Origin of the sequence: Paenibacillus sp. 79R4 (assembly GCF_013393165.1) — a bacterium.
Lineage (GTDB): Bacteria > Bacillota > Bacilli > Paenibacillales > Paenibacillaceae > Fontibacillus.
The window spans coordinates 346,029-403,699 of sequence record NZ_QJOT01000002.1 but is presented as its reverse complement, the minus strand read 5'-3'; the positions used below and the strand labels follow the sequence as shown (position 1 = coordinate 403,699).

Below are 57,671 nucleotides of genomic sequence, written 5' to 3'. Positions count from 1 at the left end.
TCAATCTTATCGCACAGCTGCTGAATCGAGCTCTTAAAGGCGGCTTGCTCCGGCGTCAACTCCACGCCCGCCTTCACATAAACGACGACGATTAGCTCACCATTCAGCCGCTTGGCGATCTGCTGCCCACGCCGGATATAGATCGAGCCATTCCAATGATATTGGACGGAGACCAGAATCCGTTCCGCGGTCCCTGAAGGGCCGACAAGACCTTCCGACATGCGATGCTTATCCAGCATATCGCTCATCCCATCGGCCATCAACCTGAGGGACAGCTCGCGAAGTACCGCGACATTGTCCCTGTGGCAAATAGCCAGAGGGACTTGATGACCAAGTAGTCCGTCTTCAACCCGCTTCAGCAAGGTTTCCGGTGATACATCGATGAATCTGACCTCATCGGCCATATCCAGGGTTTCCGGCGGCACGGTATTTTCCGCGCGGATTCCGGTATAATGCCTGGCAATGATGTCAGCGCCGGACAATTCATATACATTGATCGTCGTTATAACGCTGATCCCTTGTTCCAGCAGAAAAGAGATATCCTCGAGACGGGTTGAGAAGCGCGCCCCTTCCCGATTGCGATGAGCCAGATTGTCAACAAGCACTACTTCCGGATTGCGTTGCAAGAGCTGTTCCAGAGGAAGATCCTTCTTCTCTATCCCTTCCTTCATCCAGTGAATACTCGGCCAACGTTCGATTCCGTGCAGCTGCTCCACGGTCTCTTGGCGCCGGGAAGTTGTGACTGCACAGGCAATCACATCGATTCCCTGCGATTTAAGAATCTGCCCCTCGCGCAGCATATGATACGTTTTGCCCGCGCCGCTAGTCGCTCCGATCAGGATCTTAAGTTTGCCACGCCGCATTCGTTCCATATATTGCAATATTTCTTCCGGCGTCTTCCTTCGATAGGTCATCGGTATATCCACCTTCCGCACATTCTTCAGCCAGAACAAGTTAATCGGATTGGATCAAACTAAGAGTTGATTTTTAGAAGTTGCTCCTGCAGCTCCATATTAAGCCGCAGCACATTCACTCTCGGTTGACCGAAGAGGCCCAGATCCCGTGCGCTGGTTGCATCCTGTACCATCCATTCCAGTTTATCCACCGCAATGCCGGTCAGCTTGCTGATTCGCGGAATCTGCGATTCCGCCGCTTGCGGCGTAATGTGAGGGTCAAGTCCGGAGCCCGAGTTCGTCATTAAATCAATGGGCAGTTTGCTGAACGGCGCGTCCGGATTAGCCTTCTTCCATGCGTCCAGCGACGACCCGATCCGCTGCATCAGCTGCGGGTTGGAAGGCGCGTAATTGCTGGAGCCTGAGCCTGCCCCATTATAATCAATACTGGATATTCGTCCATGAAACAGCTTCGGATCCGTGAAGGATTGACCGATCAATTCGGAACCAATAACCTTTCCCTGGTTGTCCTTAATTAAGCTTCCATTAGCCTGCCATGGGAACAGAATTTGTGCCAAGCCTGTACTTGCCAGTGGGTAGACAATTCCGCAGAGAATGATAAAAATGATGCTGAAGCGGAGAGCAACCCATAAGGCCGAGCCCGAGACAGATAACCACGATTGCTTACCGGATTTAGTAACTGCCATACTTGATTACTTCCTTTCTGAATCCATAAATTAGACCCATAAATGCACGAGCAGGTCGATCAGTTTAATACCGATGAACGGGGCCACCACACCGCCCACGCCAAAGATCAGCAAATTTCTGCTTAGCAGACGCTGTGAGCTCATGGGCCGATACTTGACTCCACGCATAGCAATTGGGATCAAGAGCGGAATAATGACCGCATTGAAGATTAGGGCGGACAAAATCGCCGAGAGCGGCGAACCAAGCCTCATCATGTTAAGTGCATCCATCTCCGGGATAGCCAGCATAAACATCGCTGGAATAATTGCAAAATATTTGGCGATATCATTAGCAATACTAAATGTAGTTAATGCACCGCGCGTCATCAAAAGCTGCTTGCCGATTCCTACGACCTCGATCAGCTTGGACGGATCAGAATCGAGATCCACCATATTCGCCGCTTCCTTGGCGGATGCCGTCCCGCTGTTCATCGCCAGACCCACATCCGCTTGCGCTAATGCAGGAGCATCATTCGTCCCGTCACCGGTCATTGCAACTAGCTTTCCTTGCGCTTGCTCACGACGGATGACATCGATCTTATCCTCTGGCTTGCATTCAGCGATGTAATCATCCACCCCAGCTTCTCTGGCAATCGTAGCAGCGGTCAGCGGATTATCACCGGTGCACATAATCGTTCGAATTCCCATTTTCCGCAATTGCTCAAATCGTTCTTTCATGCCTGGTTTAACGGTGTCCTTGAGATGAATAATGCCATAGATCACTTCATCCACCGCAACCGCCAGCGGCGTCCCGCCCGCCGTAGCCACTTGATTAGTTGTTGCCTCCAGGTCATTCGGAATAGAACCGCCTTGACTGCTGACCCATTTTGTAATTGCATCCACAGCGCCCTTGCGGACTTTCCTGCCATCCTGCAGGTCGACGCCGCTCATACGCGTCTCCGCTTTGAACGCAATGCTCTCCCCGGCAGCGGCTAAGGATTCGTCATATTCGAGCCCCTGTTTGCGAAGCAATTCAAGCACGGACCGTCCTTCGGGTGTCTCATCGAATTTTGAGGTTACCGCAGCCCAACGGGCAAGCTCCTCTTCAGCTCTACCAGCAACGGGGAGAAATTCCGCCGCCATTCGGTTGCCAAAGGTGATCGTCCCTGTCTTATCGAGAATCATGGTGTTGATATCTCCGGCGGCTTCTACGGCTTTACCGGACATCGCCAGTACATTGTATTGTGTCACCCGGTCCATTCCGGCAATCCCGATGGCGGACAGCAGTCCTCCGATCGTTGTCGGGATTAGACAGACCAGCAGCGATACCAGTACGGTGATCTCCAGATGAATATTCAGATAATCAGCAATCGGCTTTAAGGTAATAACCACAATCAGGAAAATAACCGTTAATACGGTAAGTAAAGTCCCCAAAGCAATTTCATTTGGCGTCTTCTGACGTTCTGCACCTTCAACTAATGAAATCATCCGGTCGATAAATGACTGTCCAGGATCGTTCGTAACACGAACAACAATCCTGTCGCTGGCGACCAGAGTTCCGCCTGTAACGGAGCTGAAGTCGCCGCCAGCTTCCTTAATGACCGGAGCCGATTCCCCCGTGATCGCAGATTCATCCACCGAAGCCAGCCCCTCGATAATTTCACCGTCTGCCGGGATCATCTCCCCTTGCGAGACAACGACAATATCGCCTTTGCACAACTCGGAGGAAGGCACGCTTTTCGTACTGCCGCCTATTAATCGGTTTGCCATAACTTGCTGCTTCGTCTTCTTCAGGCTGTCCGCCTGGGCCTTCCCTCTACCTTCCGCAAGAGCTTCAGCAAAATTCGCGAACCATATCGTAATCAACAGGATTAAGAAGATGGCCACATTAACCCCCGTATTGTGATCTTCCCCAAGCAATCCGGGGAACAGGATTTGCAGGAGTACGAGGAAAGCTCCGATTTCTACAACGAACATGACCGGATTCTTGATCATCCACAGCGGATTCAGCTTTTTCAAGCTTTCCAGCGCGGCTCCTCGCATCATTTTTCCGGATAACATCGATTTATGCCCAGTGCTCATGTTTAGCACACCTCTTTAAATTATTTTAGCGTCAAATACTCAGCTACAGGACCTGCGGCAAGCACCGGCAGAAAAGTAAGAGCTCCGATTAGCAATACCGTTCCTACGAGAATTCCAGCGAATAATTTATTGTCAGTCCGCAGCGTACCGATCGTCTCCATGACAGGCTCTTTCTGCATTAAGGACCCTGCGGCAGCTAACAAAGCAATCATGGATATATAGCGGCCCAGAAGCATGACCAAGCCGGTCATAATATTCCAGAATGCAGTATTATCCGCGAGGCCCTCGAAGCCGGAGCCGTTATTTGCGGCAGAGGATGCATACTCATACAGCATTTGCGACAGACCGTGATACCCCGGATTTGTGACTGCGTCGTACCCTAACCCTGTCATAGCGCTGATTGCTGTTGGCGCAAGCACAAGCAAGGGATGGATAAGAATCGCAATGGCGATCAGCTTCATCTCCCTGGCTTCAATCTTCTTGCTAAGGAACTCCGGCGTTCTGCCGACCATTAATCCACAAATAAATACGCCGAGTATGGCGTACATCACCATGTTCATAAGTCCGACGCCCTTCCCGCCAAAGACGACGTTCAGCATCATCTGGGCCAGAGCTGCCAGGCCGCCAAGCGGAGTAAGCGAATCATGCATATTGTTAACGCTCCCCGTAGTCGCAGCGGTCGTAATCGCCGTAAAAATCGCCGAGCCCGCAACCCCGAAACGCACCTCTTTGCCCTCCATATTACCTTGCGTGAGGTCTATTCCAAGCGTATGGAAGAGCGGGTTCCCGGCCTTCTCGCTGAAATAGACCAAAGATAGAAATCCAAGGAACAAGACCATCATCGCGGAGAAAATAACCCAACCTTGCTTCTTATTGCGGGCAAATAAACCGAATGTATAAGGCAGTGATGCGCTGATCAGCCACATGGACCACATCTCTATTGCATTCGTCAACCCGCTGGGGTTCTCGAACGGATGAGAGGAATTTGCTCCAAAGAATCCACCCCCGTTCGTACCCAAATGCTTGATGGATTCCAGCGAGGCCACCGGCCCAAGCGAGATTCGCTGTACAGTCCCTTCCAGCGTGTTCACAGCCGTGGCAGGCTGCAAGGTTTGCGGAACCTGGAGCGCCACCAGCAGAAGCGTTACGATCAGCGAAGCAGGCAGAAGAATACGAACGATCGCCTTTACAAAATCCTCGAAGAAATTCCCCAGCCGTTGGCCTCTCCCGGTAATCCCGCGGATAAAAGCAATAGCAACGCATAGACCTGTAGCCGCCGATGTGAACATCATCATGGTGATAACAGCCATTTGCGAGAAATAGCTCAGTGCTGTCTCCCCGCTATAATGCTGCAGATTCGTATTGGTCATGAAGCTGATTACCGTATTGAATGCCAGCGTCGGCTCCATACCACCGCTTCCTTCGGGATTCCAAGGCAACCACTGCTGCAGGCTGAGAAGCAGGAAAGCGATGGTCATCAACACCACATTGGTGGCCAGCAAGCTGATAATATATTTCTTCCAATCCATCCCTTCGCGCCGCCGGTAGCCGGCTATGCTGAAAATAAACCGCTCTGTTGCTCCGAAGATGCGATCACTACGATTCGGTACATTGGAGAAAACATGATATATATAAGTTCCGACCGGCTTCACCAGCAATAATATGACGCCGATCACGATGAACATTTGTAAATAATCCATTACACACTCACCCCATCAGGAATCCTGTTTATAAATTTTAAGCTCCGGCTTATTGCTCAAGCTGTGGCTTTGCCGTAAGCAGAAATCCAACCTCTCCGCTCACGGAATGGATGACATAAGAAGCTCCCAGCCCTTTGTAAATCATGCGCGGATTTTTATTCGGAGTAATAATGAAAATCTGATCCTGCGTCCATCTCCGGCAGATTTGCAAATAGCGACAAGTTAATGTCATACTCAGTTCAAAAATATAGCAGCGGCCGATTGGAAACGGCGGAACGATCCAGCTCTGCTCGTCATCCGTCTTGATGCGCAATACATGTCTTACGCCCAGTTTATGAAGGACTTCTTCCTCCTTCTTGTTGTTCACCAGTACCGCGAAATTACGCTTCGCTGCCATCAGCAGCAAAATGAACTTCAGTCCAACCGGGTTCGGGGCTGCTACCAGAACAAACTCTCCCTCCACTTGAGAACACCCTCCTTGAATTTGCAGAGGACAACACAAGAGAAGCCGCAGGAAAGATAGTAACCTTCCCCGCGGCTTTATGGGTGGTCTTGGACCCACTATTCGGCCTTTGGTGGTTGCCTCTTCCTTGACGCTTACGAGGTTAGCTGACGGATTCGGGCGCGGAAGTCGCCCTACCTTGAAGAATAGATTATCCTCCAAGCGATTCACCCCATGGAACTAAGGTTGAGAAGCCCGCGGAGCGGACATCACTCAGTACCGTTGGTTCCCCCGCTGCTGTCCTATCCACGACAGCATTCAGCGTTTTTTGATGGATCATTTCATTGTATTTCAATTCATTTTTCAAATTAGGGCGCAAAAAACCACAGAGGCAAACGGTCCTCTGTGGCCGAATTTATTGCGGCTCGCAGTCACCTTTCCTCTCTCATACCCACGCTGACGGAGTTAGCTGACGGATTCGGGCGGTGAGAGTCGCCCTACCCGAGAAGAGTCCATGGTCTCTTCCTCAGGATTCACCCCTGTCCGAATGGGCCTGTGTTGGCTCTCACACCAGCCCTGGCCCTTCAGACGTCGCGCAAGCCGCATTGATCATCACGCAGCAAGCACTTGTTGGTTCCCCCGTTCCCTGGAATATCCCAGAGATTAAGCGATCGGAATTGGTTAATATTGATTATGGATTATGGATTGAATCATACCGCTGCAAGGGTTGACTGTAAAGCCAACTTCCTGGCAAAAAAAGCGATAAATTTAAAGGAATACGAAAATATACCGCTTACATTGATATGGCGCTCTCTAATTTTCGCTATAGCTCATTTCTACTCTTGATTTTGAATTCTTTTATAAGAATTCCACAGATTATAGCAAACGACCTCTGGACTCTCCCCTTTACTGGAACGTTATACTCGGTAAGCAAGTGCAAACCCTATCTATATTGCCTTCGGTTCGACGCTTGGCGGCTTCGTTGCCATAAACAGTCGATTGATCGATGTGTCCTGGTCCGGGGGAATAGTCACCATTGCCGCCGCTGTTTTGACCGGGATTAGCTACCGTCTGGATCATCATAGCTCACAGCTATGCAGTGATCCGGCAGGCGCAAAATGTTAATACTGCACTGGCCAGCCAGCAAAATTTTACTCATGCCTCTGCTTCGCTATAATAGAGTTAGTTCATTATTTTGCCAAAAAGGAGCGATATTTGTGAAACTAACGTATCTCGGACATTCATGCGTATTTTTAGATACCGGCGATTACCGTCTGATCATCGACCCATTCTTGACCGGAAATCCTAAAGCAGCTGCTATGGCAGAAGATATCGATGTCGATTATATCCTGCTTACCCATGGGCATTCGGATCATATCGGGGACGCTGAGGCGATTGCCAGAAGGACTGGAGCCACCATCGTAGCTATTGTTGAACTGGCCGACTTTTTTAAGCAAAAAGGGCTTAAGGCAACCGGGATGAACCTGGGAGGCTCATCCAACTTCCCGTTCGGCAAGTTAACCTTCACCCCGGCTCTCCACAGTTCATCCGTAGAAGTGAACGGAACCAATGTCTACTTGGGAGTTGCTGCGGGCATTGTGCTTAATATCAACGGCTTCATCGTCCATCATTGCGGTGATACCGCACTGTTCAGCGATATGAAGCTCATCGGAAGCAAACATAAGATCGATCTCGCCTTCATCCCGATCGGCGATTTCTTCACCATGGGACCGGAGGACGCCCTGCTCGCTGCCGAATGGATCGGCGCCAAGCACGTGGTCCCGGTTCACTACGATACATTTGGCCTCATCAAGCAGGACGGAGCACAATTCGCCCACCAATTGCAAAAGCTTGGCATATCCGGCCATGCCCTGCTGCCGGGCGAAAGCCTCGATCAAGCTCAATTGGAGCGTTAACTGACCATTCTCGTCTCACTTCATCGACCGCTCTATTTATTTTGTATCCGGGCCATTAACCCAGCTGGTCAGGCCATCCGCCCATAACCGACCGCACCGGCTGCACCTACCGCCCAATGCTGGCCTGATACTGGCACGACGCTAGTCCGATGCGGGCACGATACTGGGCTAATGCTGGCCTGATACTGGCACGATGCTAGTCCAATGCTGGACCAATGCTGGCCTGATACTGGCACGATGCTAGTCCGATGTTAGTCCAATGCTGGACCAATGCTGGACCAATGCTGGACCAATGCTGGACCAAATAAAAATAGCTGCTTATCAGCAGCTATTTTTATTTCTAACGAAACTACAGAACGTTATTGGCTCCCCAAAAGCGGGAAATTATTTTTAACGAAACACCATATCGTTATTTGGGCGAAATACCAGCAAAAAGAGATAATTCTTGTTCAATAGCGATACCCAGTTTCGTTAAAAATCTCAGCGCCCCGATTTGAAGCCAATAACGATACCACGTTTCGTTAGAATCTCCAAAATAGTAGATTACGCAATCGGGTCCATGTTGCCTTCCCGAATCAAATCGGGAAGTACCATATCCCGACCAACATAATGCCGTGCGAAACTTACAACAAGAAGCAGATGCAGATTCGCTTCAGCAAACAGCGTTTCGCTTCTGCATCACCTTGTTCTCCCCTTTATGCCAGCTCAATTTTTCATTAGCGCTCCCTTGAACAGACAGGCACAGAGGCGCTTGCTAATCCAAAGCTAGTCCAAAAGTTCCTTCCCTTTTGTCTCGGTACCTAGCCAGAGGACGGCAATCGCGCCGATCAGAACCGTAACGAAAAACAGCCAGAAGATCGAGCTGATCGCTACCTCCCGGGCTACAAGCCAGCCAACCAGGAACGGAGCGATTACCCCGCCAATCCGGCCGAAGGAAGCAGCGAAGCCAACACCTGTCGACCGGACCTTGGTCGGATACAGCTCCGGCGTATAGGCATACATGCCTCCCCACGCCCCCAGATTAAAGAAGGACAAGCAAATCCCCGAGGCGATCAGCATCCCTTCCGTCGTTGCGCTGCCAAACCAGGCCGCGCTTGCAGCGGTAAGCACCAGGTACAGGACTAATACGAATTTCCGGCCGAACTTCTCTATGAAGTAGGCAGCCGTGAAATAACCCGGCAATTGAGCCAGGGTCATAATCAACACGTATTCAAAGCTCTTGACGAGGCTGAAGCCCTTCAGGACCATGACCGAAGGCAGCCATAGGAACATGCCGTAATAGGAGAAGACTACAGTAAACCATAAAATCCAGAGCATGATCGTCGAGCGTCGATGAGGAGCTGACCATACAGATTGCAGCTTCTCTCTGACCGAAAACCGCTGTTTCATGGCATTCGATTGCTCGATAAACCGCGGCGGATCTTCAATTGAGCGACGCAAATACAAGGCGTACAAGACTGGCACACCACTAATGACAAAAGCCATCCGCCAGCCGTAATCCGGGATTACAAAATAAGCGATCAGCGCTGACAGAATCCAGCCGAGGGCCCAAAAGCTCTCTAGCAAAACGACAGCCCGCCCCCGATCCTTGGCGGGTACAGATTCCGAGACCAAGGTGGATGCTACGGGCAGCTCACCGCCAAGCCCAAAGCCGGCGATAAAGCGAAGCACGCACAGTATGGCAAATCCTGTAGCAGCAGCGGACAAACCGCTCGCTGCAGCAAAAATAACCAGCGTCCAGAGCAGCACCGCTTTACGGCCGAATTTGTCGGCCATCAGACCCGCCAGAGCGGCCCCGAACACCATGCCGATCGAGTTAATGCTTGTGAACAAGCCTGTTTGTTGTGGGGTCAGCCCCCAGTCCGCCGCCAAAGCAGCGGCGATAAACGATATAATCCCGACATCCATCGCGTCGAACATCCAACTGAGGCCAGCGCTAAATAACAGCTTCCTCGTCTTCGGCTTCGCCGCTATATTTGCTGTACTCATTGTGCCACCCCATTCTCCACTCATATCTCTATTTTACATTTATACTTTATAGGCGATTATGCCGTCATGCTGCGGTCCCGCTTGATCATATTCCGATTTCTGAACCAGAAGATGATGGTAAGGGCGACCAGAAAAATAATATAACTGAATATTAGCTTGCGAAGATCTGTGTCTGGAAATACGACCGATGCGCTTAATATTCCATACAGCCATATCCCGGACAGGTTGCCAACCATATTTGACCATGTATACGATGATAGCTTCATATTGGATATAGCCGACATGAACGAGATCAAATTGTTAGGCATAATCGGCAGGGTGCGCAGAAATATTACTGCCCATACGCCATACCGCTCCAGGCCTCTTTGCCATTTCTCATATTTTTGCAGCTTACGCAGCCATTTGCGGTTGAACCAGTCAGCGAATAAGTAGCCGCATAGTAAATATATGATCATCCCGGCGGCCGTTCCGGCGATCCAGCTGGCGATGAGTCCATCCGCGATCCCCAATACGGAGATATGCAGCATGACGATTGTCGCAAACGGGAATATGCCGATCGTTCCTTGCAGAAGCGCCAGCGGAATCGTAATGATCAGTATAGAAAAACCGCCCAGCTGTGTGGCATTAATCAGCCAACTCGTCCATTGTTCTATCCATTCATTCAAGCGATTTCTTCTCCATTCTCGACTCTTCGGGCCAAGATGTGTAACAATATCACTTTGCAGTGAGAAATCTTTCGGCCCAAAGCTCGATTAGTGTTCAACTCTTCTTCCCAAAATAACAAGATCGCGCTCAATTCCATCCATATTAGCAACACGAGGCAGGTGCGCCCACCGTTCAAACCCGAACTTCTCTAACAGGGAGAGACTCGGCTGGTTGTGGGCAAACACAAAACCAAGCAGCGTATTCACCGCGATTCGCGGACAGAAATCGATCGCCCGCTGAAGCAGCAGACTGCCCAAGCCCTTACCACGGCATTCTGCGGAAATATAGATGCTGATCTCCGCCGTCGCCAGATAAGCTGGTCGTCCATAGAACGATTGAAAGCTGAGCCATGCAACGATTCTTTCCCCCTCCTTAAGTACCCATAGCGGTCTAAAATCCGGGGCGTGCTCTTCAAACCATAATAGGCGGCTGGCTACAGTGATCGGCTCCAAATCAGCCGTAACCATCCGTCCGGTAATCGTCTCATTATATATATCTACAATGCGGCCCAGATCTTCAAGAACCGCATCCTCAATGACATATTGTTCATCCATCCGTGTACCTCTCCTAGTTCTGCAAGTCTGACTGTAATCAACCTTGTATCGTCTTCTTGAACTGTTTAATGATGCCGAAGTGCATCCCTTCGTGGTACAGACTGAAGCTCAGCAAAGATCCGATGCGATCCATCGTGAAGCCTGAGCTAGTCGTAAATGGCTGTACCGTAGGTTCATCCAAGCGCCCAGACAATAGTCTTCTGATCTCTGACGGCTGCTCTCCAGCGATTCGGCACACCTCCGCGAAGTCAGGTTCCTGACCCGTCCATTCCAGCGGTGATGTTCCGTTAGCGAACCATTCCCGATATTGCTCCGGCAGCCCCGAGGGAAGTCCAGCGAGAAGAAAGGCAAAACGGTCCTGTACGAAGGCGATATGCCCCAGATTCCACAAAATATGATTGCGGAACCCATCAGGAATCGTCCGCACCTCTTCCTCTGTTAACCCCTGCACCATCTTCAAGGTTTGACTTCTTATAAATTCAATCTGATCAAAAATAGCTTCATTTGAACTCATGCTCATTACCTCCATCGATGTCTTCACATCTCTAATTTAATCTGAACATAGTGCTCAACCAATGGAAAGGGATCATAATAATGGTGCAGTAATTCCTTCCATTCTTCGTATTGAGGAGATTGTCTGAACCCAACCTCATGATCGGTAATCGAATGCCACTTCACGAGCAAAATGTACTTATTTTCGGTCTCTACGCATTTATGTAGCTCATGTCCCAAATATCCACGCATTTGAGAAATGATCTTCGATGCCTGCCGGAAGCTGCTTTCAAAATCGTTAATCGTGCCCGGTTTCACCTGCAGATGGGCTACTTCAAGTATCATCGTCACCATCCCCTCCGTTTTCCTGATTATAGCATGGCATCCTGGCATAATGAATCGGATTTTTCCAATTGTCCGATTATTAGAAAACCTCTAACAATGCCACTAACAGCGTCAAGAGCACAGAAGCACTAAGAACAACAGAAGCACTAAGAACAACAGAAGCAGTAAGAACAACAGAAGCAGTAAGAGCGCTGAAGCCCCAAGAGCATAACTACATCAACAGCACTAACAGCCAATGACTCCCAAGTCACTAACGCCACACAATGCCACTAACAGCTCCAACAGCACAGAAGCAGTAAGAACACAGAAGCACCAATAGCACTAGCAACATGACTAACGACACCGCCAGCAACCAACAAGCATCAACAAGCGACCAACAGCACTAATAGCCCCAACAGCACTAATTCCCCAACAATCCGCCGCTACTAACTACACCAGCTAGACGAACCCATATGTTCGATAACGCTGAACCGCTGGTGAAGGCGAGCGAGTTGGTCCACTAATCGTTTGCAGAAAGATCTAACGGAAACCAGTGCCGCTATTTGGTCTGAAAGGGCCGTTTTTGAATTCTAACGGAAATGGATTCCCTTAATTGAAGTTTTTCAGCAGAATAAGGCAGACGTTCCCCAAATAGAGGATCAGATTTCCGTTACAATTACAGAATCGTCGAATTCGCCAAAATAGCGGATTCAATTTCCGTTAGAGTCTGGCGCATCAATGACTTCAACGGTACCAACAGTAGCTACACCAGATACCCCAACTACACTAACCCCACTAACCCCACTAACCCCACTAACCCGTATGTTTAATACGCTGAGTCGCTGGTGATAACGGAACCGACAGCGCTAATAACACAACACTACCAACGATATGACCACTCTAATTCCCCTATCACCCATCCCGTTCAATCAAGAACAGCTCGTTCATTCATGAATCCTATATCCAAAAAGGGAAAAGGACCCGCAAACCCGCTTCAATAGCGGAGCTGAAGGTCCTTATAACCCGTATTTCTTACCTGTACACACTCTTCCTTGCACAGATTTATGGATTGCCTATCCTCTAAGAGCCGAGTACGACCCGATCATCGCTCAGCTTATGACCGCTAATCTGTTCGAACTCTCCAAGCAGGCCTTCGATCGTCAGCCGCTGCTTCTCCTGCTCATGGATATCGAGGATGATGCGGCCCCCATCCATCATAATTAGCCGATTGCCAAGGCGAATCGCCTGTTCCATGTTGTGCGTGACCATCAAGGTGGTGAGCTTCAGCTCGCTGACGATCTTCTGTGTGAGTTGGGTGACCAGCTCGGCCCGTGCGGGGTCCAATGCCGCAGTATGCTCGTCAAGCAGCAGAATCTGCGGCTCGGTAAATGTAGCCATAAGCAGGCTGAGCGCCTGACGTTCTCCACCGGACAGCGTTCCTACCTTGGCGCGCAGACGGTTCTCTAGGCCGATCCCAAGCTTGCGAAGCTGCTCTTGGAACAGTTCTCTTCGTCCGGAGTTAATCCCGATGGAGAGACCACGACGTTTGCCCCGCGAGTAAGCCATCGCCAGATTTTCCTCGATTGTCATATGCGGAGCGGTCCCGGCCATCGGGTCCTGGAATACCCGGCCGACCCAACGGCTGCGCTTATGCTCGGACAAGTCCGTAATATCGTTGCCGGCAATATGGACCGTACCGGAATCCGGCTTCAGCGCACCCGAGATCATGTTCATCAACGTTGACTTACCGGCGCCGTTGCTGCCGATCACGGTCACGAAATCCCCTGGCTTCAACTGTAGATTCACGTTAATTAGCGCGATTTTCTCATCGACGGAACCTGGATGGAACAGCTTGGATAAATGGGTAATCTGCAGCATTATAGTCCACCTCCCACACTTCTCTGCTCAGCGTCGGAGACGAGTTCCAACGAACGCTTGCGAGCAAGCGCCTTCTGCTTCCATGACCTGCGTACCGTTGGCAGCACCAGCGCGATGATGACAATCAATGCCGTAATCACCTTCAGATCGGTCTGTTCCAGCCACTCGATCCGCAGCGCCAGAGCGACAACCAGACGGTAGACAATGGAGCCCAACACAACGGCCAGCGTAGCAAAAAATACATTGCGGGCACCGAATATTGCTTCTCCGATAATGACCGAGGCCAACCCGATCACAATCATTCCGATTCCGGCGGAGATATCGGCAAATTGGGATTGCTGGGCAATTAATGCTCCTGATAAGGCTACCAGTCCATTGGATAGGCTGAGCCCCAAAATAATTGTATTGTCGGTATTCGCGCCAAAGCTTCTGATCATCCGCTGATTGTCTCCGGTTGCCCGCAGCGCGAGCCCAAGCTCAGTACGAAAGAACAAATCGAGCAGAAACTTAATAGCGATGACCACAAAAGGCATCAGCAACAGCGGTGATACGGAGCTGAATATCGTCTTCTCGCCAAGCAGCCCGACATTCGGCTTCCCCATAATTCGCATGTTAATGGAATACAATGCGATCATCATCAGAATTCCGGATAAGAGGCCGTTGATACGACCCTTGGTATGAATAAGCCCTGTAACCATACCGGCTAGCAGTCCGCCGCCAAAGGCGCAGATGGTAGAGACCCAGGGGGATACCCCATTCGTAATCATGATGGCTGTTATGGCTCCGCCGGTTGTAAAGCTGCCGTCCACCGTCAGGTCTGGAAAGTCCAGGATGCGAAAGGTAATGTAAACGCCGAGCGCCATCAAGGCATACAGCAATCCGGATTCTAGGGCTCCGAGTAATGAGTTCATCATGATGATACTACCTCCTAATTATGGAACACCTATTCGAGAATATTGGTTTCTTTATCCTTAACCTGGTCCTTCATTGCGTCCGTGACCGTGATTCCTTGCTCTGCCGCAGCTTTCAGATTAAGAATAAGATCGAGCTTCTCTGGCACGGTAACCTTCAAATCACCGATCTTCTTGCCTTCCTTGAGGACTTGCAGCGCCATTTGTCCTGCTTGATAGCCATGATCATAATATTTGAAGCCTACCGTAGCAAAAGCCCCCTTCTCAACGGAATCGCGATCGCTCGAAAAGAATGGAATATCATTGTCATTAGCCACTTGAATAACCGTGCTAACCGCTTCGACTACTGTGTTATCGAGTGTAATATAGATCGCATCGGCTCGACCTACCAAGGATTCCGCAGCCTGCTTCACTTCCGAGGTATTCGTAACCGAAGCTTTAACGAGCTTAATCCCGTGCTTTTCCAGCGCCTTTTCTGCCAGATTAGTCATAACCACAGCATTAGGCTCGCCCTGGTTAAGCACAACACCCACGGTCTTTACCTCAGAGAAATTCCCAGCGATAAAGTCCATCAACTGAGTGATAGCCTCAGGGTTTGTATCAGAAGCACCCGATACATTACCGCCCGGCTGCTCCAGATTATCCACCAATTTAGCATCGAGCGGATCCGTCACCGCTGCGAACATGACTGGCGAATTTTTCACCTGACTGGCCAGCGCTTGAGCCGGAAGTGTAGCGATGCCTAATACCAGGTCGTATTTCTCACCAGCAATTTTCTGGGCAATCGTCATATTGTTATTGGGGTCACCTTGCGCATTGTTGTAATCCAGCTTCAGATTTTCCCCTTCTATAATTCCCGCGTCCTTCAAGGCTGCCAAAAAGCCCTCACGAGTTGCATCCAGCGACGGATGCTCCACGATTTGTGAGATAGCAATCTTGTACTGCTTCCCCGAGCCCGGGCTCCCACAGCCAACCACAGCTACCAGCATGATAGAAATGACTAATAATAGACACAATTTCTTCCCCATTTTCAAAAGACCCCCTCAATTTAATTTACTGCATTAACAATTCACTTAATCGATGCGAAATCCGGTTAACGCTTCTATCCATGAAAGTATAAAAGCGCAAAAACGTGATCTTTCTCACGTTTTCGGAAGATTATATTATTCTCATATTAAATGGCGGTCAATTTCTAGTCAATCCAAAATCTATGATTTGGTGGAATTTGGGTGAAAAATTGCTTTTTTTTCGCTTTTCCCAGAGATAAGAACGTCACAGTAATCGGAATACATAGAACTTATAATAAAAAAAATTTGACGCAGCTATCTGCTCAAAAATCTATTAAGAAAGGAGTGAAGACTATGGAAAATCTGTTAACCTTGTTGGGAGTTCTGATCGTGATTGTCGGATTCGCCTTGAAATTGGACGCGATTCTGATCGTAATAATTGCTCTAATCGTGACTGCTCTCACCGGCGGGCTAGGCGTGGAAGGAATGCTTGAACTGCTAGGAAGCAGCTTCGTCAACAATCGTGGGATGGCTATATTTATTATCATCATGCTGGCAACCGGAACTTTGGAGCGCAACGGGCTCAAAGAATCTGCTGCTGCATTGATCCAGCGGTTCAAGAAAGTCTCCGCCGGAATGATCATCGATATTTACGGGGTATTCCGGATGATCTTCGCCGCATTTAATGTCAGCTTCGGCGGTGTTGCCGGATTCGTTCGTCCTTTCATACTTCCTATGACATTGGGAACGATCGAATCCCGCGGTCTAAAGATCAATCCTGATCATGAAGAGGAGTTAAAGGGAATGGCCTCCGGCATGGAAAATATCTGCTGGTTTTTTGGACAAGTCCTCTTTGTCGGCGGCGCTGGCGCACTGCTGGTTCAGTCCACCTTGAAGGACCTGGGTTATGAGGTGACATTGGGCCAATTAGCGGCCGTAGAAATTCCTGTGGCTATTACAGCGCTGGTCGTAGCGAGCGTGTACTTCTACTTAAAGGAACGCCGCTTGTCGAAGAAATATTATTCTGCTGACAATAAGGAGGAGATGTAATGTGGCGTTCTTTACAGACCCGAATATTTTGATGAGTACCAAGTTACTGGAGATTCTCTATATATTGATGGGCCTGGTCCTGATCTATACCGGCATACGAAATTTGGCAGACAAGACCAATCCGCATCGATACGGCACCCTCTTCTTTTGGAGCATACTGGGGATGGTTATCGGTGCAGGGCATTGGCTTCCGCCGCTAACCAGCGGAATCCTGATTTTTCTAATGACTATTCCTGCGATTGCCAGGCGTGTTGGCAAAGGGAAAAGTCATCTTCCCGCAAAAGATTACATGGAGAACATGTCCTCAAAATTAGGGATGAAAATCTTTATTCCCGCTTTGAGTATCGGTATTTTTGCCATTTTGTTCGTCCTCTTTACTGAGTTGGGAGCTCTCGTGGGAGTGGGCGCCGGAGTCCTTGTAGCCATGATCATCCTGATGTTCTTTTCCCGCGACAATAAACCGACGACATTTCTGGATGATGCGGCGGATATGCTTGGGACGGTAGGGCCCTTAAGTATGCTGCCCATGCTGCTGGCCTCCTTAGGCGCTGTCTTTACAAGCGCCGGCGTCGGGACGGTCATCTCCAATGCAGTTGGACAAGTCGTACCTGAAGGCAATGTCACCATTGGAATCATTATTTATGCTTTAGGCATGGTCCTCTTCACCGTAATTATGGGCAACGCCTTTGCTGCGATCACAGTAATGACCGTAGGGATCGGTGCACCTTTTGTTTTCAGCCATGGAGCCAATCCGGCACTGATCGGAATGCTCGCCTTGACTTGCGGTTATTGCGGTACACTGATGACGCCAATGGCTGCCAACTTTAACATCGTACCCGTTGCTATTCTTGAAATGAAGGATAAATATGGCGCCATTAAAAATCAGCTGTTTGTCGCATGTTTCATGCTCATTTTCCAAATTGTGTATATGATATTATTTAAATAAGAAATGGGGAATGAATTAATGAAGGTTTTAGTTACGGGATTCGATCCATTTGGCGGAGATAAAGTGAATCCTGCTTATGAAGCGGTAAAGCGGATTCCGGAACTATTAGCTGGCGCTGAGATTATCAAGCTAGAGGTGCCAACGGTGTTCAGAGAGAGCGGTGAGGTGCTCAAGCAGGCGATTAAGAAACATCGGCCGGAAATTGTGATCTGCGTTGGTCAAGCAGGCGGACGCGCCGCTGTATCCCTGGAACGCGTCGCTATCAATCTGGCAGAAGCGCGGATCCCGGACAATAAGGGCAATCAGCCCTTCGATACAAAGCTTGAGGAGGATGGGGAAACGGCATATTTCACATCTCTGCCGATTAAAGCGATGTGCCGGAGGATCCAGGAGCATGGGCTCCCGGCCTATATCTCTTATACGGCGGGAACCTTTGTCTGCAACGATATCATGTACCGTCTATTATATATGATCGATCGGGAGTTCCCGGAAATTCGCGGCGGCTTTATCCATGTGCCCTTCTCACCTGACCAGGTGATTACCCGCCCTGTTGGGACCCCGTCCATGTCTTTGAGCGATATCGCCCAGTCATTAACCTATGCTGTAGAAGCAGCGGTGGAGACAACAGAGGATATATCCGGAAATGCCGGCACAACACATTGAGTTTCCAGATCAGAGCAGGTTCTTTCAGAACCTGCTCTTGTTTTTCATGCCCGTTACTGCTTGCGCTCCATATAAATATGCTTCGCCTTGATGATCTCCCCTGAAATCTGCAGCAGGCCAAAAGAATATTTCGGTTCACGCCGCTTATCAGTAGGAGAACCGGGATTAAACAGAAGCAGCCCGTTCTCTCTCTTGAGTAATGGTTTATGAGAATGCCCGAACAAAATGGCATCGACCTCCTGCCCCTGGAAGATCTTCATCGCCTTCTCCCGTGCATTGCCGCGGCCTTCAGGCAGAAAACCGTGAGTAAGTCCAACCTTATGTGAACCCAACTGGAGGATTTTGTGATAACCAAACCGCTGGATGATCTCTTCAGGATCATTATTGCCGGCCACCCCTTCAACTGGAGCAAGCGCAGACAGCTGCCTGTAGACCTCCATGCTGGTCCAGTCCCCTAAATGGATAATCAGATCCGCATTGCGGAATTGAGAGACCAGCGCAGGCGGCAGCACTGATGCTCTCTTCGGCATATGGGTATCCGATACAACTCCGATCTTCATCATTAGCGCAGCGGCGAAGCCGCCATACGAATATACGTATGCCTGCGACCTCGTATCGCGATGGACAAAGCCATAATATTGTCCGGAATCGCAATTCCGGTGTATCCTGCATCCCCGATATGAAACACATCGGCTCCCGCCCTTTTTGCACTTAATGCGATCGCCTTGACTGTCTCCGTATCGGCCCCCTCCTGACTCGTACCGATCGCGGCCAAAGCAAGCACCCCCTTCTCCTTCACCTCGGTAATGATCGCAGCCAGCTCCTCCTCGCGCAGCCCGGGGACTGTGCCCGGAGCAGGCAGAAGAATTATATCTGCTCCTGCCTCCGTAATGGCAAGCGCCGCTTCCCGATCGATCACTTTACCGCGCGTTCCTGCACCATGCATTTTCCCGGCGATAATCAGTCCGCCAAAATGCTCGTTCGCAAGCCGGATCGCCTGAGCAATCTGCTCATTCGTAACCCCTGTCTTCGGATTGCCTGTCAGGCATACGAAGTCGGCCCCTAATTCCCTGGCTTTGACCAGACTTGCAGCTGTCGCCCTGCGCCCTTCAGGCAATTGATTCAGCTGTTCGAGCACTTCCGCAGCAGTATCCACGGGCTCCAGATTAATTCCGACCGGCAGCCCTGTTAACCGCTTGACTTCAGCGATCGGATTGTGGATTTGCCGCTCCTCACCGGTATGGTGAAACACATCAAGCGGGGCCAGTCCGCGGACTACGGGGTTAAACACATCAAACACATTAAGCAGACTCATATCTGCACCGAAGGCCTTGGCCAGCTCAGCATTACTGATCTCCGGCAGCATCGGCTGAGAGGCGGCTACCGTCTCCGCGATGACCGTTCGCCCTTCGGCAGCAAGAATCGCTGCCTTTAATTTTTCCCGCGCCATCCTACGGAAGTCGGACGCACGGCAATCCAAGATCCTCTTCATTGGCTCACCTCATTTTTTGAGTAATTACCAACATCCAAGCTCATTGCTTCATTTCGTTCTAACACGCTGGATAACACTTTAAACCATCCTACCAAGAAGTATAACACCTCACTGTAATGAATTCCCAACGGATCAGAAAAACTTCTCCCCTGCCTTCGACCCTGTAGTATAATGTTAAAATGCTGAAAAAAATAACGGCCCATTCGTGGTGCCTATGATTGGAAAGGAAGAAATCATTATGAGTCTTACAGCAGATGGACCATCTGTCTCTACACCACAACCTCAAACTCGATCGCGCCGTCTGCAAGCGGTGTTGATTCTCGGCTGTTTATCCGCCTTCGGCCCATTCTCCTTGGATATGTATTTGCCAGCCTTGCCAGCTCTGGCGAAGGATCTGAATACAACGACTTCGATGGCTCAGCTCAGCCTTACCTCTTGCCTGCTTGGTCTGGCGATTGGGCAGCTCATCGTGGGTCCTTTGAGCGATATGCGCGGCAGACGGATGCCGCTGATCATCTCCCTGACTATGTACGCGATCAGCTCTTTGCTCTGCGTATTCGCTCCAACCGCAGGCTTGCTGAATGTACTTCGCTTCATCCAAGGTCTGTCAGGCTCAGCTGGCATCGTGTTATCCCGTGCCGTCGTACGCGACATGTACTCCGGTTCTGAACTGACCAAGTTCTTCTCGATGCTCATGCTGGTGAACGGGGCAGCTCCCATCCTGGCACCGATCTTCGGCGGTCAGCTGTTGGCCTACGTATCCTGGCGCGGCGTATTCGTCGTATTGTCCATCATCGGCGTTGTGATGATGCTGTCGGTTCTCCTTGGCCTGCCCGAAACATTGCCGAAGGAGAGACGTCAATCCGGCGGCTTAGGAGTCACGCTTCGCACCTTCCGCAAGCTGCTCGCGGATCGCTTGTTTGTTGGATATTGCTTGTCTCAAGGATTGATTACTGCGGCTATGTTCGCTTATATATCCGGCTCCTCCTTCGTTTTGCAAAATATTTACAGCGTATCCGAACAGACCTACAGTTTAATCTTTGCGATGAACGGGGCCGGCATTATTATCGCGAGCCAGCTTACCGGACGTCTGGTCAATCGCTTTAAAGAGACCAAATTGCTTCGCTTCGGATTAGCCCTGGCTGCGATCTCATCCGTTGCCCTGCTGATCGCCATTCTTGTTCATGGAGGCTTGCTATCGATCCTGATTCCATTGTTCTTCGTCGTCTCCTGCGTCGGAATCGTCGGAACCGCCAGCTTCACGCTGGCCATGCAGGATCAAGGCGAATCGGCAGGCAGTGCCTCCGCTTTGCTCGGCCTGCTTCCTTATATTCTTGGTGCCGCTGTAGCACCGCTGGTCGGTCTTGGCGGAGACATGAATGCCCTGCCGATGGGGATCGTGATCGCCGTTGCGGATATCGGTGCTGTCATCTGTTATCTTCTCATCGTGCAAAGAAAGAATTATAATCTGAAGTAACAGATAAATCAGTCAGGGCTTATTATGAAAATGCTAGTAATGAGGAGGTTTCTGCCAAGATGGCTAAGCTGCTATACAGCGTCGGCGGCGTTCTCATCCTTGCCGGATTACTATCGGGTTTCCTCTATTTCGGATGGGTAGAGCATGCCTGGGGCGCTGCATTTACGGTCATCGGATCCGGATTTCTGTCCGGAATTATCTTTGTAGCGCTCGGTGCCATTATCGAACGTCTTGATATGAACGCCTATTATTTGGAAGAACTTCTGGACAGAACACCGCCGTTGCCAGAGAGCAACAAGCCTCGCCCGGCTAAGCATTCATACCTTAAGGACGATTATGCAAAAACCCCGCTTGAGGCTCTGAAGGGCTACAAAATGAACGCTAAGGACTGAACTGGCATCCTGCTATCTGATGATCCTGCTTCATATACGGCAAAAAGACAGCATCTCCCGCAGACGATCTAGATTGATCTGCTGCATAGAGACGCTGTCTTTTCTTCATTTATGTTACTTTAATCCCTTCACTTCGAATCCGTAGATTCGCGCTGCAGTGTCTCCGCCCTGCGTCGGCTTCTCAACGATCAGCTTGGCATAGCGGGCCGAAGTCAGCGCAATTGCATGTTTGCTGACTCCCTTCGTATTGTCATTGATATCTACGACATACGTCCAGTTCTCCCCATCCAGGCTAAGCTGAATTTTGAAGCTTCTCGTATTGAACGCCGCTGGCTCTCCGCCTGCTTCGGCATGCTTGATGACGAATTCGCTGACCTTATGCTCCCCGCCAAGATCCACGGTCAGCGCATGCGGCGCATCGCCAACCGCACACCATTTCGTACGGTCATCGCCATCAACGGCAAACTTAGGTGCTTCCTTCTCATTCACAAAGCTGGATGCGGTCGCCTTCTGATTCAAGGCAAGATCCGCAACTCCGCCAGCCGCTTCCTTTGTCACCGTAATCATCTGACGAGTCACCGCATCTTCGCCTTCACTATTTTTGGCTGTGAGCGTAACCGTATAGGTTCCTTCTTCTTTATAAGTAACTACTGGATTTTGTTCCGTGCTGGAGGAAGGTTCACCACCCGGGAAGCTCCAATTCCAACTCTCCGTAACTTCGGATGATTTATCTGTAAATTTCACCTTATCCCCAGGCGCGATTAGGGTCTGATCCGCTTCAAAGGCAGCTACTGGCTTCGGATAAGCCGGCCACTCAAAGGTAACCCCAGCCGGTTTGCCTGCCTCATAGTGATGATTCATCGGAATAACGACCAGCTTCGTCTCCGCTTCCTTCTCAAGCCGTCTCATTTCCGGTATATAATAGACCGTATTTCCAGTCAGCCCCATCAGTTCATATTTGCCATCCGGCTTCACGCGATAAACTTGGTAGTACAGCACATCCTCCTGATTCTTGGGAGCACTCCATGACAATCTGGCGTCGCCGTAAATGCCATCGCGGAACTCATTTTCCGTTACTTTGATATCTGTAACCGCCTTTGGTGTCTTGGCGTTATCATTCACTTGGGTTACCGCCAACTGGCCGATATTCGCTTGGTAATTCTTAATCGCCGTCGCGCTCTCAATTTCCAGCGACAGGCCGACGATCGTCCGGCCCTTATATTGATTCAGGCGCACCTGACCTTGCAGCCAATCCTCGCTGTCCCCAACCTGCGTCCATTTCTTAGGTTCGAAGAAAGTATACTTATCCGGAGCGTCTGAGAAAGCAACGCCGATCTTCACCTTGCCAGCCTCTGAATTCGATTGATAGATCACCGATAATTCCGTGGTTGCTTCAACCCGCATATTCGCCTTATACAGCTTCAGATGCGTCGGATTTGCAGGTGACAGGTCCCCTTCCAGCTTCAAAGAGCTGCCTCCATTATAGGCTGTGCTGAAGTCAAAGCTCGGAGCAAGCGGAGCTGCACCCTCCTTCGTCTCGGCGATCCAGCGCCAAGTCGGCAGAATATCCTGGAGACTGCGGTTGCTCCAATCCTTCTCGCGCATCACCTTGCCGTTAAGCGCATACAAATGTCCGTTGCCGGTATTAAAATGCGTGATAAATTCCGAGCCGTCAATCACACTCTTATCGACAATATCATGCGCAATGCCTCTCCAGGAGTACGGATTGTCCGCCTCAGATGATGCGGTATTTTGCGGATTTTTGTTGTGGCCAACCCAGAATATTTCTTCCTTCTCCATGTATTCCTCTTGCGTCTTCGAGCTGTTAAACGTCCAGTCCGGACGATAGATGCCCAGGGAGGTCGTAGCCTCTTTGCCATCCGGGAAGAGAACCGGCCAATTATACTCCCCATTGTATCCGTTCGCTTCCACATCAATGCCCGCAAACAGATCATACGGGCTGCGGCCAAGCTCTGCTGCTTTTTGCGGTGAATTCAAATAAGGCGTCACGTAGTCGTACTTGCCGTTCACTTCATCCTTGTACTGCCAGCGGAAATCTAGGAACATCTGGTCGGAGACGCGGGTCTTGTCATCCTGGAAGAACAGCTTGTTCTTGTCGGTGAGAGCGCCCTGCCATTTAATCTGCCCTTCGTCGATCATGGAATCATACCAGACAACCTCCATCTTGGGCCCCTTGATCTGCTGCATATACTTCAGGAACTGCTGCATCTTCGCCGCTTCTTCCTTATTGGCCCCTTGAGTCTCTTGGTTAATGAACCAACCGTCAAAGCCATAATAGTTAGCTGCTTCAATCAGCTTATCAGCTACCGGAAAGGTTCCGTCCTCGCGCTGTTGCAGCAGATCCTTCATCCAATCGATCTTCCCGCCATGCTCTGTTTGCGGCAAGAACACCGTTCCTAGCACGGGTACGCCATTCTTATGAGCGGCATCGATCACATCCGCACTCGGCGGTACGATCAGGCCTTCGCCGGCTGATCCGCCCCACATCACCAGCTTATCGATATACTGCCAGAAACTGAACGTATAGGAATGGAAGTTCTCCGAGCCTTGAGACGGAGCATCGCTCGTACTCGGATACATTGAAGAAAGCGCTATTACTTTTGGCTGAACTTTAGCGGTATCATTGGTCTTTAAGCCCTGGAAACGCCCCTCCTTCAACTCCACTGTCCCCCGGTTAAATGGCGCATCCTTATCCTTCGCCGCAGACCATTCCAAGAGTGTATTCGGATACCAATACGAGGAATGGGGCTGCGCAGCTTTGGCTTGGCCGCTGAAGCCGAACAAGGTCATGGCAAGCACTGCGCTCCCCGCCATCATGGCAATCTGATGCTTCCTCTTGGATCTCATCAAGTAATTATCTTTTGCTCGTTTCATGAAATTGCCTCCTTTGTCTGATTAAAAATCTATTGAAGCAGTCCTCTTTAGAAAGAGAGAAACGGTTCATCCTTCAACCGTTTCTCCAATTGTTGCCTTATGAATCGATTATTTTTGCTCCGCTTTCCAAGCATCAAATTGCTTTTGAGCTTCAGCGATTACTTTATCAATACCTGCATCCTTAAACTTCTGGATTGCCTTCGGCAAATATTCGTCCGGATCTACAGAGCCTGTGTACAGCGAAGGAATGAATTCCTTAGCTACGTTCGTTACCGAAGCCACTTCTGTTTTAACAGGAGCCGTATCGAAGTTGAAGCCAAAGGTTGGTGCTACGATCGCCGAGGAGTTGAATTTCTCAAATGCATCCCATTTATCCTTCGGTTCACCGTCATGCAGATAAGTCAGGAACATATTACCAAGCGCAAAGCCTGGCATAGCATAACTCTCTTGCATGGCAGGAAGGTCTTCAATGTACGGATCTTCCAGCTTCTTGTAGTGCTCATCTTCAATACCGTATTGAATCAAGTTGCGCAGATAAGTATCTGTGTTAAGCAAGTTCAGGAACATCATCGCACGCTCAGGATTTTTCGAGTAAGAAGAAATCGCAAGCATGGAACCGGCAGCAGAGCTAGTGTAGATGACAGGATCTTGCATCGGTCTGGTGATGATGTCGTAACCGGCGCTTCTTGACCAGCCAAGCTCTGCATACGGTTGAGTAATCTCACGGTCAACCAGCCATTTGCCGGTCTTCATGTTGTCGATGCCATCCAAAGTAGCGATATCCTCGCGTACATAACCAGCTTTGTAGTAGTTGCGCATTGTATTCAGAGCAGCTTTCAATTCAGGTGTTTCCAGCAGGTTTGTGAATTTGAAATCCTGCGTATCCAGATACATACCGATCGGAATTTCGTCACCGAGCAGGAAGTCTACTGGCAGATATGGCTTGAAGCTCTTAGGAACGGCCAATGGGGTAATGTCCGACGGCTCGTTTTCTTTGATGGTTTTCAGCAATGGCTCAAGATCCTCAAGAGTCGTTACGTTGGAAATATCGAGATTATATTTATCAACATACTTCTTGTTGAAGCGCCATACGAATTGTTGTGCCAATTCCTTGTTGGCCGGGATACCATAGTTAACTCCGTTTACCTTTGTACCTTCCAGGAAACGAGGGTCAAGCACATCCTTGATTCCTTGGCCATACTTATCAAGCAATTCATTTAATGGCATGAACGCGCCTTTTGCCGCGTTTGGCAGGTAGTCGAAAGCCCAGGAGCTTGTAAATGCGATATCGTAATCTTCACCGGAGCTGGTGATCACCTGCATGCGCTGGCTATAATCGCCCCAGTCAATCATCGTAATATCTAATTTCGCATTGATCTTCTCAGTTACATATTTATTGATCTCTTCCTGTACCTTAGGCAGATCCTTCTGGTTAGGTCCGATCAAATACAGCTTCAAGGTTACCGGGTCCAGCTTGGAAGCATCAATCGTACCGTCATTCTGAACGGCATTCTGCTCCTTACCGGATGATGCGTTGTTCTCTTTCTTGTCTCCGCATCCGGCAAGCACTACGGACAGCAGCATAACCAGCGCGAGTGACAACAATGATAACTTCTTCTTGGTCATTTTCTTTCCCCCTGACTAAATTTTGTGTTGCATTTATTGAAACCGCTTAACAATTTGCCCGGATAACCGGCCGAACCCATGTCCGGCCAATTTCTGAAGCGAAATGTTGCTGCGGTGACAACCATAATTAGGTTTTTACTAATGAGTGTTCAAAAAGTTCGGTTTTCAGCACCGAGAGATTGGATGAAGCTAGGGTCTGAGGAGCGCAGCGTACGAAGTTTGTACGTGAGCACCGGAAGACCCGGGTGAATTCAAGATTCGATGCCGAGTTACTTCTTGATTCGCTTCGTGATCAAAAGCGATCTTTTTAAACTTCCTGATTGGCTTAGCCCTTCACGGAGCCTACCGTCAAGCCCTGTACGAAATAACGCTGGAAGAACGGATACGCCAGAACGATTGGAGTGGTTGCCAGAACAACCATCGCCATCCTCACCGTCTCCTGCGGAATCGTTGCAGCAAAGTCTACTGAAGAACCGATGTTTTGCGCATTCTGAATCAGGAAGTCCATATTCTTCTCAATCTTCATCAACAAGAACTGCATCGGAGGCGTAACCTTCGGGCTATTGAAATACAACAGCGCGTTGAACCAGTCATTCCAATATCCGAGCGAGCTGAACAACCCGATCGTAGCAATCCCTGGCAGCGATACCGGCAATACGATTCTGGCAAAGGTCAGGAACTCTCCTGCCCCGTCGATTTTCGCAGATTCAATGATTTCCTCCGGAATCGTAGTCTGGAAGAACGTCCGCATGACGATGATAAAAAAGGCGTTCATCGACAATGGGAAGATCAGAGCCCAAATCGTGTTCTGCAAGTGCAGGAACTGAGTCATTACGATGTAGCCCGGAACCATACCGCCTGAGAATAACATCGTGAAGAACGCCAGGAAGCTGAAAAATCCGCGGAATTCAAAGCTTCTTCTTGATAGCGCATAGGCGTAGGTCGTAACAAGCGTCAAGCTGAGCAAGGTTCCCAATACAGTGATGAGCAGCGTTACCCCGAAGGAACCCAGCAGCTCGCTGCCTGATTTGAAAATATATTCGTAAGCCTGTGTACTTAATTTGCTTGGAAACAAGCTAAAACCATTAAGCGCCAGTGTCTGTTCATCGGTTAGCGAGATGATGATGACGAAGATGAATGGAAAGACGCAAGAGAATGTAAACAATCCGATGATGACGTTAAATATTGCGTTCCAGAAAGGCGATATAGAATTGTAATCGCGCTTCTTTTTTCTCCCCGCTTCTAACGGTTCGGCGGGCTGAGTCGTAACTTGTGGCATATGAGCACCTCCGTTAAATTAGAAGATCGCATGATCTCTTTCGATTTTTCTGACGATGTAGTTCGCGAGCAAGATCAGCACCAAGCCAACAAGTGATTGATACAGCCCGGCTGCCGTACTCATTCCGATATCACCCATATTGATCAGGCCGCGATATACGAAGGTATCGATAACGTTGGTCACTGGATACAGCGCACCCGAATCCTTAGGCAATTGATAGAACAGACCAAAGTCTGAACGGAAAATTCCGCCGATAGCCAGAATCGTCAAAATAATCATTAACGGTTTAAGCAGAGGTATCGTGATATAACGAATTTGCTTCCACTTCGTCGCCCCATCAATGACCGCAGCTTCATAATAGGATTTATCGATACCTGTAAGAGAAGCGAGATAGACGACGCTGTTATAGCCAACCCCTTTCCAGATCCCGACAAGTACAAGGATGAACGGCCAATACTTCGGTTCGGAATACCAGCTTATTTTGTCTCCGCCGAAGAGTGTAATAAGGTGGTTCAGCGTTCCCTTATCCATGCTCAGGAAGGTAAAGGCGAAATAACTGATAATAACCCATGATAGGAAGTGCGGCAGGAACATCCCTGTCTGATACACCTTCGCCATCTTCTTGTTCACCAATTCACTCAGCATAATCGCAAAAGCAACCGCGATGATAAGCCCCAGGAAAATGAAGAACAGATTGTACAATATCGTGTTTCTGGTAATGATGTAAGCATCATTAGTTGAAAACAAATACTCGAAATTTTTGAACCCGACCCACTTGCTGTTAATCACGCTGGCAAAGAAGCCATCGCGGCTAATTCGGAAATCCTTAAATGCAAGAACCGTACCGAACATAGGCAAATAAGCAAAAATTAAAAACCAAATTGTCCCTGGCAAAATCATGATCAGCAAGGCCCTGTTTCTAATCACTTTTTTCAAAAATGCTGCCATGATTCTCTCCCCCCTTTACTGCTGTCATCCTCTGGTGCCTAAAAAGCCCGCTTGGATGGAATATGGAATCTAGCATCTTCTAACTGCTTCTATTTTCCCAAGAAAGCGCTGCCTGCAACAAGTTGAAAAATGCTCGAATCATATGTACAAATTAAAGAAATATGTACAAAATTAAAGAACCGCCCGTATTACACGGACGATTCCCAGCGCTGGTAAAGGATATTTACTTCGTGTACATATGCCTTAGTTCTGTCGGAGATACCCCCGCATATTTCTTGAACTGCCGGTAGAAATAAGACGTATCGATATAACCCACGCTGACTGCAATCTCCGCCGTCTTCTGATCCGTATGAATTAACAACTGCGTTGCTTTCTCAATCCGATACTGGTTCACGTAATCCGAAAAGCTAAGGCCAACCTCCTGCTGAAACAGCTGACCTAAATAGTTCGGATGCATATCCAGCTTCTGGCTTAACGTTTTAAGCGACAATTCCTCGGCATAGTGCTCTCTCACCTGCTCAAGCAGCATGGCCACATGCCCGCTATATTCCTGCTGAACGGTGTCTCTGTTCCCCAGGCTGCGCTGTACCACAGAGCTAACATGGCGAATCAATCCCTGAATCGTGTTCATCCTGGCAAGCGCGGCAAATACTTCGCTATAATCGGGGTGAGCCTCCATATCCTTCGCACTCAGCATAAGCTGAATCGCCATATTCATACATTCGCTTCTCGGGATAATATCATGCTCGAACTGCCCGAGGAGCAGCGACTCGATGAATTCGATAACAGGCTCTTGTTTCCCATCGATCAGTAGTCTCACATAATGTTCCTGATCCCATATTACTGAATGAGCCCCCTCCACTTTCGTATGCGGTCCATTCATATATACCGTTTGATCCTGACAAGAGATCAGCCATTGCTGGAACACCTGCTTGGCTTGCTTGTAGCTGTCCTGAACACCATAGAAATCGCTGCTTACAGCACTGCTTACCGCCCATACCGGCAATCCCGTCATCTCAGAGATTCTCCTCGCCGTGTCGGGGGCGTTCTCCAGTATGGACTGATGATGCTCGGGATGATCAGAGACATACAGCATCACCAGATCTTCGTCCGCATCCGGGAAGCAGATCACCTCATCCTCTTCTTCGATAGCTTCCCGTGCGATAACTGCGCATTCCTCGCACAATCCGTGCAGACGGTACAGCCGGGAGATCGGCTTCTCTTCCGAGATGACGCGGAACATCACGGCCTGAACATATTTATAATGGAGCGGAATTCCCAGCAATTCGGCACGATGCTTGAATTCCTGACCTTCGATCTCGCCCAGAACCCAGCGCTGCAGAATATTGCTGCGCAGCACCCTCCAATCCTCCTCATACCGGAACAGATTCAGCTCTTCCCGCTCCCAATCTCCGCGAATATGTCGGATCGTCGATTCCAGTTCATCAATGTTAATCGGCTTCAATATGTAATTCTCAATTCCGAGCGTAATTCCCACTTTTACATACTCGAATTCCTCATAGCCACTCAGCACTATAAAGCGCGTGCGAGGATGAATCTGCTTCACTCTGCGGATCAATTCCAGTCCGTTCATACGGGGCATCATAATGTCCGTAATTAATAGATCGATCGGTTCCTCCATAATCCGCTGCAAGGCGGTCTCTCCATCATTCGCCGATCCGGCTATTTCAATACCGTACTGCTGCCAGTCGGTAATCGAGCTGAGACCTTGAGCGATCAATGGCTCATCATCTACAAAAAACACCTTTTTCATTAAAGTATCCCTTCTTTCAGCATCGGTATTTCCATGCGCACCTCCGTACCTTTTCCAGGCTCACTGGACACGCTCAGACCATATTCCTCCCCATAGTTCATCCGGATTCGATCATGCACATTGATCAGTCCGATTGAAGGATTGCTCTTCTCCATGAGATTGGAGGACAGCTGAGAAGCTCCGGACAACATCTTGTCGATCTCCTGCATGCGCTCGGCCGGAATTCCCGTTCCGTTGTCCCGAACAGTAATTACCACCCTTTCCCCTTCCCGCACCGCAGAGATCCTCACCTGATTGTCATCATCGAGAGATCGGAATCCATGCACAATATAATTCTCTACAATCGGCTGCACAAGCAGCTTAATGATACTACAGCCACTGATCACAGGCTCCACCTCGATGGCGACTTCAATCCGGCCCTCGTAACGGATTTGCAGCAAATCAAGATAGATAGAGCACATCTCAATCTCTTCCTTGATCGTAATCACCGTGTCTTTCTTCACCATGCCTTTGAACATCACGGAAAGACTATACACCATCTTGCCGACATCCCGAGCTCCCTCCGAATATGCCTTCATCCGAATCGACTCAAGCGTATTGTACAAAAAATGCGGGTTAATCTGGGATTGCAGAGCTACCAGCTCAGCATGCTTCTGTTTGATTTCCGAGGTGTACATTTTATCAATATATTGTTCAAGCCTCTCACACATATCATTAAATCTTTGTGAAATTTGTTGCAATTCATCCTCCCCAGGCATCTGAATCCGCGTTGACAGGTCTCCTTCCCCTATGCGGCTCATCGAGACGATGATTCTGCGAATCTTCTTGGAGAATTTCCTCATCACGGTAGAAGTCAGCACGAAGCTGGCCACAAAGAACAATAATGTAATGAGTATCAATGTATTGCGAAGGCTGCCGGTGCTTGCCTCAATCGAGGATTTGGACACGATGCCTATGACGGTCAATCCGGCATTCCCGGTATCGAGCACATTGATCCTGGAGGGTTCATCCAAGTCGACCCATTTGCCTGCTGTGTTCAACTCATAGCGATAAGGATAATCCTGTCCAACATATTCCCCTGTGGAATCGTATAGAACCTTGCCTTGTGAAGTCATGACCAGCATTTGCCCATGCGTAGCAGGTACCCGACTGCTTAACCAATTTGCCAGCTGCTTGCTGTCAAAATCAACGACCAGCATGCCAATTCGATCCAGTGTCCATGGATCCTGAAGCTCCCGCGCATAGGAATAAATCTGGGCAGAAGTCGATTTTGCCGTGGTACCGGCTTCCGGACTATTGCTCACCGTGTCCCAAGTGTAGGCGCGGCGCGTCATCAGCCAATTGTTCCATGTCTCATCGGAACCGCTTTCATATTGCAACTGTTGCTTCTCTCTTTCAAAATTCATGCCAAATTTGCGCGGGTAGCTGTAGATGGACACCCTCTTAGCCCCAGACTCCTGCTCCATATAATTTTTAACTAAGGTGCTGTAGGAGCGCAGCCGCTGCTCATTCGTCTTCGTAAATTGATTCAGACGGTAACCCAGATAGTTTTCATAGGGATTATTAAGAAAATAGACCAGATCATCGCTAAGCGTCGCATCCCCATAGATCTGCTGAATCGTATTCTGAATATTCTCATATTGCCTATTAAGATAAATGCTGAGAACCTGCGCCGTCTTCATATTGGCATCCGTCTCTTCGCGGATAATCCGCTGCAGCTGATACTGATACACCAGAACCGCTGCGGTTACGAACAGCACCATCATGACCGCTGAATACAACAGAATAATCTTGTTGAACATTTTTCGCTTCAGATGATTGAGATAAAATCTGCGAATCTTTGACACGAAGGAACACTCCTGTCCATTGATATACTGTCCGCGTTACAGTGTAACACTGCTTCTCCAAATCGGGCAAACTGATTTTTTGTGAAGGTTACTTCTGTCAAAGATTCGCTATTTCATAAAAAAAGAGACCACGGACGTATCTACTTCATACGTGCGCAGTCTCTATTCCATCGCGGTTCACTATTGATAGGTCTCAACCATCTGTACATATTGCCGGTGCAATACTTCAACTTGTTGTTCGGCTTGACGCTCCGATCCGGACAAATGATCCATGAGCTCATCCACTTGGGATGCCTTGGTGATGACCTGATTTAATATCTCCTTGATCCGTCCCTGAACAAACCAGTCCGTAATCAAATTATCGAAGAAATAGTCGGTAAAGGTGAGAAAGCCTTCGATCTTCATATCTACAGCTAAAGTACCGCCTACATCGCGCAATTCCTTACTGAATCGCTGCAGATGGTTCTCCGCCCGATACACATGCTCCATCGCCTCATCAATGCGGCTGTGCTTGATATGGGTCGAGATCATACCCCCGCCCAACATATCATAAGTGCCCCAGTTCCTGGCCGAATTCAGACTCTCCTCCGCCAGTTTTAAATCCTCCTGTACACTTCTTCCCGCATCCAATGCTTCTTGCAATTCTTTTTTCTGTACCATAAGTTCAGCGAGACGATCCGCAAGCTCCCTTAACTCCGGGTTGCTATCCAGAATACGTCGTTCCTTCTCCTGAAATAAATGCTCATAGTCCGCTTTCGAATTGTGAACCTCCCGAATCCGCTGCTGTACTTGCCCGATCTGCTGCTGCACATCCTGAACCGCCCGTTCGGCATGCTCATACTTAACCTTCGCCTCCAGCGCTTCCCGCTGCTCCTGGTCAAGCTTCTCCAGCTTCTTGCCGAGGATCGAGTAGATAAAGGCGGATAACGATGTACCGCTTAGGCGTTCAACATCCTTCTCCTCAGCAGCCAGCTTTCTATATGATTGATCCCTAGTACGCTCCAGCTCGGCCAATTCTTCCTGCAGCTGATGGAGCCTGGCCTCCCATTTCTCTATCCCGCGTGCCTTTTCCTTCATCGCAGCAAGCCGTTCATTCAAATCCTCAAACATTCGCATCCCTGCTTTCTGAAAATGGATTCCTAGTTCGGATTAACGCTCAAACTCCCCAATCATAGAGGCCTGGATAACTCTCGTCCGACCGAACGGAACGGATAATTATGCTGATAAGAATAGCGACAAACCCATATAGCCCCCAGGTTGCATTTCATATCCGGCTTGCAGCAATAACACGATGGGCGCTCCGCCTGTCATACAGATGAGACACTTTATCCGAAGACCCTTCCAGAACCTATTTTGACTCTTGATAGTTATAACGTAGAGAATGCAAATTGGTTTCATCCATCAAGTATCTGAGCTGGATTCCCAGGTTAGGGCCCCTAACCTTTCCGCCTCCTGCACTGCCAACTCGCAAACTCGATGACTCTCCAACATATCGCTTATTGAAATTTGAGGCTGCTTGCCCTCCCGAACACAACTCAGGAAGTGATCTGTCATATCAACAAAGCCTCTTCGGTATAACACGGGGTCCCAATCCTTGAATTTTAGATGCTTCTCCTCGCCATTCGCAAAATGAACGGTAGTATTCAAGCCATCCACGACCCATTTATTACCGGGATTCATCACCTCAAGAATTTCTTCATTCGTACCGGAGTCGCGGTTCATCACTCCGATACACGTAAACCCCTCACCTTCCAGCTGAAGCGTAATATGGTAGAGCTGTCCTTCATGAATATAAGGCGAAACCTTCACCTGCTTCACTCCACCTGGAGCCAAGTAACGCAGGGTATCAATCACATGGATGAAGTCGTCAAAAATAAACCGCCGCGCCATGTCAGGCAGGGCAATGCGATTCTTCTGCAGCATGATCATTCGCGGTGCTGCTTCGCTTTTCAAAGAAGCGACCATGGGTGCATAACGGCGGTTGAAGCCCACCATAAGCAGCACTTGCTTCTCCTCCGCCAGCTTGGCAATCCTCTCGCATTCCGCATAGTGATATGAAATAGGCTTATCCACAAACACATGAATTCCGTGAATGATTAATTGTTCAGCGATCCGGGCATGCGATTCTGTCGCTGTATGTATGAAAGCCGCCTGGATTCCGGACTGGATGAGCTGCTCCACACTTCCCGCCGTCTCGGCGACCCGATATTTAGCCTGTAAATGCTCCAAAGTCTGGCTATTTCTCGTACACAGCACAAGCTCGATATCTTCTCGATCTGTCATTACCGGTAAATACGCCTTCTTGGCAATATCGCCAAGTCCTATAATACCAACACGCATTGTAATTTCCTCCCCGATAGGTTCTCACGATTCCATGTCTCCACTATATTCTAGCTTTTTATAGAAATCAAAGCGGCTCCCATGCAAAAGACGAGGGGATCCCCTCGTCTTCCCGCCTATCTGCAATATCATATCCAAAAATGCCTCTGATGCATTTCTTTTGCCTTTCCTCATAACTGGCTTTGAGCTTTTTTTTAATGCGTTCAGTTGTTACGGCAAGATTCTGTTTCATGAGGTCTTCAAAAGTACTTTTCAGATCAAATAGTAACTGTTGTTCCATGTCCGGATTCGCCACACCTATTCGTTTTGCGTCTCGATTTCATTTTATCTTATGTCGTCTTAAGACATCAATACGTTATCCTTTACGATTTGTTCAGCTAATGTACAAATCGAAGCACGGTGACTGTCAAAAGGACAGTCACCACAATTCTAGGCTCTCCCAAGCCTTACATTTCTCCTAGAATCCCTTATAACCAAATATTTACTTGATGTATGCGTTAATAGTTATTGAACCATCTTCAGGAGTTACTTGGAGCCATCCCCACTCAAAGAGCAGGGAGCCGTTCTCATCGGTTCCAGATGAATCCGATTGATAATGCGTCATCAGTGTGGCATAATCGTCTTCCGTCGTGTTCTCAAAGATTACGCGAAAATAAGATTGGTACTCCTTGTTGTCAGTTATGCCGGAGGTGAAATATGTGTTCCCTAACGTGCCAACTGTCTGTTCTAAAATATCGGGAATGTCAGCGTTGTCAATGCTGGAAAAGGTATTGCTTGTTATATTTCTTTCACTGCTGCAAGCAACAAAAGTGAACGACATCATCAGCGCGAGGGCAAGACAAATAAGACTGCTTTTTGTAAGTCTCATTGTGTTTTCATCCTTTCAAATTTTTTAACCTCTGATTTCGAATAAGTGCTCAAAGGTCCGGCCGGGGGTTTCCCCCTCGGCTGGACCTTTTTGGAATCAAATGATTAAACAGATTGTTTTACAGCTTCACAGCCCAAGTAAAGTCAGTTGGCCAGCGCTTTAGCGGCCGCACGTTCTCCTCCAAGCCGACCGGAAGTAAATGAATAACCGATCCCGACGCCGTTGCCGACATAGGTATCATTAAACAGTACGCCTTCCGATTCCAGACCCACGGCGAACAATCCAGGAACCGGCACCCGCTTGTCATTCAGTACCTGAAAATCGGTATTAACGAGTAAACCGCCTACTGAGCCGAGATTGTTGATCTCAGCGATAATGGCATAATACGATCCACTCTCTCCCATCGATTGCAAATAAGCCTTCGATTTGCCGAACTCAGTATCCACCCCGGTACGAATAGCCTCTTGATATTTATTGAAGGCGTTCTTCAATACATCGGCATCCATACCGGCGTTCTTCGCCAGCTCCTCGATCGTGCCGCCCTTGTACCCGTCTCCGTTCTCCACCATCGAGTCAAAGACTTGCTGTGCATTTTTCCATGGCGTATCCAGCTTGAATTGAGCTTGGAAGTCGGCATAAAACTCCGGTGGCATGCCTGGAAGGCCAGGCGCTTTCACACCGTTCATGCCTTGTGTCGTCAATGCATCAATTTGTGATTGAGATACAATAACCAAATGATAAGGACCGTTAAAGGCACTTGTATTAGCGGCAGCTACCGCTTCTAACGTGGCCGCCTCATCGCGGAATCTTGCCCCGGATGGCCCGACATTCATAAAGTTTGGCAAGTAGCTGAGCATCAGCGGATAGCTGGCTTCAAATGAAGTGTATTGCTCCTTCAGCTTACCAGTAGCTCTGGCAAGTGTTTGGTGCAGCATTTGGCCGCCGAAGTTGTCCGGGACCTTGGCTCCCGCTGCCCAGGCCATCTCCAGTCCTTCGCCGATATTTTGCCCCAGCCCGCCATTGATGCCTTCAAATCCAAAGGCCTCCTTAACCATCTCTTTGTTGGCCGCATAACCGCCGGTGGCCATTATGATGCTCTTGGCTGTAACCTCAAGTGTAGTACCGTCCTTCTTCTCGGCTACCACTCCCGTAACTTCGCCATTCGTTCCGGTTATCAGCTTTTTGGCGGTCGTCTCAGTAATCACCTGGCCCCCGTTTTTCTCAACGGATTCCGCCAGCATGTTCCTCAATAATTCCTGACGGGTATCATAAGCTGGCAGTATGTGCAGCGGCTCGCCGGCGAAATTCATGAACATGGTCTTATAACCTTTATCCGCCAGCCAGTCATACGTTTCTCCAGACTTCGTGACATATTGCCGAATTGCAGCAGCGTCAACGCGCCAGTGATTGTTATATATCCAGTCGGCTATTTCCTGCTCTACGTTAACTTTCAAGCCTTCATTCACCGATGCGGAAGAATTATAAAATTTACCGGCCCAGGACAAGTTGCTCGCACCGCCGATCGTTGCCGTTTTCTCAATAATAATGACTTTGGCCCCTTTGTCTGCTGCCGATACGGCTGCCGATACACCTGATGCACCAGCGCCTACGACAACTACGTCCGCCGTAAGCTGTTCAGTTAAACCTTCGCCCGGCTTCTTGACTACATTAGACTTAAAAGCTGCAACATCCCCTCCCGCCTGCTTTACGGCATCCTCTACCGCAGCCAGCAAACCGGCGCTTGTCTCGGATGCCCCGGATACGGCGTCTACAGCTAACGTCTGTCCATCAATAATTTGCTGCTTTAAGGTGTCGATCGCGGCATCGCCAATTCCTGCGGTTTCACCTTGACTTAGCACTTTAATATCCGTAAGTTGATCCTCTGTAAAGGTAACCTCGATCTGAATCGATCCCTCTTTCCCCTTGGACTCCGCCGTATAGGTCCCAGGTGTAAAAGATATCTTGTTTACGTTATTTTCATTTTGCTTTGTTACCTGTTTCGAATTACTGTTCGCTGAATTTTCCGCTTGCGGCTTGTCTGAATTTCCTTTGCAGCCCCCCAGCATCGCCAGAATCATAATCAAACATACTGAAACGATCGCAAATCTGTAGACGGATTTTCTGCGCATTTCTTAATCCTCCTCCTTTTGGTTATGCAGCCCCTCTTCTTTTGTCCCAAAGGTTACAGCCAAAGCATAAACATTGGTGCAGCTCCAAGGTCAATGGAGATTATGTGAAAAAAATCCCAAAGTAGGCCAATAAATTGGCTTACCTTGAGATTTAATCCTTCGTTAGATATATGACAATGTCTTGATCACAAACCGATTAGCCAAATTAAATCAATAATTAAAAAGGAATATTGACTTCCAGATAAGAACCAGGAGCCTTCTGAATATATTCATTTAACAACAATTTCCCTGTAATATCTCCCTTAGCCTTATACCCTTGCGCAGCCAATTCATCCAGCATAAACTGGAAAGCCTCAACCGTGAAGCTGTCCTCCGCCGAAGTCCGGATTACCGAAGATAGGCAGCGAACGGAGGGAAGGTTTTCCACACCATCGCTAACCCTGACATTTAAATTCAGCATATCGTCCTGCGTCAAAGTCATTCCCCAGCTGTATTTGAGGGGATAATTGTCTGGCGCATCATTCCAGTTCTCGATCCGGAAGCAAAAGTATGTGAAGGGCAGCAGTTCCATCCATTCGTTAACCGTTTCTTTTAAATAAGGCTCCTTCAACAATCGGTCCTGACTTGTCTGCTTGAGCCGGTATCTGGCCGGCAATAGCTTGATCCGACACTGATGCAATCGTTCCTCAATCTGCCCCAGTTCAGTCTCGATTTCGTCCATCTTCTTCAGGAGCAGCGTACTCCTGCGAATTTGCTCATCCAGATTCGTCTTCGACTGAAGGATCTGCTGTTGAACCTGCTGCGCCGTCGCACCGTTAATCAATTCGGATACGTCCTGCAGCGGAATATTCAAGCTCCGGTACAAGCGGCTCATCAGCAAGCTCCTAACATCCAGATCATTATAATACCTGTAATTGTTGCTGTGATCCTTAAGTGGCCTTATAATGCCCTGTTTCTCGTATAACCGTAAAGTATCCGCCGATACGCCGATAATTGATGCAAATTCACCGATAGAATATCTCATACGATCCCTCCACTACAAAAATACCCTAAAAATATTGTTATCTATATCTTAAGGTATAAAGTAGAATGACATTGTGAATTTTTTCTCATAATAATGTGCTAGCTTTATTGGCATAAACAAGGCTCAATACCCATTTCTTTTTAATGCCCGATATACTGTTTCACGACTTCAAGGGGAAACATAGTATGCTTGGCAACTTCTTCAGCCGACATATCCTGACTAAAAAAGCGTTTGATAACGGTAATCATATCCTCTGCAATCTCCACAATATGCTTGTCCGGGTCATATACCCGAATGCCACGCTGCCCCCATGGGTATTCCTTTATTTCATGGACCCATTGCAAGTCGGGTATGCTTTTCATTTCGGCGTATACTTTGTCTAAATCTTCCACTTCAAAATAGACTTGAAAGTTGTGTGACTGTTCTTTTACACGATCGACCGCTATCCCAAAGAATTCAGCATATCCTTGTTGCAGAGAAAAGCCCTCAAAGGTTACATGTGCGCCAATATCCATTACGATATTTTGATGAAGCACTTTTTCATAAAAATGCTTGGAAGCGGATATATCCCTAACCGCTAAAAGGCAACCTTGATATTTCATTTTTCATTCCTCCTTTGAGGAAATTGTATTGTATATTTCCGTTCCGTCATAGTAAAAATCCGACATGGTTTTCATATATTTTTGAGGGCTAACACCACTAATCGCTTTAAAATCTTTATCAAAATGGGCTTGGTCGAAATATCCGGCTTGTTGTGACAATGCCGCAAAAAAACAAGGCGATTTCTGAATTTGCTTTAACACATAGTTAAAGCGAGTTAAGCGTGCATAGTCTTTAATATTCATTCCGATTTGCATAAGAAACATGCGGTTTAGCTGTCGCTCACTATAACTGGATTGCCGGGCGACTTCTTTCACTTGTACTTGTCCATGACTATTAGAAATCACTGTAGTTGCTAATAACAAAGCATCTGAAATAACCTGCTTTTCCATGCGCCTATATAAAATTTTATCGCAAGTGTTTACCAACTCTATTATGGTTTCTGATATTACAAAGGCTTGGTGCAGCGAATTAAAAAGTTCGCTGTCGATATCTGCAAGTGAAAGGCGTTTGTCAGCAAATTCTGCTTGGCTCTGGCGTGTGATTTGATACAAGCCATAGGGCGAAAACTGAATAAGTAACAGGACATGGTAACTATTTGGTTCCATGCCTAACAAAACAGGCGTTAGGGATGCTCCCCATAGTTCGGCGATTATAGCGGTTCCATCAAAAGCAAGCGATAATGTTCCGCAAGCATTTGGCATGAGCGTATAGTTTTCCACAAACATATCACTCGCTGGAAATACGATGTTGTAATATAGGATATATTTTCTCAGCCCCACATGAGAGGGGTACATATTGAATTGCTTGTCATTTTGAGTGATCAAATTGTTCCCCCTTATTTTTCAAAGTAAAATATCATGGTTATTGGTTTTTAATTAAATCATATATTTCTTGTTTACCATACTGCTTTTTAATTATTGGACATCTTAAAAGTATCCTTGAAATCAACTTATTAAGCGTTTCGCTAACCAGCCCAACTAAGCAAAATCAAGCCTTTTTGAATAAAAGTAATAAAGCAAAAATGAACAAGACAACCGAGCCGCTATGCTTTAGTAGCCCGAAGTGATAAAGTCATTTAAACTAATGATTTTACCGCCTTTACTTTCATAGTAGGCGAGCATTTCGTCAATTTTCCTTCTATACATAACTGGTAATGCAATCTGATAGGACATTAACACCATAGTTAGCTTTGCGCATGTTGAAACAGGTTGATTTAACACAAGCAACGGCATCTGCTCCTGCTATGAAGAACTCACCTATTTTATTTTTACTAATAAAGTCTGCGAACTCCTCACTGGTTAATGCGCTTCCTTTGCCCCTTGATCCCAACACAAAATTTTCCACATAGCCTACAAGCCTTGATTGCCTCTTTCACTTTACAAATATTCCCTGTTATGACCTTATTCCTGTTCGCGAACTGTACTTCTTAATAATAAAATTCATATATCAACATATAAAATTTCAGCCTGCAATGAATCAAAATGTCATGAACCCGGTGTTTTATGTTACAAACCGGCATTGAGGAGCAATAATTTAAGTCCCGAATGTACCGCTATAAACAGACGAAATCGGCTGGATTGTGCCGATTGTGTTTACTATAATAGCTTTCTATAATATTCCGCAGACGGTTGGTAGCCAATAACTTTGTAGAAGGCTGCTGCCCTGCGAGTGGCCAAGGCAACAAGTTTTGCCTCGGCTTGTTTCGCTGCACTTTCAAAAGCCTGCATCAGCTTTTTTCCGATCCCTTTTTTACGGTGCTCTTCTGACACCATTATTTCTTCCAACCAAGCCACGTTGCCGTTGGCATAGAAAGCGTTATGAACAAAGCCAAGACAATAACCAACGATATTGCATTCATCCGCTGCAACAAAAATATAGGCTGTTGGATTGTGGAAAAGCTCGTCAAACACTTTTTCAAACAGGTGCTGTTCTGTTATGTAAGAGGTGGCAAAATCCTTTACTAAGTAAAATATCTGTTCTTTGTCAGCAGGGGTTGCTTTTCTTATATCCACAAAGGTAATCTCCTTACACTTTCCTTCATCTTATGTTTAAGATAGATGAAGTAATTGATAAACCAATGACGTTCCTGTTGCTCTATGCTCCATTTCTTGCGAATCCGCCGAGAGAAGAAAATGACATAGCTGCCACGTAGTCGGGTTGTATGCAACGATAGAGCAAGTAGTTGATGCATTATTACAGTCTGTATCAAAGATGCGCTTTGCCTTGTCTTGCAGGTCAGAGAAATCCAAGCGGGGCAATACCGGCGATTTTGTGATTACCGCATACTGCTTAGAGTCATGCTTTTCTATCTTTTGATGAAGTACCACCCATGTGTTTACCGGTGTCCAGCCAAAGGAGTTGAGAATATTATTAAAGGGGCCATCCAATAAAAAATGATTCATCCCCTCTGCACCTTTCCAAAGATAGAATGGAGCGTATTCATTTTGTATATTGCCATGTTTGCCAAACTCCGCAATGAGATATGCTTTCATGGATAGATCCAAAAAGCCATCGGTCTTATAGCCATTATTCTTCACTCGGTTTTTTATTATGCTCATGTCATAATCGGAAGGTAATTTAACATTGTACTGCATTGCAATCATAGTTCCAGCCTCCGTTCGTTCTCTACGTTTTTTCTGTACTAAATCTTTCACATTCCTCTTTAATCTTCCCTATTTCCAATTGTACCTTGTTTTTGAATTTTCCCGAACAAAGGCAATAGATAAGAACCACACTACCGAAAACCATGCTTACATACCGAATGACATTGCTTACTTCGCGGGAATAAGGAGAGAGCAACTGGCTTGTTAAAAAATTAGACATCATATGCACAAAAGCACCTGCTAATATGCTGCAAGAGTGGAGATTATGCGTCAGTAAAATACTACTCAGCCTTTAACTGGCTGGATAAGCGTAGCGGCTTGACCAGAGTTACATATATTCTAGCCTGAAAACTTCTGCATCCTTTAAATATGCAAGGATTAGCTTATGCGGGCTTTCCGGCGTTGAACTTAACTGCGGTTGAAAAAGAGTAGCTACAAAAAATCGGTTCTGTGGTATTTCGAGTATCCTTACGTCTCCGTTTTCATCCGTTCCAGCAATGACAACACCGTGTGAAGTCAACTGATCCGCAAAATTACTGCTTAGCCCGAAGCTGCAATTATACCGCTCCTCCGTTTCTACTAAGCCATAAATTTGAGCAACCTTAGTACCGTCGGACAATAAAATTCTTTGTGTTTCTCCAACGAGTGAACAGCTTAAGCCGGAGATAAACACATTAGGCATGTAGGGGTCAAAATCCGGGCGCTTAACTTCCGGTAAATCAAATACATCGCGTGCAAACTCTAATACAACATGCTGAAAGCCTCCACATGTTCCGATAAAGGGGAAGTTATTCTCCCTTGCGAACTGAATCGCATTCATTGCTCCTTGTGCACTTTTATATGGGCTGCCCGGCGCACCCCAAAAAGCGTTGAAAGTGCTCAATTTCTCTTTGAAGTCCGACTCTAACGAGTCGGTAGAAACCCATTGCGTTTCCTGCTTCAGGCCTAAGAACGCAGCACAATGCCTAATGGCTTCATTAGTAGCAATATGTGACGGTCGTGCATCATAATCGCCAATTATACCTATTCTATTTGAATCCATAAATATATCCTCCTTTAAAATTTTCTGTTAATGTACTCCTTTATAGTTACACAGTTGATGTTGCCCTTGTATCCTCTCCATAGCGAATCTACATTTGTTACTGAAAGGCGAAGACTGGTACATTCAGGGGTATTACAATTTGATTATCAAATTCCGCCGCGAAGCAGGTATTGGAGATCCGAGCCAAAATTTTTGCGATACCCTCTAATGAGTCATCCAGGGTAGGATTCCCATTCCTGTGGTAGTAGCTCATAAATGAAAAACGGGGTATAATCTTCTATCAACATAGGACTAATAACCAAATAAATTTCTCCTTTCCTATGGGTGTTTGGGCATTTCGAATTTCTCCAAGGCTCGATTTAAAAAAGCGTTAAAAGGCTGCATTGCTTCAAATATCTCAGCAGCCAAATGCACAAATCTATCATCTGTAATCTGCTCATCCGTAAGAGTATATTCCAGATACCAGCTTTTGTTTTTTAGGTATTCAGATTGCGGGTGTTCCTTATCGTATCCGCGGGGAACATTCTTCAGTGTATTACCTTTAACCGTAAAATGCTTTTTAAATGTTGGATCGGTTATAATGCGCCTCCAATCCTCACCGTTTTCTACAATGTGATCTCTGATCATTGTGGTAGCATCTTTGAACATATCTGCAAATAAACCGCCACCCAAGAATGAACTTCCGTTAGGCTTAATGAATATGTAATATCCAACAGGTATTGGTAATTTCCCTTTCGACGATATACATGCTCTAAAAGAAGGATTATATGGGGTTTTATCCGCACTAAACCTTGTATCACGAACCAACTTGAAGGTTAGATCTTTAGGTGCATTATGAAGGACACTGCTGTCGGTTCTGCCTATTTCAAGTAGGAGGGCCTGTATCAAGTCCTCGAATTCTTGATTTGCCTTTTTGAGTTGTTCTTTATTTGCGTGATACCATTCACGGTTATTGTGGTTCTCCAAACCTGATAAATAATCAAGGATGATATTCGCATTCATATACTTCCCTCCAACCAATTAGATGTAATAATAGGTCTCCTTATTAGTTCTAATTTATGAGCTCTCTATCATATAAGGCAAGCTTTTTACTCCAAAGCCGGCAGAATGATTAAAATATAGACCTAATAATCAATGGAAAAAAGCCGAAATTGTATTTTTATTTTTTGAGTATTCTCTTTAGGTAGGGAATATCCAACAAATTCACCGTCTCAAAACTTCCTTTATAAAACACGCCCCAGTTATTGAAAACACAAGGCAATTCCTTTGCTTTTTGTAGCGTATCCACATGAATGAAAGATACCGGAACATCATTCGTTTCACAATACTGTTTTATCGTCTCCATGTTTTGATAGACGAAGGGGCACTGTATATCGTAATAAATGGTTAGCTCTTGGCTTTCGATTTCTTCTTTTTTAGCGTTTTGTGCAAACTTTGGTGTTGTTCCGTCAAAAGAAAGTGCAAGTAATTCATAGCCATTATCGGTAGTATCAACAACCTCAAAGCCGAACTTCTTTGCAAATGATTGGTCGGAAAGAAAGGATTTTTGTTTTTTTGCTCCAAGCATACAAACGCCGGATTTACCCTTTTCTTTAGCATCAGCCAAACAATATTCCATCAGCAATTTTCCATACCCTTTTCCTTTGTGGCTTCCGGTAGCCCATAAGCAATACAGATAATAATAGTTATCGCCAGTTATGGGAACCCAAGCTGTTTCAAGAGGAGCATACTCAATAAAAACAGTAGCTTTTGCATTTAACTTTCTAAAGACATAACCTTCCTTTAATCGTTCAGAAAGCCATTGCTTCTTTGCGTCAATACCTGGATGGGGCTTTTTACTGCGGATAATGCAGCATAAATGCTCATTGACAAGGTTTTCTATTGTTAAGTTTACAAAATCAATATCCATGTGTACCCTCGCTTCAAATTAATATCCATTACCTCTAAATTCAAGTGTACGGCAAAACCATCTGCACTATGGTGCGGTTAATTGTAGGCTTTACGGCGCTATGCGCCCCGCACCCACTGCCTTTCCCAAAGAACAAGATAAAAATCTCATGTCACCCCTTGACAAAACGCGTTCTGCAATTGAATACTGGGCACCTCATCATTACGCCCCAATTTACAGGCGAATTTTTCTATCATGCATAGCACCTAGAAATAGAAACAATCTACAGTTACAACTAAAAAATTGTAACTTGTCAGCTTCCAACTACGCCTGATTTTACTTAATACATTCTTCAACTCTAGTAACAACATCCGAAAAGCTGTTTTCTTCAAGTATTTTTTCTTTTAACAAATAAGCTGTTTTCTTTAGCTCTGTATCGTTCAAAACTTGCAGGGCGTTTCTATAAAGTTTATTTGCCGTCATGTAAAATGTACGTATGCGCATTCCTATCCCAAGTTCGGCTATTCGCTTGGCGTTAGCGATCTGGTCATTGATAATAGGCATTGCGAGCATAGGAACGCCAAAGCTCATAGCTTCGTTAACGCTGTTCATCCCACAATGCGTGATAAACAAATCGGCTTTTTGCAAAACCTCAAGCTGCGGCACAAAAGAGTAAGCGAAAATATTCCGGGATACAGGACCAAGCTTTTTCGGATCTATTTTCCCTGTGTTCAGGATTACGGAAAGATTTTTGCCTGCAAATGCCTTTATACACCGTCTACAAAAAATCCTACTTCTGATTATGCTCCCCATTGAGATATAAATAATAGGCTTCTTCATAGCATCGTATGGAATTTGCTCATGGGAAGCAATCGCAGCTTCCATGGGCGGACAGACAAAAACATAACGCTCGTCAAAGCTTTCATGTTTTGATTGAAACAGCTTTGGCACATACACCACATTCAGCTCAGGTCTGTCATTGAGCACAGAATCAATCAACGTTTTCCCGCTCATTCCCATCTCGTCCGCGTTTTTCTTTCCCATCACTTGCATGTCGATTAGCTTACAGAAAAATTTAAAGACCGGACTTGCATCGCCCATCGTTTCAGAACTCCATGCGGGCTGTGAAAACTGTCGCACACATGGAATACCCAATTTCTCGGCTATAACCTTGCCCGGGTAAAATAGCATTTCATAGATCAGCAAATCAAACTTCCTTGTAAGTTGTATTGCCGTATCAAAAGCCGCCTTGAAGCAGCGAGTTTTTACTTGTTGCTCCGTCAACCCCTCCGGAAAATTGGAATAGGGGACAAATTCAGCGCCCGTTGCTTCAATCTTATCCTTATATACAGGTGAATTGACGTACACAACTGAATGGCCCCTCTTTACCAGTTCGGCAGCCAGCGGCAAAGTTGGATTCGTATGCCCTGAGTAAGGGACGTTTATCATCAGAATATTTGCCATAGTTCCCCCTCTACTGAATTTATATAAATAATTGGAATACTCATTATACTCATAATGGATAGTTCAAACACTTTCTGTATCTTAGGCAACCCAGTTGATACGTATAAAATTGTCCAGAATATTCAAGATGATAAACGATGAGACATATGCTAGCCACACCCATGAGGGATTAACAATTATATTTTTGGTTGCTTTGATGGAAAAGAATTTTCGATAGATCAGAAATAAGCATAGAAGTGAAACAGCGATTGACATTATTAAGGGGATATAGCTAAAAAAAGACCAACCAAAATATTGTGCCCATGCTTCACCCTGTTGCGTTTCATCCTCCATTCCACTGCTGAATGCAATCATGCGTATAATAACGATTACACATGGGATAAGCCTGATAATGGCATTACTGAACGCCACTGCCAAAATGCTTTTATGCAATAATGTATTCCGGTACTTTAACCGTAGGAAAATTATCGTAAATATGATTGCCAATAATAGTGTAACAGCTGGGCCCATGTCTTTTAGGATTTCGCCGCCTGTCCAGCCTGTGCGAAAATCAGCATCACGAGGAGACATATATACATTTCCGACGCGATTAAATCCTGTGCTGACGGAATAACCAGCCAGCCAATTACTCAATCCATGCGCACACTCATGAATAAATGTTGATACGACAATGGCAATATTGCATATAAGAAACCATGATAGGAAGCCTTTACTTTTATTCAAAACCACATCTCCTTTCTATTCGCTTTTTCGCAATAGGAGCAGATATATTTTCAAATCCTCATTCAACAAGTGCTTCTATAGAGCCATCTGTATCAATCCTTATTACTCGACTTGTCCAATCTGGCCCGAAGTTGGTTCATTCGTTTTTGTGAAGGCGAACGCTATAGTATTCTGCTTATTGGGAACGGAATTTTAACGATAAGTAAATCTGCATCTGAGTATACTGAGAGCCTTGTCAAAAGCATCAGCGGGGTTTGGCATATTACACATTCCATTATTCAGAAATCCTCCATATTCAAAAATATCGTTATCAAACCTACAATGGTTTACAATGTACAACTGCCGAAAATGCTTATACTGTTCATTTTATTTACCATGGGATGACGGTAAGCGAGGGCCACCGTTCACTCCATTTTTTTACTTTTTGCAAATATATTTCTTCCGTAATTTGAGTTTTGTTTGCTCTGACAATCATCCCGAATAAATCATTTAATCCAAATGGAGCATACACCTTTAATTTGTTGTTTCCCATACGGACACCTATTGAAGTTGCGGTTGTAGGCCAAGAATTAATCGCATTCTCAATAGAATTATATGGGATTATGTCATATCCGAAATGCTCTTTATACCAAAGATGTACTCGCGCTTGATTTTTTATATCAAGCCTTATTTCGCACGGATTCATCACACTCGTTATTCTTTGAATCACTGCCTTTTCTGCTTCTAAAGATAAGTCTGAATCATCGTAATAAACAATATCAATGTCAGAAATGCCGTGTGTAAGTTCAAGACCTGTTTGATAATTCCAGATAGTTTGCGCAATGCATCCAGCACCGATATAATAATCATCCAAATCTATTTTATTAGCTTTTTCAATAACTCTAAATAAAACATCATTTAGAGTTATTACTTTTGTCAGATATGTTATTTGACTTTGCAAATCAGCATTAATACCAAACATTTAATCACCCCTTCTACACTTTGTTTTACTATATTGTCGTCAAAATAGAGCAATATAGCCTATCTCATTAAATTTTTATGAAAGATCCTGAAAAATAGGGTAGTCAACACTCTTGCTTGAAGCATTTGCTATTTTGATATTGGATGCTCCTACTGCAGGTGCAGTAATTGAAACAGTGTCCTCCAGTTTCTGAAATTTGTCTTCTGACCAAGTTGTCTTCCCTTCACTGTTAACAATACCGACTTTCAACTTAGTGCAGTCCTTTTCTGATTGGTCATCGAACCTGCTTCATATAACTGTCTAAAGATTTTCCCTTAATTTTGATATCCGGGGTAATACACAAGTTAGATACATTGTTCCGCATTACATTCCAATAGTGACTAACTACGTACACCATGATCCGCTGTTTGGCATCTTCAAATACTTTCTGACCAATCCCATTACCGAAAGTACTACGCCCAACGATAACCACATTACTCAAGTATGTCTTCAAGTCCCATGTTAGCAGCTCTGCTGCGCTAGCTGTATTCTCATCCACAAAAATAATGCGATCAGCGTATTGAATAAATTGATCATCTGTAGTCATGCTAAAATCCTTTATCCTGAAATAATGAACATCATCTCTCACTTCATATTGGACATCACTACATTGAGGGCCATCCAGTTCTCTGGATTCAGTTCAAGGGCTATTTTGTAAGATTCCACGGCTTTTGCATCATCTTCTAGAGCTAAATACGCCCTAGCTAAACCAGACCCTAACTCAGGATCATCAGGATTACGGTCTGTCGCTTGCTTCAGATAAATGACAGCCTGCTCATAATTACCAAGCTGATACTGACTATCGCCAATAAACCAAGCTATATCTGCATTTCTTTCAAACGTAAGCTGATCCGCCTTTGCTCCAAACTCGACAGAACGATAATATCTTTTGCCCCAATGCAGCGCTTTAATCTTGCTAACATAACCCTCTTGATCCTCTGGAGCTAATTCGATAGCCTCTTCAAAATAGGGGATAGCTGCTATATATAAACCTTGATCCATATAATATGACCCACCTGTAACGCATCCTCAGCCAGTATCTGCTTAGCCTTGTCCATGGCTCCCAAATCGTTATACATTCTAGCTAGCCAATACTAATATCGGTTTGATCAGGGTATTGATCCTTTAACTTCCAAAAAAAAGAAAAAGCCTCATCATATTTATCATAGTTATAGTAAAGTTCACCAATCTTTATTTTTGCCTTCCATCGATCGGGAAACTTTTCACTGGCCTTTTTATAGAATTGTTCAACCTCATCAAATTCAGCAGTACCCTTTATTATTTGTCGTAGTATACCAGATGAGAAACGAAAAAAAATTCATCTCACTCCAAATAGAGTATTTTTGTCCCAAATTACACAAATAGTTCAGACCAAAAGACAAACACCCTCGATTCAATATAGAAGCGAAATCGTTTGTCTTTGGTTTGCTATATAATTATTACCCCGCTTATCACACTGGTATTCTTAAGAGTTGTTGGCTTCGGATTATACGGGTACAATAAAATAGATTAAAGTAATTTTAAATTATTAGATTTAAAGAGGTTATCCCGCCTCAATGGCTCTACGCTCACATGGATTCATTACACAGCAATTCCAGAATGAAAGGAAAGACAATTCATGATTATTAAACCTAGGACTCGCGGATTCATCTGTACAACCGCTCATCCAGTTGGATGCGCCAAGCAGGTACAACATCAAATTGATTATGTCTCCAAGCAACCCACCATAGATGGACCAAAAAATGTGCTCGTCATCGGAGCTTCGACCGGTTATGGACTGGCTTCGCGCGTAGTCGCAGCTTTTGGAGCCGGGGCAAACACAATCGGTGTGTATCGCCCAAGTGCGGCAACGGCTTCACGAACCGCTTCCGCCGGCTGGTACAATTCCGCGGCTTTTGAACAGGCAGCTGAAGCAGCGGGTCTCAAATCCTACAGCGTGACAGGGGATGCCTTTACAGACGAGATCAAAGCCAAAACAGCAAAAGTCATTGCGGAGAAGCTCGGCAAAGTTGATCTGATTATCTATAGCGTTGCAACAGCACGCCGCACAAATCCGCGAACAGGTGAAACCTTCAATTCTACCTTGAAGCCAATCGGTCAGCCGTATACCAACAAGACAGTTAATTTTCACACAGGTGAAATCAGCCCAGTGACACTGGAACCTGCAACAGAGCAAGAAATCGCGGATACGGTTGCTGTCATGGGCGGAGAGGATTGGAAGCTATGGCTCGACACCCTGGAAGAAGCCGGGGTACTCGCTGATAATGCGGTTACGATCGCCTTCTCTTATATTGGCTCGGAGATCACTCAGCCCATCTACCGCGACGGTACGATCGGGCAAGCGAAGGATGATCTTGAACGTACCGCCCACGAATTGGATCAGCGGCTGAACAACATCGGCGGACATGCTTATGTCATCGTCAGCAAGGCGCTTGTGACTCAATCCAGTTCTGCCATTCCGGTTGTGCCGCTTTACATGTCCGCTTTATATAAAGTGATGAAGGAGAAAGGCATTCACGAAGGAACGATCGAACAGATATATCGTTTATTCTCCGAACGGCTATATGGCCCGAGTATCGTGCCTGTAGATGAAAAAGGACGCATCCGTATTGATGATTGGGAAATGCGTGAGGATGTACAAGAAGAGGTTGCGAAGCTATGGGAGCTGATGGATACCAACAATATTTTCGATCTGTCCGATCTCTCCGGCTACCGTAAAGAATTTTTCCAGCTATTCGGCTTCGAGATAGAGGGAATCGACTATGAAGCAGATATTGACCCAGCCGTTGCTGTTCCTCATGTGGAGTAATGTGTTACTGAAGCTATTTGGCGCGTAATCATATTCAGATGCTATTCACAAAATAGAACGAAGGGCTATGAATGCTTGATCTATTCTTTCCGCCCTTCGTTCTATTATTTTTTTAGTCTGCTGAACCGTCGAGACCCCGCTAACGGAAATATAATGCTCTATTTGATTAGAAATACCTATGTTACATGTTCTAATGGAAATAGGCGCACTTCTTTGCTTCAGCAAGACCCAAAAACCCAATTAGAATGCAATATAACGGCTCCTATTTCCGTTACAGTTCAAGATATCTTACTTTAATGCGAATAGCGGCATGAATTTCCGTTAGAAGGATAGCTTAAAAGGATGGCATAACAGGATCATAAGGATTTGACGCGCAATATTCATAACCGCTGCCCAGCTGCTCTTGTATCACGCGCCGCTCATGTTACAATAGCTAAAGGTATTAGACGCAATTAATAATAAGGAGCTTAACAAATTACATGACGAAATCATTCCAGAAGCTGGGCATCCGTGCCGAGCTGGTACAGCAATTGCAAGAACTGGGGATCTCCACACCCACTCCGATTCAAGCGGAAGCGATCCCTTATATACAAGCCGGACATGATATTATTGGCGAGGCACAGACCGGTACCGGCAAGACGCTGGCATTCATCCTGCCGATGCTTGAGAGCATCAATGTGAACAGTCCGGAGGTTCAGGGGCTGATTCTAACCCCTACCCGGGAGCTGGCCATTCAGATTACTAGCGAGCTCAAGAAGCTGGCATCCGTGGTTGGAGCACGCGTGCTTGCCGCTTATGGCGGTCAAGATGTGGAACGCCAGCTGCGCAAGCTTGAGGGCGCAATCCATATCGTTGTCGCTACTCCCGGCCGATTGCTGGATCATCTGCGGCGCGGCTCAATCCACTTCGGCAAGCTGAAAATGCTCGTCCTTGACGAAGCCGATCAAATGCTGCACATGGGCTTCCTCCCTGAGGTCCAGAATATTGTGGAGCAAACCCCTGTGCGCCGTCAGACGCTGCTCTTCTCGGCGACGATGCCACACCAGGTTCGACAGCTGGCCCAAGCATACATGCAGAAGCCCGAGGAAGTGAAGATTCCGACACAACAGATAACGCTCACGGAAATTTCGCAAATAGCGGTTCAGGTCACAGATCGCTCCAAATTCAAGGATCTCTGTACTCTTATTGAACAACAGCATCCTTATCTTGCAGTTGTCTTCTGCCGTACCAAGCGGCGGGCCAGCAAATTGAATCAGGAGCTGCAGGAGCAAGGCTACGCTTCGGACGAGCTGCATGGCGATTTGTCGCAGGCCAAGCGTGAACAGGTCATGAAGAGATTCCGGGAGGCTAAGCTGCAAATCCTAGTCGCTACCGATATGGCTGCACGCGGGTTGGATATTGAAGGCGTTCCCCATGTATTCAACTATGACATCCCTGCCGATGCCGAATATTACATCCACCGCATCGGACGAACAGGCCGTGCCGGAAACACCGGGGTGGCGATCACATTTGTAACAGCCCATGATCGCGGAGCCCTGGAAGCGATCGAGCGCGGCATCAAAATGACGATACCGAAGCGCCAGCTTGGCGAATCAGGGCTGAGACGTATTGAAGGCTCCATAGCTGCGCCAGCTAGAGATTCTCGCAAAAGAAACAGCGGTGCCGATAGCGCACGTACCGGCAGAAACACCGGTACAGGTGAATATGGTGCCGGACGTAGTGCAAAACGCGGACCGTCGAGAGATGAGCGCGGCTCCAGCGCCGGACGCTCCAGATCAGGACGTTCCGGCGAGCGCGACTATTCTCGCAGCAGCCGCAGTTCCAGTCCCGGAGGCCGGGAATCGGGACGCGCTGGCCGTGGTGAACGCCAGGACGCCGGACAGCAAGGACGCCGCGGTAATGACGGACGCAATAGCGGACAAGGTGGCAGGCAAGGCAGCGGTCGCCAGAATCCGTCAGGCGGCAATCGCGGCGGCGGCAGAGGCAGACGTTAGAAGCTTGAGCCGTGAACAATAACTGATACTCTCAAAATAAAAAACCGTTCCATGAGAAGATGGTTCAGCAATCCTCCATCAACGCGTGAAACGGTTTTTTTTATCCCAAAAAGGGGCTGGCCCGCTATATCAAATAGCAGGTCAGCCCCTTCAAACGGTTCGGCCCGATTAAATATTATTTAACCACTTCTTGTCCGGCGATCCGTCCGAATGTAATAGCATCTGCAATCGCATTACCGCCAAGACGGTTTGTGCCATGAATGACACCCGTTACTTCACCGGCAGCAAACAGGCCAGGGATCGGCTCACCCTTCTCGTTCATAACTTGCGTGGTCTTGTTAATGACAAGTCCGCCCATGGTATGGTGAACAGAAGGTACCGCTTTTTCGATGTAGTAAGGACCTTTGCTCATATCATGCAAACCTTGACGATGATGGAAGTCTTCATCATTGCCTGATTTCGCAAATTTATTGACGCGATCGATCGTTTCCTGCAGCGCCTTCGGATCGATTTTGAAGAATTCGGCAGCTTCTTTCAGCGTATCCGCTTTGTACAGCACGCCTTCCTTCACAAGCGAATCATATTCGTCCTTATGAACTTCCACCGTCTTGCTGATGTCTCCGATTTCCTGATTCCACAATTGATAAGCATAGCTGCCTTCTTGAGCCAAAATCGCTTTGGAGATAACGTCGCGGCGTTCCAGCTCTTCAACAAAGCGTTTGCCGCTCTGGTTAACGAGAATCGCTCCATCAAAACGGCTGTCTGCAACGAGCGAAATAACCCCTGTCACCGGGTCGCATACCGGATAAGTCTGGATGCTCTCCATATTCGTCAAGGCAGCGCCAACGGCTTGCGCCATTACGAGTCCGTCGCCAGTCGAACCTGGAGCATCTGTAGTCATATATTTCTCATCGTATTCAGGATTGTACTGCTTTCTCATTTCAATATTGGAGCCAAAGCCGCCCGATGCAATAACAACACCTTTGTTTGCATGGAAAGTGATCGTATTTCCATTTGCTCCCGTTGCTTCTACGCCGACTACCTTGCCGTGATCATCTGTCAGCAATTTATCAGCCTTCGTGTTTGTCTTCAGATCAATTTTCATTTCGTCCAGCTTTGTTTTCAGCTTGGTAATCAACTCAGCGCCGGTATGTCCTTCAGGGATAAGCGCACGCTTCACAGAGTGACCGCCAAATTGGAACAGGTTATCTTCAAGGAAATTAACCTTGATATCATTCTTCAGCCATTCTGCGGCCGCTGTTGCGTTCTCTGCGAGTACGCGAACCATTTCCGGATCACCGACATTATCGCCGCCTTTTAGCGTATCCTGCGCGAACAAATCCACACTGTCTTTGATGCCCATTTTTTTCTGTACCCAGTTATTGGCCGCATTCATCTCGCCACCGGAGATCAATGTGTTGCCGCCTACGCTTGGCATCTTCTCCAACAGAACTACAGATGCACCAGCCTGCTTGGCCTCCAGAGCTGCACTGAATCCGGCGCCGCCAGCCCCGATAATTACTACATCGTAAGTTTGTTCTGTCGGTTCATCAGTTTCCGTCTTGCCTGCCGCTTGCTTCGCAAGCAGCGTTAATCCTGACTTCGCAATCGCATCCTTAACTGCATTGATATAACCTGTGCTCGTCACTGTTGAACCGCTTATCGCGTCCACCTCTGCACTGTTGGAGGCGATGATCGTATCACCGAGCTCCTTAAATACAGGCTCAGCCAGAACTTCGTTTTCTTTCTGCTCAAGAACCTTAATATTCTTGATTTCATTGTTCTCAAATGTAACTTCTACCTTAATCGTGCCATGCTTGCCATCGCCTTCACCGATCGAAGTAACGATGCCGTTTTGGCCGGCTCCGTTACCGGCCTCCTTGCCCTTGTTCCCGCTGCCGCATGCTGCCAGCATTACGACTAAGCTTAGGATAAGAATAAGGCTCCCAATCCTCTTCATCTTCATCATTTTCTGATTTTCCCCTTGTCTTTCCATGTTGTTAGTTGTTGATTTTATTTGCAGCTTTACAGTACTGTGCACTACAGAAACAAAGGATAGCACAATATTCCACATTATTTTGTGAATGTTATCACTTTCACAAACTTTGTTCACAAATTAGAGCCTCTTTGTCTGTCGAGTCATGGTCATAATTCCGGTCATTTTAAGGTCATGAATCTATGCCCAGCCATCGAAACCAATTTCAAGCTCTGGCGTATTAACTGTATAAAACCGAAAGGAAGAGCTAGATCGATATGGCGGCGAAATTCAGAAAAGTCTTGTCCCCCACCGTTATTTTCTTTACCTGTGTCATCATCCTGTCCGTGATCGTCGCTGTATTGTCCAGACCTTACTTCACAGAGCCTGTCTACTCCATAAACCTGAATAAGTACCATTTCGCGAGCGAGCATGACAACCTGGTCGCTTATCAAAGTAAAACGGCTGCGCCGATTCAGGTGCGTATTGAAGATGATGGGCGCACAGTAATTATTAATCATATGGAGTATTACATAACGAAATACAGTTCTAATACAACATATAACGTGGCATATCCAAACGGTCGTAATTACGAAGTAAGAGATGAATCCGGTAATTTATGGAGTTTCGATGAAAATGGCGATTTAGTGCTTGAGGTCTTCGCTTATGTGAACAACCAAAGAATCATTCAAGAAGGCGAAGAGGAATTTACCCCTGCGATGCTTGTAACGGCCGCTTACCCGGAATATCATAATACTCCAGGGGCACCGGGGTTTTTGTTTCTGGCATTAGCTATACTTATTTATGGATGGTGCTCTTTTGGATATAAGAAATTTCAGGACATTATGTTCAACCTCTCAGCTCAAAGGCTTTGGGTGAAAGACCCTGAACCTAGTGATTTTTATTATTTCATGTGTAAAGCTGGCGGAATATTCTGTATGGGCTTTGCCATCTGGGTCGCGATACAAGCGTACTGAGAATTATTCTGTACCGGGATTATGGACTTCCTATAAGTCTAGGATTAACAATGAGGTAAATGAGAGAATCTCCCATCCATAACTTACCTGCCCTATTCTCCTTCCGGACATGTTAGAATGAAATTGCGAAAAGTTACAACATTGTAACCGGGATGTCATTATTGAATTCCGTCGCGAACTCAATTCGATAACTTGGAGGGAATTAAGAATATGACCAATAAGAATCTGAAAACTCTATTAACAGGAAGTATGGCGGTAGCAGTTATTGCAGCCGGAGTAGTCTTGCCACAAGGAGGAAAAGCGGAAGCAGCCTCTGCTTCTAATATAAATTGCAATCAGCCAACTCAGCAGGTTCAAAAGGTTCAGCAAAAATTAGTGCAATTAAACTGGAATGGCAATCTGGATGATTTGAAATCTCTGCTGTCGCAGATCCCTAATCTTGATCTGTCTAACCTGCCGGAGATTCAAAAGCCAACTACTCCGAGCGAGAAACCAAGCAACCCGGACCAAAAGCCGTCGACAGGATCGGACTCATCCAATAACAATAATAATGAAACACCAACAAAACCAACTACACCTACAACACCAACAAAGCCGACTACACCAACAGCACCAAGCGATAATAACAATGGCACTTCCGGCCAAACGGATAATGCTTCCTTCGCAGAGCAAGTGGTGAATCTGGTTAATCAGGAACGCAGCAAAGCCGGCCTTAAGCCGCTAACAGTTCAGGATAATCTGACTAAAGTGGCTGTAGCAAAGGCAGCGGATATGCGTCAGAACAACTATTTTGACCATCAATCGCCAACCTACGGCTCCCCATTCGATATGATGAAGCAATTTGGAGTCAGCTATAGCTACGCAGGCGAGAATATTGCAAAGGGTCAACGCACCCCGGCTGAAGTAATGAATGCCTGGATGAATAGTGAAGGCCATCGTCAAAATATTATGAGTCCAAACTTCACCAAGATTGGTGTAGCTTATGACAACGGCTACTGGGTTCAAGAATTTATCGGTTAGTCCGATTTTGATCACGAGTGAATGAAGAAATGGATCCGACATCGAAGCTTGAATTCAAGCTGGGTCTTCCGGTGCTCACCTACAATAATGTACGTTCTGCTCCTCAGACCCTAACTTCATTCAATCCTCTAAAGTGCTGAAATGCAGACTTTTTGAATCATTTAGAGTATAGAAGCTGCACGCATAAATCCAGAAGAACTACAAATCCTAGGTACCAAGCAGGTGCCTGGGATTTTTTATTATTGCCTAATCTCTTGCTGTACTGCGTTTGCATGCATCGGCCTCTTCATTTCAATACAGAATCGATATTCCCCTTGCTGATGATCCAGCCAAATCCGGCCGCCATGCAATTCGATAATATTTCGGGCGATGGATAAGCCTAATCCGTATCCGGGAGGCATATACATATCACTCCGCTTAGGCTCCGTCCTGTAGAACCGTTGAAAGAGCAATTCTTCCTGCTCTTTAGTAATCGGTTGACCTTGATTCTCGATCGATAGCTGGATAAATTTCTCACCGGTAATCAGGCCGATCTTCACTTCGCCGGGCAGCAATGAGAACTTCGTTGCATTCATGAGCAGATTATCTATCGCCCGGACCATCTGTTCGACATCCATACTTATGATGACCGGCTCGGGGCTTAGCTCCTGAAGCAAAGTAATTCCCTGTTCCCTCGCAACCGGTTCAAATTCCGAGACCAATTGCTCCATGAGGTTATGAAAATCTACCTCCTGGAGATTCAACTGAACATCGCCATGGGATAGACGCGTATACTCAAACAGATCATCGATCAGGTCTGCTTGATCTGCCGGGTTTTGTTGAATGCATTGTTAATATAGCGCGCCTCTTCCTGCTCATCCTGAAAGGCTTGCTTCTTGAGCAGATCGAGATATCCGATAATGCTGGTCAGCGGAGTTCTCAAATCATGTGATACACTTGTAATAAGATCCATCCCTGAAATCTCCAGCTGTCGTTCACGCTCAACCTGCTCCTGTAATTGCTGGGCCATATGATTTACGTTCTGGGAGACGATCCTTAATTCATCCTGTCTCGACACGGGAAGCCTGTAACTCAAATCCCCGCGTGCAATGACCATCAATCCGTTCGCCACTTGCCAGATCGATCTAACGATAGGACGAGTAAGGATAATAAAACAAACGATAAATATAGCTATAAATAATATCAGGCTTGTTACGGTATTCCGAAATAGGGAAATCACAAGGGTTGTAACCAGAAAGCTCAGA

53 protein-coding genes and 2 riboswitches (2 of these 55 cut by a window edge) are annotated in these 57,671 nt (G+C 46.9%); of the genes, 10 read left to right on the top strand and 43 right to left on the bottom strand.

Going from position 1 to position 57,671, the window contains the following annotated elements; all coding sequences use genetic code 11:
* The 5 genes in view from DMN77_RS03780 to DMN77_RS03760 are tightly spaced (at most 59 nt apart) and all read right to left on the bottom strand, a layout consistent with a single transcriptional unit that may run on beyond the window.
* Positions 1 to 914 carry the 5' portion of a histidine kinase gene (locus DMN77_RS03780; RefSeq protein ID WP_179013589.1) on the bottom strand. 1,396 nt of this gene lie to the left of the window's left edge, so only the first 914 of its 2,310 coding nucleotides appear in the window; its start codon is at positions 912 to 914; its stop codon lies off the left edge, out of view.
* A gap of 59 nt (positions 915 to 973) precedes the next feature.
* A complete protein-coding gene (gene kdpC / locus DMN77_RS03775) occupies positions 974 to 1,600 on the bottom strand; it encodes a potassium-transporting ATPase subunit KdpC (RefSeq protein WP_068781040.1) in 627 nt (208 codons plus the stop codon).
* A 30-nt stretch (positions 1,601 to 1,630) separates the two neighbouring features.
* Positions 1,631 to 3,661: a potassium-transporting ATPase subunit KdpB gene (gene kdpB / locus DMN77_RS03770; protein WP_179013588.1), complete on the bottom strand. Its 2,031-nt coding sequence runs from the start codon at positions 3,659 to 3,661 to the stop codon at positions 1,631 to 1,633.
* A 20-nt stretch (positions 3,662 to 3,681) separates the two neighbouring features.
* On the bottom strand, positions 3,682 to 5,361 hold the full coding sequence (gene kdpA, locus DMN77_RS03765) for a potassium-transporting ATPase subunit KdpA (protein ID WP_179013586.1): 1,680 nt from the start codon (positions 5,359 to 5,361) through the stop codon (positions 3,682 to 3,684).
* Positions 5,362 to 5,410: 49 nt separating this feature from the next.
* A complete protein-coding gene (locus tag DMN77_RS03760) occupies positions 5,411 to 5,824 on the bottom strand; it encodes a hypothetical protein (RefSeq protein WP_068781037.1) in 414 nt (137 codons plus the stop codon).
* Positions 5,825 to 5,940: 116 nt separating this feature from the next.
* A riboswitch (cyclic di-AMP (ydaO/yuaA leader) is annotated at positions 5,941 to 6,137 on the bottom strand.
* A 105-nt stretch (positions 6,138 to 6,242) separates the two neighbouring features.
* Positions 6,243 to 6,483, bottom strand: a riboswitch (cyclic di-AMP (ydaO/yuaA leader).
* 537 nt (positions 6,484 to 7,020) lie between these two features.
* On the opposite strand from DMN77_RS03760, the gene DMN77_RS03755 reads away from it, so the two are divergent.
* Positions 7,021 to 7,719, top strand: a complete 699-nt coding sequence (locus DMN77_RS03755; protein WP_179013585.1) for a metal-dependent hydrolase — start codon at positions 7,021 to 7,023, stop codon at positions 7,717 to 7,719.
* A gap of 765 nt (positions 7,720 to 8,484) precedes the next feature.
* Here DMN77_RS03755 and DMN77_RS03750 read toward each other — a convergent pair.
* The 8 genes from DMN77_RS03750 to DMN77_RS03715 form a co-directional block, all read right to left on the bottom strand.
* The gene (locus tag DMN77_RS03750) at positions 8,485 to 9,708 is read right to left on the bottom strand and encodes an MFS transporter (protein ID WP_179013583.1); all 1,224 of its coding nucleotides are present in this window, start codon (positions 9,706 to 9,708) and stop codon (positions 8,485 to 8,487) included.
* A 56-nt stretch (positions 9,709 to 9,764) separates the two neighbouring features.
* Positions 9,765 to 10,373 carry a TVP38/TMEM64 family protein gene (locus DMN77_RS03745; RefSeq protein ID WP_068781034.1) on the bottom strand — a complete coding sequence of 203 codons (609 nt, stop codon included), beginning with the start codon at positions 10,371 to 10,373 and terminating at the stop codon, positions 9,765 to 9,767.
* Between the two features lie 87 nt (positions 10,374 to 10,460).
* On the bottom strand, positions 10,461 to 10,967 hold the full coding sequence (locus DMN77_RS03740) for a GNAT family N-acetyltransferase (RefSeq protein ID WP_068781033.1): 507 nt from the start codon (positions 10,965 to 10,967) through the stop codon (positions 10,461 to 10,463).
* Between the two features lie 37 nt (positions 10,968 to 11,004).
* Complete coding sequence (locus tag DMN77_RS03735) at positions 11,005 to 11,481, bottom strand: DinB family protein (protein ID WP_179013582.1); 477 nt, start codon at positions 11,479 to 11,481, stop codon at positions 11,005 to 11,007.
* 23 nt (positions 11,482 to 11,504) lie between these two features.
* On the bottom strand, positions 11,505 to 11,804 hold the full coding sequence (locus tag DMN77_RS03730; protein ID WP_068781031.1) for an antibiotic biosynthesis monooxygenase family protein: 300 nt from the start codon (positions 11,802 to 11,804) through the stop codon (positions 11,505 to 11,507).
* A 1,059-nt stretch (positions 11,805 to 12,863) separates the two neighbouring features.
* Positions 12,864 to 13,661, bottom strand: coding sequence for an ABC transporter ATP-binding protein (locus DMN77_RS03725; RefSeq protein WP_068781030.1), 798 nt, complete (start codon positions 13,659 to 13,661; stop codon positions 12,864 to 12,866).
* Positions 13,661 to 14,575: an ABC transporter permease gene (locus DMN77_RS03720; RefSeq protein WP_179013580.1), complete on the bottom strand. Its 915-nt coding sequence runs from the start codon at positions 14,573 to 14,575 to the stop codon at positions 13,661 to 13,663. Before DMN77_RS03720 ends, DMN77_RS03725 begins: the two co-directional genes overlap by 1 nt.
* 29 nt (positions 14,576 to 14,604) lie before the next feature.
* The gene (locus tag DMN77_RS03715; protein WP_179013579.1) at positions 14,605 to 15,600 is read right to left on the bottom strand and encodes an ABC transporter substrate-binding protein; all 996 of its coding nucleotides are present in this window, start codon (positions 15,598 to 15,600) and stop codon (positions 14,605 to 14,607) included.
* Positions 15,601 to 15,933: 333 nt separating this feature from the next.
* On the opposite strand from DMN77_RS03715, the gene DMN77_RS03710 reads away from it, so the two are divergent.
* From DMN77_RS03710 to pcp, 3 genes are read left to right on the top strand one after another with little or no spacing between them, the layout of a single operon-like run.
* Complete coding sequence (locus DMN77_RS03710; RefSeq protein WP_179013577.1) at positions 15,934 to 16,629, top strand: DUF969 domain-containing protein; 696 nt, start codon at positions 15,934 to 15,936, stop codon at positions 16,627 to 16,629.
* A gap of 1 nt (position 16,630) precedes the next feature.
* Entirely contained in the window at positions 16,631 to 17,575 is a 945-nt protein-coding gene (locus DMN77_RS03705) for a DUF979 domain-containing protein (RefSeq protein ID WP_068781026.1), read from the top strand.
* 18 nt (positions 17,576 to 17,593) lie between these two features.
* The gene (gene pcp / locus DMN77_RS03700) at positions 17,594 to 18,238 is read left to right on the top strand and encodes a pyroglutamyl-peptidase I (RefSeq protein WP_068781025.1); all 645 of its coding nucleotides are present in this window, start codon (positions 17,594 to 17,596) and stop codon (positions 18,236 to 18,238) included.
* 53 nt (positions 18,239 to 18,291) lie between these two features.
* Here the strand turns inward: pcp and DMN77_RS03695 are convergent, their stop codons facing one another.
* Positions 18,292 to 18,798 (bottom strand): metallophosphoesterase family protein, encoded by a 507-nt coding sequence (locus tag DMN77_RS03695; protein ID WP_068781473.1) that lies wholly within the window; start codon positions 18,796 to 18,798, stop codon positions 18,292 to 18,294.
* A gap of 2 nt (positions 18,799 to 18,800) precedes the next feature.
* Positions 18,801 to 19,730: a DUF7916 family protein gene (locus DMN77_RS03690; RefSeq protein WP_179013575.1), complete on the bottom strand. Its 930-nt coding sequence runs from the start codon at positions 19,728 to 19,730 to the stop codon at positions 18,801 to 18,803.
* Positions 19,731 to 19,968: 238 nt separating this feature from the next.
* Between DMN77_RS03690 and DMN77_RS03685 the strand changes: the two genes are divergently transcribed.
* On the top strand, positions 19,969 to 21,207 hold the full coding sequence (locus DMN77_RS03685) for a multidrug effflux MFS transporter (RefSeq protein ID WP_179013574.1): 1,239 nt from the start codon (positions 19,969 to 19,971) through the stop codon (positions 21,205 to 21,207).
* 59 nt (positions 21,208 to 21,266) lie between these two features.
* Positions 21,267 to 21,599, top strand: coding sequence for a hypothetical protein (locus DMN77_RS03680; RefSeq protein WP_068781022.1), 333 nt, complete (start codon positions 21,267 to 21,269; stop codon positions 21,597 to 21,599).
* A 114-nt stretch (positions 21,600 to 21,713) separates the two neighbouring features.
* On the opposite strand, the gene DMN77_RS03675 is transcribed toward DMN77_RS03680, so the two are convergent.
* The 25 genes from DMN77_RS03675 to DMN77_RS03555 all read right to left on the bottom strand — a co-directional run bounded on the left by DMN77_RS03675 (position 21,714) and on the right by DMN77_RS03555 (position 48,654).
* On the bottom strand, positions 21,714 to 24,494 hold the full coding sequence (locus DMN77_RS03675; RefSeq protein ID WP_179013572.1) for an endo-beta-N-acetylglucosaminidase: 2,781 nt from the start codon (positions 24,492 to 24,494) through the stop codon (positions 21,714 to 21,716).
* A gap of 108 nt (positions 24,495 to 24,602) precedes the next feature.
* Positions 24,603 to 26,120: an ABC transporter substrate-binding protein gene (locus DMN77_RS03670; protein ID WP_179013571.1), complete on the bottom strand. Its 1,518-nt coding sequence runs from the start codon at positions 26,118 to 26,120 to the stop codon at positions 24,603 to 24,605.
* Between the two features lie 325 nt (positions 26,121 to 26,445).
* Positions 26,446 to 27,399 carry a carbohydrate ABC transporter permease gene (locus DMN77_RS03665; protein ID WP_068781019.1) on the bottom strand — a complete coding sequence of 318 codons (954 nt, stop codon included), beginning with the start codon at positions 27,397 to 27,399 and terminating at the stop codon, positions 26,446 to 26,448.
* Between the two features lie 18 nt (positions 27,400 to 27,417).
* Entirely contained in the window at positions 27,418 to 28,347 is a 930-nt protein-coding gene (locus DMN77_RS03660; RefSeq protein WP_068781018.1) for an ABC transporter permease, read from the bottom strand.
* A gap of 223 nt (positions 28,348 to 28,570) precedes the next feature.
* On the bottom strand, positions 28,571 to 30,121 hold the full coding sequence (locus DMN77_RS03655) for a response regulator transcription factor (RefSeq protein ID WP_179013569.1): 1,551 nt from the start codon (positions 30,119 to 30,121) through the stop codon (positions 28,571 to 28,573).
* On the bottom strand, positions 30,121 to 31,968 hold the full coding sequence (locus tag DMN77_RS03650; RefSeq protein WP_372775303.1) for a sensor histidine kinase: 1,848 nt from the start codon (positions 31,966 to 31,968) through the stop codon (positions 30,121 to 30,123). Before DMN77_RS03650 ends, DMN77_RS03655 begins: the two co-directional genes overlap by 1 nt.
* A gap of 180 nt (positions 31,969 to 32,148) precedes the next feature.
* Complete coding sequence (locus DMN77_RS03645) at positions 32,149 to 33,078, bottom strand: hypothetical protein (protein ID WP_068781015.1); 930 nt, start codon at positions 33,076 to 33,078, stop codon at positions 32,149 to 32,151.
* A gap of 291 nt (positions 33,079 to 33,369) precedes the next feature.
* Positions 33,370 to 34,308, bottom strand: a complete 939-nt coding sequence (locus DMN77_RS03640) for a Gfo/Idh/MocA family protein (protein WP_179013567.1) — start codon at positions 34,306 to 34,308, stop codon at positions 33,370 to 33,372.
* 67 nt (positions 34,309 to 34,375) lie between these two features.
* Complete coding sequence (locus DMN77_RS03635; protein ID WP_179013565.1) at positions 34,376 to 34,588, bottom strand: hypothetical protein; 213 nt, start codon at positions 34,586 to 34,588, stop codon at positions 34,376 to 34,378.
* 201 nt (positions 34,589 to 34,789) lie between these two features.
* Entirely contained in the window at positions 34,790 to 35,176 is a 387-nt protein-coding gene (locus DMN77_RS03630) for a hypothetical protein (RefSeq protein ID WP_068781012.1), read from the bottom strand.
* 143 nt (positions 35,177 to 35,319) lie between these two features.
* The gene (locus tag DMN77_RS03625) at positions 35,320 to 37,305 is read right to left on the bottom strand and encodes an FAD-dependent oxidoreductase (RefSeq protein WP_179013563.1); all 1,986 of its coding nucleotides are present in this window, start codon (positions 37,303 to 37,305) and stop codon (positions 35,320 to 35,322) included.
* A 217-nt stretch (positions 37,306 to 37,522) separates the two neighbouring features.
* Entirely contained in the window at positions 37,523 to 38,329 is an 807-nt protein-coding gene (locus DMN77_RS03620; protein WP_179013561.1) for a MerR family transcriptional regulator, read from the bottom strand.
* Positions 38,330 to 38,469: 140 nt separating this feature from the next.
* On the bottom strand, positions 38,470 to 38,931 hold the full coding sequence (locus tag DMN77_RS03615) for a VOC family protein (RefSeq protein ID WP_068781009.1): 462 nt from the start codon (positions 38,929 to 38,931) through the stop codon (positions 38,470 to 38,472).
* A 3-nt stretch (positions 38,932 to 38,934) separates the two neighbouring features.
* Positions 38,935 to 39,756, bottom strand: a complete 822-nt coding sequence (locus tag DMN77_RS03610) for a helix-turn-helix domain-containing protein (RefSeq protein ID WP_068781008.1) — start codon at positions 39,754 to 39,756, stop codon at positions 38,935 to 38,937.
* A 313-nt stretch (positions 39,757 to 40,069) separates the two neighbouring features.
* Positions 40,070 to 40,264 carry an isochorismatase family protein gene (locus tag DMN77_RS03605; RefSeq protein ID WP_372775339.1) on the bottom strand — a complete coding sequence of 65 codons (195 nt, stop codon included), beginning with the start codon at positions 40,262 to 40,264 and terminating at the stop codon, positions 40,070 to 40,072.
* Positions 40,265 to 40,527: 263 nt separating this feature from the next.
* Entirely contained in the window at positions 40,528 to 40,944 is a 417-nt protein-coding gene (locus tag DMN77_RS03600; RefSeq protein ID WP_218652838.1) for a GNAT family N-acetyltransferase, read from the bottom strand.
* Positions 40,945 to 40,980: 36 nt separating this feature from the next.
* On the bottom strand, positions 40,981 to 41,535 hold the full coding sequence (locus DMN77_RS03595) for a DUF4865 family protein (protein WP_179013560.1): 555 nt from the start codon (positions 41,533 to 41,535) through the stop codon (positions 40,981 to 40,983).
* Positions 41,536 to 41,863: 328 nt separating this feature from the next.
* A complete protein-coding gene (locus tag DMN77_RS03590) occupies positions 41,864 to 42,577 on the bottom strand; it encodes a CTP synthase C-terminal region-related (seleno)protein (RefSeq protein ID WP_179013558.1) in 714 nt (237 codons plus the stop codon).
* A gap of 318 nt (positions 42,578 to 42,895) precedes the next feature.
* Positions 42,896 to 43,579, bottom strand: coding sequence for a DUF2461 domain-containing protein (locus DMN77_RS03585; protein ID WP_179013557.1), 684 nt, complete (start codon positions 43,577 to 43,579; stop codon positions 42,896 to 42,898).
* A gap of 157 nt (positions 43,580 to 43,736) precedes the next feature.
* The gene (locus DMN77_RS03580) at positions 43,737 to 44,486 is read right to left on the bottom strand and encodes a GNAT family N-acetyltransferase (protein ID WP_179013555.1); all 750 of its coding nucleotides are present in this window, start codon (positions 44,484 to 44,486) and stop codon (positions 43,737 to 43,739) included.
* Between the two features lie 315 nt (positions 44,487 to 44,801).
* A complete protein-coding gene (locus DMN77_RS03575; RefSeq protein ID WP_179013554.1) occupies positions 44,802 to 45,929 on the bottom strand; it encodes a macrolide family glycosyltransferase in 1,128 nt (375 codons plus the stop codon).
* 81 nt (positions 45,930 to 46,010) lie between these two features.
* Positions 46,011 to 46,652: a hypothetical protein gene (locus DMN77_RS03570; RefSeq protein WP_179013552.1), complete on the bottom strand. Its 642-nt coding sequence runs from the start codon at positions 46,650 to 46,652 to the stop codon at positions 46,011 to 46,013.
* A 370-nt stretch (positions 46,653 to 47,022) separates the two neighbouring features.
* The gene (locus DMN77_RS03565) at positions 47,023 to 47,613 is read right to left on the bottom strand and encodes a nucleotidyltransferase family protein (RefSeq protein ID WP_179013551.1); all 591 of its coding nucleotides are present in this window, start codon (positions 47,611 to 47,613) and stop codon (positions 47,023 to 47,025) included.
* A 274-nt stretch (positions 47,614 to 47,887) separates the two neighbouring features.
* Positions 47,888 to 48,199 carry a S41 family peptidase gene (locus DMN77_RS03560; protein WP_179013549.1) on the bottom strand — a complete coding sequence of 104 codons (312 nt, stop codon included), beginning with the start codon at positions 48,197 to 48,199 and terminating at the stop codon, positions 47,888 to 47,890.
* 38 nt (positions 48,200 to 48,237) lie between these two features.
* Positions 48,238 to 48,654, bottom strand: a complete 417-nt coding sequence (locus tag DMN77_RS03555; protein ID WP_179013547.1) for a tetratricopeptide repeat protein — start codon at positions 48,652 to 48,654, stop codon at positions 48,238 to 48,240.
* Positions 48,655 to 49,270: 616 nt separating this feature from the next.
* Here DMN77_RS03555 and fabV point away from each other — a divergent pair.
* The gene (fabV, locus tag DMN77_RS03550; RefSeq protein WP_179013546.1) at positions 49,271 to 50,461 is read left to right on the top strand and encodes an enoyl-ACP reductase FabV; all 1,191 of its coding nucleotides are present in this window, start codon (positions 49,271 to 49,273) and stop codon (positions 50,459 to 50,461) included.
* A 479-nt stretch (positions 50,462 to 50,940) separates the two neighbouring features.
* Positions 50,941 to 52,455 carry a DEAD/DEAH box helicase gene (locus DMN77_RS03545; RefSeq protein ID WP_179013544.1) on the top strand — a complete coding sequence of 505 codons (1,515 nt, stop codon included), beginning with the start codon at positions 50,941 to 50,943 and terminating at the stop codon, positions 52,453 to 52,455.
* 175 nt (positions 52,456 to 52,630) lie between these two features.
* On the opposite strand, the gene DMN77_RS03540 is transcribed toward DMN77_RS03545, so the two are convergent.
* On the bottom strand, positions 52,631 to 54,424 hold the full coding sequence (locus tag DMN77_RS03540) for a flavocytochrome c (RefSeq protein WP_179013543.1): 1,794 nt from the start codon (positions 54,422 to 54,424) through the stop codon (positions 52,631 to 52,633).
* Between the two features lie 284 nt (positions 54,425 to 54,708).
* On the opposite strand from DMN77_RS03540, the gene DMN77_RS03535 reads away from it, so the two are divergent.
* Both DMN77_RS03535 and DMN77_RS03530 read left to right on the top strand, forming a co-directional pair.
* Complete coding sequence (locus DMN77_RS03535) at positions 54,709 to 55,407, top strand: DUF6199 family natural product biosynthesis protein (RefSeq protein ID WP_179013541.1); 699 nt, start codon at positions 54,709 to 54,711, stop codon at positions 55,405 to 55,407.
* A gap of 210 nt (positions 55,408 to 55,617) precedes the next feature.
* Positions 55,618 to 56,427 carry a CAP domain-containing protein gene (locus DMN77_RS03530; protein ID WP_179013540.1) on the top strand — a complete coding sequence of 270 codons (810 nt, stop codon included), beginning with the start codon at positions 55,618 to 55,620 and terminating at the stop codon, positions 56,425 to 56,427.
* Positions 56,428 to 56,666: 239 nt separating this feature from the next.
* On the opposite strand, the gene DMN77_RS03525 is transcribed toward DMN77_RS03530, so the two are convergent.
* Both DMN77_RS03525 and DMN77_RS03520 read right to left on the bottom strand, forming a co-directional pair.
* Entirely contained in the window at positions 56,667 to 57,170 is a 504-nt protein-coding gene (locus tag DMN77_RS03525) for a sensor histidine kinase (protein ID WP_179013538.1), read from the bottom strand.
* Between the two features lie 47 nt (positions 57,171 to 57,217).
* On the bottom strand, positions 57,218 to 57,671 hold the 3' portion of the coding sequence (locus DMN77_RS03520) for a HAMP domain-containing protein (protein WP_179013536.1). It continues 71 nt past the right edge of the window; only the last 454 of its 525 coding nucleotides appear in the window; its start codon lies beyond the right edge, outside the window; the stop codon is at positions 57,218 to 57,220.

What these genes read in the sequence shown, in the direction of transcription:
- kdpC (WP_068781040.1), bottom strand. Translation starts at nt 1,600, where the DNA reads ATGGCAGTTACTAAATCCGGTAAGCAATCGTGGTTATCTGTCTCGGGC.
- kdpB (WP_179013588.1), bottom strand. Translation starts at nt 3,661, where the DNA reads ATGAGCACTGGGCATAAATCGATGTTATCCGGAAAAATGATGCGAGGA.
- kdpA (WP_179013586.1), bottom strand. Translation starts at nt 5,361, where the DNA reads ATGGATTATTTACAAATGTTCATCGTGATCGGCGTCATATTATTGCTG.
- DMN77_RS03750 (WP_179013583.1), bottom strand. Translation starts at nt 9,708, where the DNA reads ATGAGTACAGCAAATATAGCGGCGAAGCCGAAGACGAGGAAGCTGTTA.
- DMN77_RS03740 (WP_068781033.1), bottom strand. Translation starts at nt 10,967, where the DNA reads ATGGATGAACAATATGTCATTGAGGATGCGGTTCTTGAAGATCTGGGC.
- DMN77_RS03735 (WP_179013582.1), bottom strand. Translation starts at nt 11,481, where the DNA reads ATGAGTTCAAATGAAGCTATTTTTGATCAGATTGAATTTATAAGAAGT.
- DMN77_RS03730 (WP_068781031.1), bottom strand. Translation starts at nt 11,804, where the DNA reads ATGATACTTGAAGTAGCCCATCTGCAGGTGAAACCGGGCACGATTAAC.
- DMN77_RS03725 (WP_068781030.1), bottom strand. Translation starts at nt 13,661, where the DNA reads ATGCTGCAGATTACCCATTTATCCAAGCTGTTCCATCCAGGTTCCGTC.
- DMN77_RS03720 (WP_179013580.1), bottom strand. Translation starts at nt 14,575, where the DNA reads ATGATGAACTCATTACTCGGAGCCCTAGAATCCGGATTGCTGTATGCC.
- DMN77_RS03715 (WP_179013579.1), bottom strand. Translation starts at nt 15,600, where the DNA reads ATGGGGAAGAAATTGTGTCTATTATTAGTCATTTCTATCATGCTGGTA.
- DMN77_RS03710 (WP_179013577.1), top strand. Translation starts at nt 15,934, where the DNA reads ATGGAAAATCTGTTAACCTTGTTGGGAGTTCTGATCGTGATTGTCGGA.
- pcp (WP_068781025.1), top strand. Translation starts at nt 17,594, where the DNA reads ATGAAGGTTTTAGTTACGGGATTCGATCCATTTGGCGGAGATAAAGTG.
- DMN77_RS03695 (WP_068781473.1), bottom strand. Translation starts at nt 18,798, where the DNA reads ATGAAGATCGGAGTTGTATCGGATACCCATATGCCGAAGAGAGCATCA.
- DMN77_RS03690 (WP_179013575.1), bottom strand. Translation starts at nt 19,730, where the DNA reads ATGAAGAGGATCTTGGATTGCCGTGCGTCCGACTTCCGTAGGATGGCG.
- DMN77_RS03685 (WP_179013574.1), top strand. Translation starts at nt 19,969, where the DNA reads ATGAGTCTTACAGCAGATGGACCATCTGTCTCTACACCACAACCTCAA.
- DMN77_RS03680 (WP_068781022.1), top strand. Translation starts at nt 21,267, where the DNA reads ATGGCTAAGCTGCTATACAGCGTCGGCGGCGTTCTCATCCTTGCCGGA.
- DMN77_RS03675 (WP_179013572.1), bottom strand. Translation starts at nt 24,494, where the DNA reads ATGAAACGAGCAAAAGATAATTACTTGATGAGATCCAAGAGGAAGCAT.
- DMN77_RS03670 (WP_179013571.1), bottom strand. Translation starts at nt 26,120, where the DNA reads ATGACCAAGAAGAAGTTATCATTGTTGTCACTCGCGCTGGTTATGCTG.
- DMN77_RS03665 (WP_068781019.1), bottom strand. Translation starts at nt 27,399, where the DNA reads ATGCCACAAGTTACGACTCAGCCCGCCGAACCGTTAGAAGCGGGGAGA.
- DMN77_RS03660 (WP_068781018.1), bottom strand. Translation starts at nt 28,347, where the DNA reads ATGGCAGCATTTTTGAAAAAAGTGATTAGAAACAGGGCCTTGCTGATC.
- DMN77_RS03655 (WP_179013569.1), bottom strand. Translation starts at nt 30,121, where the DNA reads ATGAAAAAGGTGTTTTTTGTAGATGATGAGCCATTGATCGCTCAAGGT.
- DMN77_RS03645 (WP_068781015.1), bottom strand. Translation starts at nt 33,078, where the DNA reads ATGTTTGAGGATTTGAATGAACGGCTTGCTGCGATGAAGGAAAAGGCA.
- DMN77_RS03640 (WP_179013567.1), bottom strand. Translation starts at nt 34,308, where the DNA reads ATGCGTGTTGGTATTATAGGACTTGGCGATATTGCCAAGAAGGCGTAT.
- DMN77_RS03635 (WP_179013565.1), bottom strand. Translation starts at nt 34,588, where the DNA reads ATGGAACAACAGTTACTATTTGATCTGAAAAGTACTTTTGAAGACCTC.
- DMN77_RS03630 (WP_068781012.1), bottom strand. Translation starts at nt 35,176, where the DNA reads ATGAGACTTACAAAAAGCAGTCTTATTTGTCTTGCCCTCGCGCTGATG.
- DMN77_RS03625 (WP_179013563.1), bottom strand. Translation starts at nt 37,305, where the DNA reads ATGCGCAGAAAATCCGTCTACAGATTTGCGATCGTTTCAGTATGTTTG.
- DMN77_RS03620 (WP_179013561.1), bottom strand. Translation starts at nt 38,329, where the DNA reads ATGAGATATTCTATCGGTGAATTTGCATCAATTATCGGCGTATCGGCG.
- DMN77_RS03615 (WP_068781009.1), bottom strand. Translation starts at nt 38,931, where the DNA reads ATGAAATATCAAGGTTGCCTTTTAGCGGTTAGGGATATATCCGCTTCC.
- DMN77_RS03595 (WP_179013560.1), bottom strand. Translation starts at nt 41,535, where the DNA reads ATGATTGCAATGCAGTACAATGTTAAATTACCTTCCGATTATGACATG.
- DMN77_RS03590 (WP_179013558.1), bottom strand. Translation starts at nt 42,577, where the DNA reads ATGGATTCAAATAGAATAGGTATAATTGGCGATTATGATGCACGACCG.
- DMN77_RS03585 (WP_179013557.1), bottom strand. Translation starts at nt 43,579, where the DNA reads ATGAATGCGAATATCATCCTTGATTATTTATCAGGTTTGGAGAACCAC.
- DMN77_RS03580 (WP_179013555.1), bottom strand. Translation starts at nt 44,486, where the DNA reads ATGGATATTGATTTTGTAAACTTAACAATAGAAAACCTTGTCAATGAG.
- DMN77_RS03575 (WP_179013554.1), bottom strand. Translation starts at nt 45,929, where the DNA reads ATGGCAAATATTCTGATGATAAACGTCCCTTACTCAGGGCATACGAAT.
- DMN77_RS03565 (WP_179013551.1), bottom strand. Translation starts at nt 47,613, where the DNA reads ATGTTTGGTATTAATGCTGATTTGCAAAGTCAAATAACATATCTGACA.
- DMN77_RS03560 (WP_179013549.1), bottom strand. Translation starts at nt 48,199, where the DNA reads ATGACTACAGATGATCAATTTATTCAATACGCTGATCGCATTATTTTT.
- DMN77_RS03555 (WP_179013547.1), bottom strand. Translation starts at nt 48,654, where the DNA reads ATGGATCAAGGTTTATATATAGCAGCTATCCCCTATTTTGAAGAGGCT.
- fabV (WP_179013546.1), top strand. Translation starts at nt 49,271, where the DNA reads ATGATTATTAAACCTAGGACTCGCGGATTCATCTGTACAACCGCTCAT.
- DMN77_RS03545 (WP_179013544.1), top strand. Translation starts at nt 50,941, where the DNA reads ATGACGAAATCATTCCAGAAGCTGGGCATCCGTGCCGAGCTGGTACAG.
- DMN77_RS03540 (WP_179013543.1), bottom strand. Translation starts at nt 54,424, where the DNA reads ATGATGAAGATGAAGAGGATTGGGAGCCTTATTCTTATCCTAAGCTTA.
- DMN77_RS03535 (WP_179013541.1), top strand. Translation starts at nt 54,709, where the DNA reads ATGGCGGCGAAATTCAGAAAAGTCTTGTCCCCCACCGTTATTTTCTTT.
- DMN77_RS03530 (WP_179013540.1), top strand. Translation starts at nt 55,618, where the DNA reads ATGACCAATAAGAATCTGAAAACTCTATTAACAGGAAGTATGGCGGTA.